Genomic DNA, 55,866 nt, shown 5'->3' on the forward strand with positions numbered 1-55,866 from the left:
AACCGGGCAGAAGAAGCGAGCGCCGCGTTTTTCAGGATCTTGCCAGCGCCATCGGAACTTCATGCGGCCGGGTATCTGGCGAACACCTCTGTGGTTCCATCCTTGCGGATCAGGAAGACGTCAAAAGCTTCGCGTTCGCTTTCCGGCCCCATGCCTGGCGAGCCGAAAGGCATTCCCGGAACCGACAGTCCGACGGCATCCGGGTGTTCGCCCAGCAGGCGCCGAATGTCAGCGGGCGGGACGTGTCCTTCGATCATGTAGCCCTCCACGCGGCCCGTGTGGCATGACATCATGCCCTCCGGAATCCCATTGGCAGTTTTGTAAGCGTTCAAGGCCTCCCAAGCACTGTTTTCCACGCCTACTTCAAAACCTTCCGCCCGCATGATTTTGATCCACGATCCGCAGCACCCGCAATTCGGATCCTTCAGGACATGGATTGAGGGACCGATTTTCGCTAAGGCGGGAAGCGCCGCGCTGCACGCAATTGCCGCGGCTCCTTGCATCAAGCGGCGGCGGCTCAGGTTATTCATTGTCATGTTCCCTCTTGGGTAAACTTGTTTTAAACCGATATAAAATCGCACCGGTAGGATTAAAGCTGGACCGCATTACAGGGCCGACTTGTCCGTCACCCTCCGATACTCATCAGATATGGCTTTCTGGGCGACGCAGGGATTTCTCACAATGATCTGACGCAAACTCTGCTCGGAAACGGAACCCTCGCTCTCCTTTTTTCGCTGCACCTGCCGCTCTGGGTCCTGCTTGGCAATAACCCGGTTCGCAAGCAACTCCGCTACCCTCCGTTCAAGGCCGGAATTGCGCCTATTTCTCACTGCTGCGTTCTATGGCACCCACGATCGAACAGTTCTGAATTCCACCACGCCCCGGACACGCCGCGATCAGCTCGTCCAGATTGTTCCTCAACCGTGCAAGCCCGTCGATCCGTTCCTGAATTTCGTCCCGCTTTTTGCGCGCTCTGGCCTGCATCGCGACGCACTCGGTATTTGGTGCCGTGCGCAACTCCAGAATTTCCGCGATTTCTGCCAGCGAAAATCCGAGCTTCTTAGCGCCGGATATGAATTTCAGCCGCCAAAGCGTGTCACCACCATAGTCCCGCGCGCCGCCGTCAATTGGGCGCGGCGGCTGAGTGACAAGGCCCTTCCTTTCATAAAATCGGATCGTCTCGACGCCTATCCCGGTCTCGCGCGCGGCCTGGCCGATCTTGAGTGGTTGCATCGCGGTCTCCCTCCGTCACCGTCATCTTGACACCGTATCATGATACGGAGGTTAAAACATTGGGGTCTTGGTGGTTGCGAGGATGTCAAATGCGGACCTTCCTGAAACGGTGGCTGCTGCCGATATTCGGCTCCGCCCTGGCGCTCTATCTGGTGTTTGCGCTCTACGGCAGCCTCGATTTTGCGCTGTTTCTGCAGGGCCTGCGCGGAGCCAACATGTTCTGGATCGCGATTCTTGCCGCCACCATCCTGCTGGAGCAGCTGATGAGCGGCTGGAAGTGGAGGCAGATCCTGTTCGACGTGAAACCGGTCGGCACCCTGCGGCTGACGGGGGCGCTACTGGCAGGTTATGGCGCAAATGTCCTTGTCCCGCTCGGCATCAGCCCGCTGGTCCGGGCCTGGCTGGTTGCCCGGCTCGACCGCCTGAAGATGGCGACCGTGCTTGCAACCGCGATCATCGCCCGGTTCCTCGACGGCGTCGTTTTCGCCCTTTTTGCCGGAGCGGTGGCCGCCGCCGGCCAGATTCCACAGATCGAGGGTGACCTGCGGCTGGGATTGAGCGTTGCGGGCCTGTTGAACCTGATGCTTTTCGGCAGCCTGCTTTGGGTTCTGTTCCGGTTCCGCGCGTCACTTCTCAGCGAGGACCCTCTGGTCTGCCGACTCTTCGACTGGGCTGCCGCCCGCATCGGGGCCGATGGCGCGTATCTGCGCACCGCGCTCGGTGAAGGGATCGTCTGGCCACAGGCACGGGCCCGCCGCATCGCCGCCATTGCCGCAGCCATTGCGGGTAAGCTGGTGGCGACAACCCATTTCCTGTGGGCCGGGCTGGCGGTTGGCGTGGTGCTGAGCGCGTGGGATTACCTGTTCTTGATGGTGTTTGCCGGGTTCGCCATGGTTCTGGGTCGTTTCGTGCGCATCCCGGCGAGCTTTGTCTTTGGGGCGGGGTTCGCGCTCAAGGTGCTTGGCGTTCCGGACGAAACCGCCCTTCTGATGATCCTGTTCAACTATGTGCTGACGATCCTTCTGGTGGTCGGGATCGGCCTGACGGTGTTGTGGCAGAGCGGCATCGACATCCGCCGCGCCCGGGCGGAGGCAGAGGCGGCGAATGGCAAGGCGTAATCCCGAAGACACGAGATTTTGGCGCATCGCCGGTGCTGGTGCGGTGTTTCAGGGCGGGTCGGCGGCGGTGGACAGCGCGACGGTGGTGGCCAGTCTGGTGCATATGCTGACCGGTAGCGCGCTGGCCGTGGGCTATGCCAGCACGGTCCTGCGTCTTGGCTGGCTGCTGCCCCAGTTCGCGGTGGGCTACCTCGCCGAGCGCACCGATCGGCGCATGCCGTTCTACGCCCTTGGTGCCTATGGGCGGGCGATCACGGTCGCGATGATCGGTATGCTTCTGTGGTGGGGGGCCGACTGGCCGCAGGTCGATTGGCCTCCGGTTCCGCTGGCGCTCGGGATGCTGGGGCTGTGGACAATCTACGCCTTTGTCAGCGGCGTGGTCGCGGTGCCCTACAACGACATCGTCGGCCGGGCGATCCCGTCCGAGCGCCGCAGCCGTATGTTGGCCTGGCGCTTTTTCGGCGGCGGTGTTCTGGCGGTTCTGGTGGCGGGCGTTCTGCGACTTGCGCTCGACGTGATGCTGCCGCTCAGGGCCTATGCGCTGATCTTCTGGCTCGGCGCGGTGCTGATGATCGTCTCTGCGACGCTTTTTGTCGCCGCGGGTGAGCCCGCTACCGCTGCAAGGGCGCCACGGGACCGCCCGGCCAATCTGTCTGGATTTCTGCGCGAAGGGGTCTCGACACTACAACAGGATCGCCGGTTCCGGCTGTTCCTGATCTTCCAATGGCTTGGCGCAGCGACGCTGATGGCGTTGCCGTTCTATGTCGTTGCCGCCAGCCGCAGCGGCCTCGGGGCGGCGGATGTCGGAACGCTGTTGGCGGCGCAGACCGTCGGCGCGCTGGCCTCGAATCCGGTCTGGGGCCGTATCGGCGACCGGATGGGCAAATTGCGCCTGCTGGGGATAGTGGCACTGGTGCGTCTCGGACCTCCGGTGCTGGTGTTGCTGCTTGTGGTCTCGAGTTCGGGGCTGACCGGTTTCGCGGCGCTGTTCTTCCTGATCGGCGTGATGATGAACGGGGTGACCATCGGCTATCTCGGCTACCTGCTGGAGATCTCGCCCGACGACCGCCGTCCGGCCTATTCCGCGTGGTTTAACAGCTTTGCGGCCCCGGCGGCGCTGGCGCCACTTGTGGGCGGCGTGGTGGTCAGCATAATCGCCATCGAAGCCGTGTTCATCGCTGCGATCCTGGCCGCGCTGGGTCAGGTCGTGATCGCGGCGCGGCTGTCCCAAGTTTGATATAGCACTTTGTTTCACCACGGTCGCACAATTCGCTGTTCCTCTGTGGGGAACTTAAGATGGGTCAAGGCGAACTTTCTGTTTCTGGCCTAATATTTTGGCATCGTGAATGGAGGCAATAATGGCCAATGCAGAATCAACAGCGCGCGTGAAAACCAAGATTTCTGGTAGGGCCATGGCTGTGTTCGGTGTGACCTTTTCCTTTTTGGCCATGCTGGTCAGCGGAGGCATTTTGTTTTTCGCTCCAATAGGTAAAATCTCCAATGCCACCGACTGGCAGGTGTTGGGCCTTGACCGGCAAGGGTGGGATGACGTCCACATCGCCTTGGCGTTGCTGTTTGTCGGATTCTCCCTGTGGCACGCGGCGCTGCATTTTCGAACCTTCAAAACGCTGATCCTCGACAACAGGATGTGTCCACAGGGGCATCGGATCGAAGCGATGATCGGAGCCGCTTTCGTGATCGCTTTGGTCACATTGACGGTGTTTGGGCTTCCGCCCGCGAATTGGCTGCTCGATCTCAATGAGTTCTTCAAGCACGAGTTCTGGGCAGGCTGACCCAGAATGAACGCCCCCACAGCGAGGCTTCGCCGTGGGGGTCAAATCATCACAAGAAGTTTCGATTAGTCGTCGCCTTTCTCGCTGTAGTCGTCATTCGTATCGGACATGTGGGGAACCGGTTCGCCAGTCGCTGCGTCCAGGTAGGCTTCGACTTCGTATCCATATACGTCGCGCATTTCGACTTCGTAGTAGCGGTCGTCATCGCGCTCAATTTCCAGAATTTGGTAGCCCTGCGCTTCAAGCTTGGCGGCAACCTCGCCAACGGGCATCCAAGTGACGGTCTCAGGTGACGCCGACGTGACCGTATCGGTGGCGGCGTTGACAGCAAAGGCCGCAGCGGCGGCGGTAAGCAGGGTGGCGGCAAAGAGGATTACTTTCATGTAGGTCTCCAAGATGAATTGGGCGGGATTGCCCTGTCGGTATTCCTTTTTCTCAAATGTCGCCTGATGCCGGTCTGACAGCCCGTGTCAGTGAACTGTCAGTGGAAAGACGGTAGTTTGCCTACATGAAACACGCTTTGATCGTTCTGATATGCACACTTGCCAGCACTGTCCTCGCATCCGAGGACCACGATGCGGCACGTGATGCAGTGCGCCAACATAAGGTCATTCCGCTCTCGAAGATTGTTCCGGACGTTTTAGAGAGATTCGATGCGTCGCTGCTCGAAGCAGAGTTCGAACGCGAGCATGGCGCGTATGTCTATGAACTGGAGTTGATCACGGGCTCGGGCCGAATGATCGAAGTCATGGTGGATGCCACCACGGGTGCGATACTCGAAGTTGAGCAGGAAGGCTGGCAGGAAAGGGACGAATAATGCGGCTTCTCGCGGTCGAAGACGACCCGATCATTCGCAAGGACGTGCAATCTGCTTTGGAAGCCTCTGGATTCCGCGTGGAAATCGCCGAGGACGGCGAGGACGCATGGTTTCTGGGGGATACCGAAGATTATGACCTCGTCGTTCTTGATCTCGGATTGCCGCACATGGACGGATTGAGCGTGTTGAAACGCTGGCGCGCCAACGGCCGGCAGATGCCCGTTCTGGTCCTGACAGCGCGCGGGGCTTGGCACGAACGGGTCGAAGGGATCGAAGCTGGGGCCGACGACTATCTGCCCAAACCGTTCCGGATGGAAGAACTTGTGGCCAGGGCTCGGGCGCTGGTGCGCCGGTCTGCCGGGCATAGTGCTCCTGTGCAGACGTTGGGCGATTTGACCATCGACACGAACAGGATGTCCGTAGCTGTTCGAGGAGTGCCGATAACGGTGACCTCCCTGGAATACCGGCTTTTGTCCTACCTCATGCTGCACCGAGACCGCGTGGTGCCGCCAACCGAGCTCTTGGAGCATCTATATGGTGATGACGACGCCCGTGAGGCCAATGCGGTGGAGGCCATTCTCACCCGACTTCGCAAGAAGCTTGGGGCCGGCATTATCGGCACCAGACGCGGGTTTGGATACTTTCTGGAGGCAGTGGAGGGCGATGGGTGAAAACGGGCTCTCTCCGCTTTCGGTTGTTCGTAGCCACTGCGCTGTCGGTTTCCATCGCGCTGATGCTGGCGTTCTGGGGGCTGGGGCTGCTCTTTGCCTCGCATGTGGAACGGCGTGCAATTGATGACCTCTCCGTCCAGCTCGACCAGATACTCGCAGGAGTGGAGCGGGATGAAAAAGGGAAAATTCGGATTGGATCGGCTCCGGCAGATGCCCGTTTCTCAAAGCCTTTTGGGGGCCTCTACTGGCAGATCGAAGTTGAGGGGCTTCAGTTACGCTCAAGATCGCTATGGGATTTCGCTCTCGATCTTCCTCCGGATCATCTGAAGAGCGGGACCGTCCATGTGCACTATCTCTCCGGGCCCGGGGAAAACCAGCTGCTTGTCATGGAGCGGAGCATTGTGCTTTCCACACGCCTTGGAGGCGTTCCGATGCGCGCTGCCGTGGCCATGGATGCCTCTCAGCTTGAGAAAAGCACCGAAGAATTCCGGGAAGATCTTGTGCCTTTTACGCTTCTTCTGGCGCTTTTTATTGTCTTCGCTGGGGCGGTTCAAGTCATTGTCGGTCTTCGACCGCTAAATTCCGTCGAGCGGCGGATATCAAGGATCCGAACGGGAGACGTGAACCGGGTGGGCGAGGATTTCCCTACGGAAATTCGTCCCCTTGCAGCCGAAGTGGATGCCCTGCTCCTACAAAGGGAAAAGGACATCGAGCAGGCAAGGCACAGAGCGGGCGATCTCGCTCATGGCCTGAAAACCCCACTTCAAGCATTACTTGGAGATGCGCGCCGTGTTCGCGAGGCCGGATTGACTGATACCGCAGCGTCAATCGAAAGCACCGTCAAAAGCATGCATCGCCATGTCGAGCGTGAATTGAACAGGGTTCGTATTGCGACGCGAGCCGCCACGTCGAAGGCCGATCTCACCGAGGCTGCAAGTCGCGTTATTGCAGTAGTTCAGAAAGCCAGTTTGAACGACGCATTGAAATGGGATTTGGACGCGCCAGCGAATCTCGTGGTTGCGGCAGATATGGAAGATTTATCCGCAATTCTGGGTGCGATTACGGAAAACGCATCTCGCCATGCGAGGCGGCAAGTCAGGATATCAGCACGCAAACAGGCGACGCATGCAGTTCTGAGCGTTCTTGACGACGGTCCGGGCATTCCACCAGACAAGATCGATACTCTCATGCGCCGGGGCGTGCGCGAGGACGAAACAGGAACCGGGCTTGGCCTGGCGATCGCGCGGGAATTGACCGAGGCACTGGGCGGATCGCTGGAATTGATCTCCCGCGATCCGGGACTGATGGTTCGGATCACTTTGCCTCTGGCTGCTACCTGACAATCACCTGACAGTCCCCATCAGGCTGACATCAGTGCGCTTCTGACAAACTTCTGGTGAGATTGATGAGAGGCAGAAGCGATGAGAGAAGTTCCCGCGCCATTTGATGGGCTGGCCTATGACGGACATCTCGTCTGGGATCGATTCACTCGTGTATTTCATTGGGGGCTGGTAGCGTGCGTTTCCACCGCGTTGGTGTCTGGGTTCCTGCTGGACGCATCTTGGATTCGCCTACACCTGGTTTCCGGTTCCCTTGCCATTGCATTGGTTACTGCCAGAACTGTCTGGGGATTTACCGGCCCTACCTACGCGCGGTTTTCGCAGTTCTTACCAAGCTACCGGCAGGTTATCAGCCATCTGAGGGCCGGAGCGGCTCATGCGCGCCACATCGGGCACAATCCACTTGCTGCCTTGATGGTCTTTGTATTGCTTACCCTGATCGTCGGGCTTGGTTTGACAGGTGTCGCCAGCTTGGGCAGCGGTCTAAAATCAGGGCCGATGGCTGCCTCTTTGCCAGCATCACAGGGCCACATCTGGAGCAAAATTCACGAGTTGGCCGCTTTCGCGCTGTTGAGCTTCATTGCCCTGCATATCGGCGGTGTCGTTCTGGAAAGCCGCCGCAGCCGAGAGAACCTGGCCAGGTCGATGATAACCGGGCGCAAGGAGATGCGCGCCGGGGATTTGACTGCGCCGCCACGGCCTGCGCAGCGGGCGCTTGCCGCCCTTTTCATCTCGGGTCTTGTCATCATCGCCACCGGCGCGATCAACAGGATGTCACAAAGCCCACTGCCGCTCCCGCCGGTTGGGAGTATGGCACTGGTCTACAGCGATGAATGCGCCGCCTGCCACATGGCTTATCACCCGTCCCTGCGTCCTGCCGCATCCTGGCAATTGATGATGGACAAGCTGGACAGTCATTTCGGTGAGGACGCCACTCTGCCAAAGGAGACCGGTGACGAGATTACCGTTTGGCTGGTCAAGCACTCCGCGGAAACTGTGGACAGCAAGCCCGCGACCCTCTGGACGGGTTTGCAAGAAACCCTGCCGGTTGCCCTACCGAACACAGACATCTGGCAACGTCTTCACGGGTCGCTCGCCGATGGCACATTCACCCGCCGCACCATCCATAGCCGCTCGAACTGTTTCGCTTGTCACAGGGATGCCGAGAGCGGCTGGTTCAGCCCTTTTCAGATTTCCGTTCCGAAGGAGCCTAAGCAATGAAACCAGTTCTTGTTCTTTCCGCCATCCTGTTGTCCCAGCCTGTCTTGGCGCAAGACACTTCCCCGCAGGCCTTGGTCGATCAATACAGTGCCGAGGCGGGTGCTGCCCCATCACCGAAAAACGGACGGGCGCTGTTCACGGCCAACCATGCAAGCGGAAAACCCCATACGCCCTCCTGCGTCACCTGTCATTCGGCAGACCCTACAAAAGGCGGTCAGGCCCGCACCGGAAAGCCGATCGACCCCCTGGTTCCGCGCGTGAATTCAGAACGGTTCACCGACATGAAATTTGTCGAAAAATGGTTTGGGCGAAACTGCAACTCTGTTCTCGGCCGCGACTGCAGCGCGCAGGAAAAAGCCGACATCATTTCTTGGTTCATGAGCCTCTGAGGAAAGGACACCACCATGAAACGAATTCTTGCTGTAGCTGCAATAGCTCTGATTTCGGCGCCGGTTCTTGCCAGCGAAGGTGAGTTTATGCGGCCCGTAACTCACGCCGCAACCAAGGCCGAATGCAGCGAATGCCACATGGCCTATCCGGCAGGATTCCTGCCCAGCCGGTCGTGGACAAAGATCATGACCACGCTTGATGACCATTTTGGCGAAAACGCCATGCTGGACGACGCAACTCGCACAGAGATCGAGGCTTACCTGACCCAGAATGCCGCCGACGTCGGAGGGCGTTCGTCCAGCCTCCTCTACCGGATTGCGCCAGAGGATACGCCTCTGCGGATTTCCGAAATGCCCTGGTTCCGCTCGGAACATGACGGCGAGGTCTCGTCCCGAAAACTCCAGAAAGCAGGTTCCATGTCGAACTGCGCCGCATGTCATCGCGGCGCTGATCGAGGGATATTCGAGGACTGACAAACGAGCTTGGCGGGCATTTGCCTTTGGACAGAGTTAACCGCGCCGTCACCCAATTTTGACCCGCGTGTCGGTGACGAACTCGTAGGGGGGCAGATCGAGGTTGCGGGGCGCCGGGCCTTTCCGAATTCTGCCCGACGTGTCGTAATGTGAACCGTGACACGGACAGAACCAACCGTCCCAGTCTCCGGTGGGTTCGCTGCCGCCCTGCCCGAGTGGTATGCATCCCAGATGGGTGCAAACGCCAATAACTACCAGCCATTCCGGTCGCTGTACGCGCTCGGCGTCAGGTTGCGGGTCGATCATTGGTGCATCGTCTTCTGCTATCGCCAGCGCGATCCGCTCTTTAGTCCGGTGGTCTATAAAGATCGGCTTGCCTTTCCATTTGACAGTGATCCTCGTTCCTGGTCCGACACCTTCAAGATCTATGTCGACAACGGCTTGGGCGGAGATGTCTGCACTGGGGTTCATGCTGTTAACAAGTGGCCAGACCGCAGCACCCGTGGCCACTATGGCTGCACTGCCGGTGACATAATACAAGAAATCGCGCCGAGATTCGGGCTCTGAAGGTACCTTTCTTTCAGAAAAATCAGACATTTTGTTCCTCCCGTGCGTCAGTACCGGGCTCATCGAATGATAGGACTCGGACGAGGTGGATCAGTCGCCCTGGTCCTCTTCTTCTTCATCGCGATGCCCCATTCCCTATTCATCAGAGTGATCTTCGTCGGTGTCACCGTGCGAAGCCATTACAGGCAGTGCACCGGCCGTCAGGGGCAGTGCAATTGCGGCTATCCGTATTGGAGCTGCTAACATGGCAATTTCCCTTCCTTCTTGGATTACGTATTTGCTCTGCTCAGTTGGCCGTTCCTACTCCTTGTTGCGCAGTGTTCTTGCCGCAAAGCCGCCAGCTATACAGGGCGCCGTTCTCAGTGTTTGCCGTGGCTGCGATGCATTAAGAAATGCATGCCCACGCAGACCAGCAAGAACAGCAACGGAGAACTGAGCAAAGGATAGAGTGTCTCGCGGTATTCCCAGCCCAGAACAGCGGCGCCCAACGCGATCGCAATGACAACCGGGAGCCAATTACGCTTGGCACCGTTGGCCGTCTGATCTTCGGTTTTGGGCGCTTCGGGCGTTTCGTCAGAGCTGACCCTTTCGGTCGTCTCCTGTGTGGCGCGAGTTTCGTCGAAATTTGATTGGGTCATAGCTGATTTGCCTCCTTTTCGATGATCCATTGTTTGAGAAAGATGCGCTCGTAGGCGAAGACCAAGCCGATGCCAGCAACGGCATATACCACGATCATCGGGTCGGAGCGCAGCTTGAGTATTGTGAACGCGGTCAGGACTACGCAGTCCAGCGCCAGGGCAGTTAACAAGACCCAACCCCGAGCGTTGATCTGACTGCGCAGCCGGTGCCAAACGCCCCAATGCACGGCCATATCCATCACCAGATAAAAGAAAGCACCAAGCGAGGCGATGCGCGACAGGTCGAACAACACCGCGAGCAGACCCGCAATCACGACCGTGTAGATCAGCGTGTGAGACTGGATGCTGCCCGTCATGCCGAAATGGCTGTGCGGGATCATTTTCATGTCGGTCAGCATTGCCAGCATCCGTGATACGGCGAACACACTGGCAATCAGTCCTGAGGCGGTGGCAACCATCGCCAGCGCAACGGTCAGGTAGAAACCACCCTGCCCCAAGACTGGTCGGGCGGCTTCTGCCAAGGCATAGTCCTGTGCGGCACGGATCTGGTCGGGTGGCAGGCTGGCACCCACGGCGAAGGCGACCAACAGATAGATCACTGCGCAGATCGCGATCGAGATCATGATGGTGCGCCCGACATTGCGGTGTGGGTCGACGATCTCGGCACCGCTATTAGTGATTGTGGTAAATCCCTTGAACGCAAGGATCGAAAGAGCCACGGACGCGATGAAACCCAGCGGCCCGGCGGGGGCGGTGCCTTGCGCCTGCCAGTCGCCGCCCGCAGCCCACAGCGCGGCAACGCCAAACACTGCGATCCCACCGATCTTGAGCACAGACATGACAATGGACCACAACCCCACCGAGCGGTTCCCCGACCGGTTGACCGCGTAGGCGAAGACGATCAGCGAAACCGCGACCATCGGCACCAACGGCCCATCTTCGATGTTGAATGGGCGGAGCGCGTAGGTTGCGAATGTGCGTGCCACGAGGCTTTCGTTGATCACCATCGACAGCGCCATCAACAATGAAGCCGCGGCCGCTACAGCACCCGGTCCATATGCTTTTGTCAGGATCATCGCGATCCCGCCCGAAGACGGCCAGGCGTTGGACATGGCAATATAGGTGTAGGCGCTGAAAACCGTCACGACGGCTCCGACTACGAAAGACAGCGGAAACCATGGCCCAGCGAGCCCAGCGATCTGGCCTGTCAGAGCAAATATCCCCGCACCGATCATGACACCGGTGCCCATAGCGACCGCACCCGTCAGCGATATCGAACCTGATTTCAAGTTGCCTACGCCCTCGTGCGTCATATGCTTGTGCGCGCTCAAACCTTCGCCCCCCTCAGGCGTAGCGCATTCAACACCACTGAAATCGACGAAGCGCTCATGGCGAAGGCGGCGAACATAGGGCTGATCAAGATGCCGAAGAGCGGAAACAGAAGGCCTGCCGCCACCGGAACGCCCGAGGCGTTGTAGATCAGGGCAAAGAATAGGTTTTGCCGGATATTGCGCATGGTAGCGCGGGCCAGCCTACGGGCGCGCACGATGCCATCGAGGCTTCCGTTGACCAGCGTGAAGCCTGCACTTTCGATCGCCACGTCGGCACCGGTCCCCATGGCGATGCCCACATCGGACTGCGCTAACGCGGGTGCGTCGTTCACTCCGTCACCCGCCATGGCGACCTTGGCGCCTTTCTCCTGCAGTTCGCGAATTATGCGGGCTTTGTCCTCGGGTAGAACGTCGGCTCGAATCTCATCGATACCCAGACGTTCGGCCACCGCCTTTGCAGTGCGTTCGTTGTCGCCAGTCGCCATGATGATTCGGAAACCCAGCTCGTGCAGCGCCTTGAGTGCGGCTGGTGTTGTTTCCTTGACCGGGTCGGCGACGCTGACCAACCCCGCCACTGAACCATCAAGCATCACGAACATCACCGTTTCGCCGTCATCCCGACGCGCATTGGCCTTGGCCGTCAGTTCGGCCGCCTCGAGTCCGAGATCGGTGACCAGTTTCAGGTTGCCGAGCGCGACGGGGCGGCCATCCACCGTGCCTTTCACGCCTTTACCAGTCACCGCCTCGAAGTCACTGGCGTCGGACAGGGCCACGCCACGTTCCTCGGCTCCTGTGACGATTGCCTCAGCTAACGGGTGCTCCGAGCCCTTCTCCAGCGTTGCGGCCAGCCGCAGCACCTCGACTTCGTCATGGCCAGGTTCGGGTAATACAGCCACAAGCTTTGGCTTGCCCATGGTCAGGGTGCCGGTTTTGTCGACGATCAAAGTATCGATCTTCTCGAACCGCTCCAGCGCTTCGGCATTTTTGATCAGCACTCCGGCCTGCGCCCCGCGCCCTGTGGCCGTCATGATTGACATCGGAGTGGCCAGGCCAAGCGCGCACGGGCAAGCTATGATCAGTACCGACACCGCTGCGATCAAGGCGTAGGAGAGCGCCGGAGCCGGTCCCCAAATTGCCCATGCAAAAAAGGCCAGCGCAGCTATACCTATGACCGCCGGTACAAACCAGCCCGCCACTTTGTCAGCGTATTTCTGAATTGGTGCGCGCGAGCGTTGCGCGTTGGCCACCATTTCGACAATCTGGGACAGCATTGTGTCAGAGCCCACTCGGGTTGCTTCGATCACAAGGCTACCGGTGCCGTTGATTGTCGCCCCTGTGACCGGCTCTCCCTGTACCTTCTCAACCGGAACCGGCTCGCCAGAGATCATGCTTTCATCAACAGATGAGCGCCCTTCGAGCACTACTCCGTCTACTGGCACCTTGTCGCCGGGGCGTACACGAAGGCGGTCGCCTACCTGTACTTCTTCAAGCGGGATTTCCTCCTCACTACTGTCAGGGCGGATAATACGGGCGGTCTTTGCGGCCATGTCCAGCAAAGCGCGGATCGCCTTCCCTGTGCCTTCGCGGGCCCGCAGTTCCATAACCTGTCCGAGCAGAACAAGTGTAACGATAACTGCGGCCGCTTCGAAATAGACCCCAACATGGCCTTCTGAATCTCGAAAACCGTCCGGGAATATGTGGGGCATCAATACGGCGACAACGCTGAAAAGCCACGCGGCCGAAACCCCCATGGCAATCAACGAGAACATATTCAGATGCATAGTGCGAAACGAATTCCAACCCCGTTCCAGAAATGGCCAACCGCACCAAAGAACGACCGGAGTGCCAAGTATCAGTTCAATCCATAGGGTTGTACGCTCACCAAAAATCTCTCGCACGCCAGACAGCCCAACGTAGGGGCCCATCGTGAAAACCAAAAGCGGCAGCGTCAGAACCGCACCTACCCATAGGCGCCGGGTGAAATCCACCAGTTCCGGGTTCGGCCCCTCGTCCGCCATCGCTGCGCTTTCCAGCTCCAACCCCATGCCGCAGAGTGGGCAGGACCCGGGATGGGTTTGCCGCACCTGAGGATGCATCGGGCAGGTATAAACGGGTCCGTCATAGCCTGTCGGAACGATGTCATATTCATCGCCGATGGCTCCCGCGGATACGTCGCTGTGACGCGCGTGTTTGTCGTCGGCGCTCTCAGGTACAAGATGCATTCCGCATTTGGGACAGTCGCCCGGCCCAGATTGACGCACGTCAGAATGCATGGGGCAGACGTAAGCGACCTCGGTCGGGCCGTTCGCGTGGATTCCGATGTCGTGGTCTTCTGTCATGTTCTGCTCCCTGGTTTGAGCTTTGGTCGAAGAGCCGTTGAGTTACGTAATGCCGGGCACAGTCCTTCAGGGCAGAACAACCATCTGGTGGCCCTCACCCAGTATCGGCACTTCGGTAATAGCCGTCAGGCTGACCTGATCGACGATCCAGACCTTCGGTTCGGTTCGGCTTGATACCATCACCTTGCTTGAGTTCGGTATGGTCGTCAGGTGATAAGGTGCCGGTGACAGGTTGGTCGAGCGCTGCTTGCCCGTCGCAAGATCAATCGACAACAACCGGTCGGTGCCTTTGGCGGCCACGAACAGTACGCCCTCGCGGTCGGACAGGCCGATCCCGTGCAACTCGCCTCCAATGTCATAGGTTTCGGAGACAGAACCGCTGGCAAGATCTACGCGGAAGGCCTTGCCACCATCACTGTCGGCTACGAAGGCGGCGCTGCCGGTGGCGTTAAGTACAAGATGCTCAGGGCCTTCGCCGACGGGGATGTTGCGTACGACGAAGCCTTTGACGACATCCACTTCGCTAAGTGTACCATTGCCGGTATTGGTGACATAGACCCTGTCGCCGTCAGGCGCGAATACCGCATAGTTGGGCATTGGCCCAGTTGCTACGAAACCAAGGAAGCTGAGCTTATCGAGATCGACGATCGAAATACCGTCACCGCCCGGATGGGTCGCCACCGCGAACTGCCCGTCGGGCGACACCGCAGTGTGATGCACCGCACCTGGAACCTCGATCTGGCGGACGACCTCGTGTGTTTCCGCATCAAGGATCGTCAGCAGGCTCCGCCCCTTGTCTTTGGGCAACGCGGTGACATCGCGCTTGGCGTGGTGCGCGGCGTGTTCATCCTCGGACATACCTTCGGGTTTTGGTGGCGTTGTGGCCTCGGTTTCTGCGTAGCTGCCCGCGACCAGGTACTTAAAGCCGGGCGCGCCGGCCAGCCCATGGACCGCCACGAGCCTCGGCAGCCGCTCGACGGTCTTGCCGGTTTCGGAGTCGATCACCAGAACCGAGTCCGCGCTGCCTTCGGGAATGAACACGGTTGCCGCCAGCGTGAGCGAAGGCGCAGTCAAAGCTGCGACGGACAGGCCTGCGGCCAGATTGAACAGGGTCATTTAGGTTTCCTTTCGTCAACTGAAACGCGCACATTGGCGGGCACGTGCAGAAAAATCCGGTAGATGACGGCCATCAGGAAGGGCGTCAAAAGCAGGGTCAGAGCGATGGCCTTCATGGCTTTGTCCTTTCAATCAGTTGAGTTTTGTGCGAGCCGCAAAGACATTGAACAGTCCGCCGAACAGCAACGCGGCGTACCAGCCGTAGAGAAACGCCCATAACAGTCCCAACAGGAATGAGGGCAGGCTGAGCCAAGTCATTCCGGGCATCAGGCCGATCCAAGCCCGGTACATGGCAAAACTTGGAAAGATCAGGTCAAAGGCCACGCACAGCAGGTAGGTTGCGGCCAGAAACAGGCTGAGCGCCCAGCCAAGGGTTGTCACCGGAACACCGGGATGATGTTCTTGTGTCCCCATCACACAGGGGCCACAGGTCAGGCGCAACAGTGCGAATAGCACCACGCCCGTGACGAAAAAGTACAGAATGGTAAGCATGGTAAGTGTCCTGAACTGAGTTGGGCCGCAATCAACGGCTTGGGGCAGACCCCGGAGCGATTCCGGAGCCATTGCCGGTCACGTTCAGGACAGGTTTGGCGGATGTGGTAGTGGTGCGACCGGCAGGCTTGCGCGTGGCCGGAACCGTTCTGGCGCCACGGGCGTAGCAATACGCATCGAGAGCAATTCAGGTGCTGCCATAACTGCCATCGCATAACAGCCCGGGTGCACTGAGCAGTCTAATTCTTCTGATGGATGAGACGCGGGATACCCACCGCTGTCATCGATAACGAGCTCGGCCTGGGTAGCGGCCTTCGCGATGTCATGCCCGGCATGGGACGGCACAACAGAGATCAGCATCGAAACCACCAACGCACAGATCAACAGGACCTGCAGCCGGCCCATGGCTCGGGCCGTCCGTGTCGCAGTTGATATCCATTGTGCGCGGATCACTTAGGGTTTCCTCCATTCTCCAACAGTTTAGGACCGCTTGGATCGGTCGCATTGATCTGGCTCAATTCGTGGTCTGAAGAGCCAACGGGCATCTTGCGTTTCCAAGCCAACCAAATAAGTGGCGCCCCCGTCAACAGCCCAATCCCGATAACCGCAAGGCTGGTGCCGCCTGTCGCGGTTTCGGTAATCTGGCTGCCCAGATGGGCCAAAACGAAACTGGCCGGCAAGAGTCCAGCCAAGGTGGCCAGTGCGAACCGCCAAAATTGAAGTCGGGTCAGACCGGCGGCGTAGCTGAGCATGTCGAAAGAAACGAAAGGCATCAGGCGGCTGGTGAACACGGTCAACATCAGGGCATTCTGCGATCCAAGCAACCCTATGTCCAGCTTGTCGCCGAACCACCGGCGCAGCGCGTCGCGCCCCAACCAACGGGCTATCAGGAACGCCAGCAGCGCCCCCAACTCCGCCCCGATAGCAACCAATGCGGTTCCCAGCCCATGCCCATATGCCACCCCGGCAGCGACAGCGATCGGAGCGCTGGGGATTGGGCTGGCAACCACTGCGGCTGTCATGAAGCCGATGATGACAATGGGTCCGAACGGGCCGGCCCAATCCACCCACGCAGTAATGACTTCGCGCGATAGTCCTGCGCCCAACGCGCCCGACAGCCACAACCAGATGGTGGCGATCAGCAACGCGATCAAAACCGCGATGAAAACCAAACGGCTATTGCTGTGCAGGCCCTCCAGCTTTCGTTCCTCCTATGACATAGCCCTCCACCCCTAAACGGGAGTGATGGATTCCGAGGTCACTTAGCGATGTATTTGACCAGTGCCACGATCGCCAGAACGATCAACACTGCGATCAGCAACATCCAGATCATGCCAAACCCCATTCCAGCGCCATAGCCCATCATCGCTTTGTTCCTCAGTGGTTTGTGCCGAGTGCGATGACCCGGCTACACGGTTGCGTTTCAGTTGTTGGTTTCAGAAGCCTTTGTCACAGGTTTCGAGGACTTCATGCCGTGTTTCGGCGACATCGTCTTCGCGCCTTTCTCGATTTCCCCTGTGGTCACCGCGCCATCGCCATTGGCATCCAGATGCTGAAAACGGTCCACCATGGTTTCGCGGATCATCCCGGAATGCAGCGCTTCGAACTCATCAATCGACAGGTTGCCATCTCCATTGACGTCATGCGCCTGCATCCGGGCCTTCAGACCTTCGGCGATCTCAGATTCGCTCGGGCGACCGTCCTCGTCCATGTCCATAACCGCCAGCCAGTTGCCGCCCATCATACCCTTGCCATGCATACCACCCATCATCTGGCCATGCATTTTCATCATCATTTGCATCATGCCTGCGTGATCGCCCATCATGCCGCCGGGCGCACCCTGCATCATGCCGCCCTGATGGCCCTGCATCTGCGCGCTGCTGCCATGCTGACCGGCGGCAAGCGCGGGCAGCGCCATCAAAGTCGCGGCAATGGCTCCAGCGGCCAGCGTGAAGGTACGTTTCATGACTTTCACCTCTCGGGTTTTTGTTTCTACACAAAGCATATGGCCGCCCTCGGTCGCGCCACCACCCCCCTGCTCAACCCGGTTTGTATCGTTGTGTCGCAGCCCGCCCAACTGATACAAAGGGATACAAAAAAGCCGGGATTTGTACCGCGCCGGGGCATATGATTGCGCCATGACCGAAGCACCACATATCTTGATTGTCGACGACCACCGCGAAATCCGTGATGCTGTCAGCCGCTATCTGGAAAAGAATGGGTTGCGCGCCAGTACCGCGCGCGACGCAACCGAGATGGACGCGCGACTGGCGGCCGGTCGGATTGATCTTATCGTACTCGACATCATGATGCCGGGCGAAAACGGATTGTCGGTCTGTCGCCGCCTGTCCGCGGCCGGTGGCCCGCCGATCCTGATGCTGACAGCCCTCAGCGATGACACCGACCGTATCGTGGGTTTAGAGATCGGCGCCGATGACTACCTGCCCAAACCATTCAACCCACGTGAATTGCTGGCCCGGATCAAGGCGATCCTGCGGCGTTCCGAAACCACCGCCCCCCCGGCTGGCGATCTGAGCGGCAAACGGATCGCCTTTGGAAGCTGGGTTCTGGATGTCGACAGTCGCACCTTGATATCCGCCGAAGGGGCCGAAGAAAGTCTGACCACCGCCGATGTCCGGCTGCTGGCCGTATTCCTGCAGCGGCCCCGCAAACTCCTGTCACGCGACGAACTTCTGGACTTGACCGCCGGCCGCAGCCCGCACTTGTTCGACCGTACGATCGACAACCAGGTCAGCCGCCTGCGTCGCAAGATCGAAGCCGACCCAACGCGGCCGAAGCTCATCACCACGGTAAGGGGTGGCGGTTATTGTCTGTCGACCGACGTGAGCGAGCTTACGGGATGAAAGCCTTTGCCCAAAGTCTGCGCGGTCAGCTTATCCTTTTGATCATCGCCGCGCTGGCTGCCGCGCAACTGGTCAGCCTGTGGCTGTTCGTCGACGAGCGCTCAATGGCAGTGCACATGGCCCTTGGCCTGGAAACCGCCGGACGCGCCGCAAACATCGCGCGGCTGATTGAAGAAGCTCCACCCGAGATGCACGACGCGATCCTGCGGGCGGCAAGTTCTCCACTGGTGCGTTTCAGCCTTACAGATACGCCCGCAGTCGATCACACCGGACATAGCGCTGGTGGGACGGTCGAAAACACAATCCGCAGAATTCTGCCAGGCTATGAAAACCGTCCCATCCGGGTAGAGTTGCATGAGTTCTCTCCCGATATGCTGCCGGTCCAAGGTGTTCCGTCCACAATGGCTGAAATGCACATGGCAATGATGCGTGATCACGTTTCCGCAATTGAAATGCAGCTGTCGATCGCTCTGACGACCGATCAATGGCTCAACGTGGATACCCGGTTCCATAACCCTCCTCTGCAATGGCCTTTGCAGTCCTTCGTCAGCTTCGGTTTCACTGCAACTTTAATTCTTGGAGCAGCCATTTGGTTTCTACTGACACGGCTGACCGGCCCGTTGCGCCGCCTGTCACTGGCTGCAGACCAGTTTGGTCGCGGTGAAGACGTCCAGGAACTGACGGTTTCTGGTCCGACCGAGGTGCGAGATTTGACGCAGGCGTTCAACCATATGCGTGACAGGTTGACTCGCTATGTTGCCGATCGGACCAGACTATTGGGGGCGCTGGGTCACGATTTGCGGTCGCCTCTGACGGGATTGCGGGTTCGCGCCGAACTGGTGGAGGAAGAGGAGACCCGTGACCATCTGATCGAGACCATCGAGGAAATGCAGGAAATGGTGGACTCCACCCTGTCATTTGCCAAGGGCGTAGCCACACGCGAACCTTCCAGTACCGTCCCAATTGGTGAATTCGTAACCAAAACGACCGAAGACATTGTGCAAGCCGGCAACGTGGTTGAGGTATCGGTAGCAGACAATCCGGCCGTCACGCTTCGGCCGATGCTGATGAAGCGAGCTCTGCGCAATATCATTGAAAACGCCTGCCGGTATGGTGCCCGGGCTGACATCTCGGTCATGCAAGAGGGGAATGAGGCAAAAATATTGATCCAGGATCAGGGGCCCGGCATCCCCGAGCATATGCTCGATGCGGTATTCGACCCATTCGTGCGGCTTGAAACATCCCGCTCGCGAGAGACTGGCGGAACCGGCTTGGGGCTGTCGATCGCACGTACGATCATCCAGTCGCACGGTGGCACGATAGAATTGCTAAACGGGGAAACTGGCGGCTTGTGCGCTAAGGTGGTTCTGCCAGTTTTTGAGGGCCAAACGTAACTTGTGAACACAATCGGCATGCCCCGAAAGCTTATTGGAAGCGTACCGCTTTGGGCCAGTTTCAGGTGTGGGCTCAAACGCAGCGGCGGAGAACACTGAACTGGAAAGACTGACTTTCCCCCCAAGGGGTTTGGTGCAGGTGATGGCGATGCGCGACGAGTTCAAAGTGTTCCTCAAAAAGCACGGCGATATCGCTCGGACTATAGCGGGCGACAGGGAGACCACTGCAAGTCTCCGGCCCATCAAGTGCAAACGTAGCAATGATCACATGGCCGCCAATTTTTACCCCTTTCTTCACGCTTTCCAGATAGGCCGCGCGTTGCGATGTATCCACGAGAAAGTGAAAAACCGCCCTATCATGCCAGACGTCATATCTGCGATAGGGGACCCAAGAAGTTATATCTGCAGAAATCCAAGTGACTGTTTCAGCGGCGCGCCCCAACCTTTCCCGGGCCGTGTCCAACGCGACCTGCGATAGATCGAGAACTGTCACGTCATGGAGCCCCTTCGCAAGCAACGCTCCAGCAAGACGAGATGTACCTCCACCAATGTCGATGACGGATGAAGGCTTAGACACTCTGATCAACTCGATGAGTTCAAGCGATATCTCTGGATCATCCTCGTGCCAACTCAATTGGGTGTCAAACTTCTCGCCATAGACATCGTCCCAGTGCTCTCTTGTGTTAGCTGTCATGTCGTATCGTTTTCCCAAGTCGTCGCCCTGGAGATATCCTCATTTTGACCGCTCCGCGCTGCGTTTTCGACTGAAGCAAAAACCAACAAGGCAACGCCCCAGACAATTCGACGCTGGTCCGTTGAATGGCCGCGTGAAGTCATCTCTGCGACAATGTAGTACACACATTCCAATTGTGAAATGTTTTATGTGGGATTTGCTTGTCGGTCAGACTTCCACTGGGCTGCGCAAGCAACTCCAGAATTTAGCGCAATTTTAACTGCAGTGGCGCGGGGCGGAGATACCGAAGCGTTGGCAGTTTGTGTACTGCTTGCCTGGATTGCTCTGTTCCTTCAGAACAGCCGGAAGATTTTCTGAGCTTTGGAGCTTCAATCAGTCAACGAATTGCTTATAGCGCCTTTAACCGACAATGGACTGATAACTTATGAGCAGAGCCACAGATCGTTAAAATACGATTTGGTTCTTGAGTGGCTCCTACTCCATTTCTCTTAGTTCATAGAATTTCCTACGGTCCTTGAAACGGCGAACAATCACATCATTGGTGAATAGCTGCCGCATCAACAGACTCAGTTTTTCATGATTGCGCCGATCGCATACATACCACCATCGCTTTTGACCAACATCAGTGTGACTTCGTCACCGGCGCTAATCTCACCCATCATCTGGGCATTCTCAAGAAGCTGCAAATCCATCGTCATCGCGGGCCACCCGATCTCGGGGATCGGATCATGGCTGACGTTGGCGGTTTCGTCGCCAATTGAGTTCACCAAAGCTTTTGCGTGAACCGCCCCTTCCATCTGTTCGGACGACATGGACATGTTGGAATGGTCCATGTCGTGGTTCGTTTGCGCGAAGCTGGTTGTCGTAGACACGGCCAATAGGGCCACAATAGCAGTCAAAGTTCTCATCAGATGCTCCTGTTTCAAGGTTGTGAGTATTATTCTGCCGGAAGCGCAGGGGGCACTTCCTGGATCGTGTGGGAGATCTCTCGGTTCACGCGATTGAGCGCGAGCCGTTTCCAAATCACGAATATTGCGGGAATGACGAAAAGCGTAAGAAGGGTCGCCGTCACCATGCCCCCAATCATCGGCGCAGCGATCCGCTGCATGATTTCAGAGCCTGTACCGGTGCCGTACATGATGGGTATCAATGCTGCAAAGATCGTGGCTACAGTCATTACCTTCGGCCGAACCCGAAGAACGGCTCCTTCGAACACCGCGTCTTCGATATCGTCACGTGTAAGCTTTCGCTGTTCCGACTGCGCCAGCCCTCGACGTTTCTCCCAAGCAAGATTGAGGTACAGCAACATAACAATCGCTGTTTCCACGGCAACTCCCGCCAGAGCGATGAAGCCCACGAGCACAGCAATTGAGATATCGAAGTTAAGATACCACAGGAACCAAACCCCACCTGCCAATGCGACCGGGAGCGCCGCAAGAATTATCCCGACCTCAATCACCCGATTGAACGCCAAGAAAAGCATGAGCGTGATGATTAGCAGGGTTGCAGGGGCAACGATCGTCAGCCTGTCCTGCATTCTCTCAATGTACTCATACTGCCCCGACCAGGTCAGCGAATAACCCAGAGGCAGGTTGACCTTTTCTGCAACCACCTCTTGTGCTTCGGCCACATAGCCGCCCAGGTCGCGCCCTGCGATGTCGATAAACACGAACCCAGTTCGTCGAGCGTTCTCTGATCGTATCATTCCCGGCCCGTCAACTATTCGAATATCGGCGAGAGCGGACAGTGGCACATGAGCACCCGACGGTGTGACGACAGGAAGATTTTCGAGCCGTTCCGGGCTGTCTCGCCATGCTTGAGGGTACCGTAGGTTTATCGGAAACCTCTCCAGCCCCTCCACAGATTCCGACACTTGCATACCGCCAATTGCGGTCTGAACTACGTCCTGAACTTCTCGAACACTCATCATGTATCGGGAGGCGGCATCTCGTTTGACGTCGATTTCGATGAAACGCCCGCCAACAGGTCGCTCTGCGTAGGCGGAAGCCGTTCCATCAATATCAGCGACCGCACGCTCTACTTCGATCCCGATTTCTGTAATGACCTCCAAGTCGGTGCCGGATATTTTGACACCGACAGGAGTACGGATACCTGTCGCAAGCATATCGATGCGGTTCTTGATAGGTTGGATCCAAACATTTGTAACGCCCGGAACCTGAACGACACGATCGAGCTCATTTCGGATTTTCTCCATTGTCATGCCCGGTCGCCATTCTTTTTCCGGCTTGAGTTGGATAGTTGTCTCCACCATTGTCAGTGGTGCCGGATCGGTTGCAGTCTCCGCACGCCCAACTTTACCGTGAACAGTTTCGACTTCAGGCACGGTCGCGATCAGGCGGTTGGTCTGCTGCAGTACCTCACGGGCTTTCCCCGTCGAGATCCCGGGGTAGAAGCTCGGCATGTAGAGAAAATCGCCTTCGTTCAACTCGGGCATGAATTCAGAACCAATTCTCTGGTAGGGGTACCACATGGACGCCACCAGAACGCCGGCCAACAGTGTTGTTGCCCATGGCCAGGCAATTGCCGCGTCCAGAAATGGGCGATACACGAACACGACCAAGCGATTTAGCGGATTTTTTCGCTCCGGTAGAATACGCCCCCTTACAAAGTAACCCATCAAGACCGGAACCAGCGTTATCGAAAGGATGGCCGCAGCTGCCATGGCGTAGGTCTTGGTATAAGCGAGAGGCGAGAAGAGCCTACCTTCCTGATTTTCCAGAACGAAAACAGGCAAAAAACTAACCGTGATAATCGCCAGAGAATAAAAAAGGGCTGGTCCCACCTCAGAAGCGCACTCTTGCACAATCCGCCATCTGTTCTCTGCTGTAAGCTTTTCTTTTTCCAACCGCCTGTGCATCGCCTCGATCATTACAATCGATGCGTCGACCATCGCACCAATAGCGATGGCTATGCCGCCGAGCGACATGATGTTTGCGTTTACTCCTTGAGCCTTCATCAGAATAAATGCGGCAAAGATTCCCAGCGGGAGCGACAGAAGAATCACGAGGGATGACCGCAGATGAAGTAGAAAAGCCGCGCACACAAGAACAACGACGATGAATTCCTGCGTCAGTTTCTTCTCGAGGGTATCGATAGCGCGCTCAATCACTCCAGATCGGTCGTAGGTCGTTATGATTTCGACCCCTTCCGGCAGGTTTGAACGCAACTCTTCTATGCGCGCTTCCACCGCTTTGATCGTCGCTAATGCGTTCCCACCCCATCGCAGGATGACCACTCCGCCAACCGCGTCTCCTTGCCCGTCGAGCTCCCCGACACCACGGCGCATTTCAGGCCCCAGGCGGATTTCAGCGACGTCTCCAAGCGTCAGAGCGGCGCCGCGCTCGTTGACCATCAATGGCGCGCTTGCAAGGTCTGACAATTCATCGATGTAGCCCGATGACCTGACCATGAATTCGGCTTCACCCATCTCAATGACGCTGCCGCCCGTCTCGCGGTTGGCCGCCTGAATAGCCGTCCTCAATTGTGCAAGTGTTATGTCATAGGCACGTAGTTTGTTTGGGTCGACGACGACCTGGTACTGTTTGACCATTCCGCCGATGGTGGCGACTTCTGAGACGCCTTCCACGGCTTGTAATTCGTATTTCAGAAACCAATCCTGCAGAGTCCTGAGCTGAGCCAGATCATGATTTCCGGTTCTGTCAACCAGCGCATACTGATAAATCCACCCGACCCCAGTCGCATCTGGGCCAAGTTGTGGTGACACGCCTTCAGGCAAGCTGCCGGTAATCTGGCCCAAATATTCGAGCACACGCGACCGAGCCCAGTAGAGGTCCGTCCCGTCCTCAAAGACGACATATACAAAGCTGTCTCCAAAGAACGAGAACCCGCGAACGTCTTTTGCACCGGGTACGGCCAATAGGGCTGTCGCAAGTGGATATGTGATTTGGTTTTCGACAACTTGAGGCGCTTGCCCGGGATATGGCGTGCGAACAATTACCTGGACATCCGAAAGATCTGGGATTGCATCAACCGGCGTCTCACGAATGGCCCAAATACCCGCAACTCCTATCATGAATGCGAGGGCCAAGATGACGAACCTGTTGGCGAGCGAAGAACGAATGATGGCCGTGATCACTGCGTAACACTCCCATCAAGCGCGACCTCTAACAGCGTCATCGAAAAGTCGGGATTGCGGCGAAGGATCAAAGAAACATCAATCCCTACAGGCAAGTTAGAAACCTCAATCCCCTCCGCAACCGGGAAATCCATGGTCATGCCCGGCATGCCGATCTCAGTCATCGGACCGTGTGTTACGTTCGCAGTACGCGCGTTCGGGTCGATACTGTTAATCCGGCCAGAAACCTGAAGCGGCGGCGCAATAGGCGTTGCCGCGGCCAAGATCATTGTCATGCCATCTGCACGCGCGAAAGTCAGAGTCATTTCAGAACCGACTTCGAGCATGTTTGGGTCCAATGTTGGCTCTATTGGGAAATCCATTGTCATGCCCGGCATCCCAATCTCAGTCATCAGCCCGTGAGTGATGGTTGCAGTTCCTGCCTCAGCATTAACGAGGTTGATCGTGCCGGTGACTACAATCGGTGGAGCAGAAGGCGTGATGGTTTCTTCGGGTTCAACTGAATCCGTCGGCGGCGAGCCCTGTTCGCGAACTGCCACAATCGAGAACATCCCCCCTTCTCCCTCTGCCAGATCAAACTCAATTGGCATGTCGATTGGCACGGTAGTGAGATCTACTCCCACAACAGGCAAATCCATTGTCATGGCGGGCCAACCGAGCTCGGGGATCGGTCCGTGCTCAAGCGTCAATTTGCCGTCTGAAGTGACGGCGCGCGCGATTCCGGCTCCAGTTCCGGCAATACCATCGTCTGGTGCAAGCTCCATCAGGCTCAGAAGCCCATCCGCACCCCGCGCGATCACGAAAGCAACCGCGTCGCCAGCATTCAAACGGTCGAGCGAAACACCAGACCTCACCGGAAACTGCGAAGTCATTGCGGGCCAATCAAGGCTTTCGAGAACGTCGTGACGAACAGTAGCCATACGATTTTGGGCATCGAGTGAAACCAGGGTACCTGCCCCGCGTGCTGGTTCGGTGTCCGTTGGTGTCATACGCGTGAAGCCGGCGCTCAAAGCACTTTCACTGTCGATTAGAAACTGTGCGGATGCGACAACTTCCTCGCCGGGTTCAAGCCCTTGTAGAACTTCTGTTCGTCCCCCCTCGCCGAAACTGTCTCGAAGACCTGTAGTCACCAGTCTCGGGCGAAAGGTACCATCGCCTGTTTTCAAGATGACGCGTTCCGCCGAACCAGTACGAATTAGCGCCTCTGATGGAACAGTGAGAACATTCCGGCTTTCATCCGGTATAAGGCTAACACTGCCAAACATGCCCGGCCGCAGCACGCCGTCGGTGTTATCGAAACTCAGTCTGACGGGAAGAGTTCGGGTTTGCGGATCAAGCTCAGGGTAAACATAGTCGATTTCGCCTTCGAAGGTGCGACCGGGTAGGTGCTCGAACCTTGCTATTGCGCGCATGTCTTCCGACAAACGTGCAATATCTCGTTCGAAAACATCGACGATCAGCCATACTTCGGAAAGATCGGTGACCGAAAACGCAAGCGTGCCTGGCTGCAGGTACATTCCATCGGCGGCGTTCAGCGCTATGACAACACCGTTTTGAGGCGCCTCAATTTCCACATTTCGAACCAACTCACCGCCCGCCTCGATCTCTGCAACCTGACGTGCGGACATACCGTGGCTGATCAACTTGTTGCGCGCCGCGTCCAAAATACGCGGGTCACCAGCTTCGACTGCGCGTACAAGATCGCCGGTTGCAGCTGCGATCAGCGGTGAAAAGAGTTCGAATAGAACTTGCCCCTTCTCAACGCGATCACCGACCGCGCGAACTTTCAGTTGCTCAATCCAACCTTCAACGCGTGTATGAACGTGATTGGTCAGGTGCTCGTCAAAGCCGACGAAACCCACCGTCTCGATACGAGGCTCGATATCCGTCATGCGTGCAACCGCGGTTCGCACGCCAATTGCGTTGATTTCTGCAGCGCTCAGGGTGACTTCTTCAGGGTCGCCGGTAGGTTCCTGCCCAGAATAAACCGGGATCAAGTCCATACCCATCGGCGATTTTCCAGGTCCAGGCTGCCGAAAATTCGGATCCATCGGAGCTACCCAATAAAGGACCTCTGGTTCGTTCGACTGGCCCTGATCAATTGGATTCAGGTACAGTCTTTCAAGAATGACACCTCCACCCAGGCCAAACGCCAAGGCAAGTACTGATAGTGCCGCATATCTTCCACGCATAATAATCTCCTGACGGTCGCAGTGCACGCTCGAACCGAAACAACATGAAAACCCGCGCTTGCGGGCCTGTGGATGTTAGGAGATTTGTGGAGGGCGATCGGGCGTCAGGGGCTCCTGAGACAGGCGGGTGTCCGAATCCATGTTTCGGTTTTGCTGCCCAAAAGCTGTAGCCAACACAGCAACACTCACTTGGGTTGGATACTCACCAACGCAGCAGATGCCGGAATGACATTCTCCGCTGTGATTTACGTGGCTATCCGTGTGGATTTGGCCAGTCGTCGGATGCAAACCGCTATGGTCGTGTTTGAAGTCTGATGACTTTGCAGCCATTGAAACGCCGTGAGGCTCAGAGGTGCTACTGTTTTTGACGTCAGTGCTCGCGACCACAACAGTGCCGACGAATGTCATCGCCAAGCAGACGCATGTCAGAAACGTCATTCGCAACACTGAGAAAAACTTCCACTCCATCCCGTGCAGTTAGGACGAACGTAACGTGTGTTCAAGCCAGTCGGAGAAAAAAACAGGTGAGTTGGTGCGCTGCATCGAAATGAAGCTGATTCCCGCGAATACACGTAACAAACTGCCAAAATTGGAGGCAGTTCATACGATGAGCGCATCTAAGTTTGGCCGAGGTTCTTCAGGATCGGGCAGTCAGGGCGGTGGTCGCCAGCACATTCGTCGATCAGATGAGACAGTGTAGCATGCATGGCCTTCAGGTCCGCGATCTTGGCATCTATCTCTTTTAGGTTCTGTTTGGCGATATCCTTCACGTCCGCGCTTGCGCGTTCTTTGTCCTCGTACAACGCCAGTAGTGAACGGCAATCCTCAATGGTAAAGCCCAAGGAACGGGCCCGCCCGATGAAGGCCAGTTTGTGCAATTCCTTTTCATCGAAATGACGATACCCATTCAGGCTGCGCCTGGGTTTGATGAATCCGATATCCTCGTAATAGCGGATGGTTTTGGCAGGCAAACCCGAACGTTCTGCTACATCTCCGATATTCACAGCGGTTCTCCTATTCTATTCAGCAGGCGCTGAACGCAGCGTCTGCTCGGTGTTCTGCGAGATCTGTTCTCGCCCAACTTTGATCGGCTTAACCCAGCGCAACCGCAGCGCGTTGGTCAGTACAAATACACTGGACAGAGCCATGGCACCTGCAGCCAGAACCGGCGACAGCAACGGGCCGCCAAACGGATAGAGCACCCCCGCTGCAACCGGTATGAGCAGCGTGTTATAGCTGAATGCCCAGAACAGGTTTTGGCGGATGTTGCGCATGGTGCGCTGACTAATATCGAAGGCGTTGACCACGCCTGTCAGGTCGCCTGACATCAGAACGACGTCAGCCGCCTCGATGGCGATGTCAGTGCCTGTCCCGATCGCTATTCCTACGTCAGCCGCCGCCAGAGCGGGGGCATCATTGATGCCATCACCCACAAAGGCCAGTTTTCCGCCATTTGAGCGCAGATCTTGCAACGCGGATACTTTACCCTCGGGCAGAACCTCGGCCACGACATGATCGATGCCAAGCTGCGCCGCGATGGATTTGGCTGTAGCGGTATTGTCGCCGGTAATCATCGCTACTTTCAGCCCCAGTCCGTGCAAAGCTTCAATTGCGTCTGGCGTGGTGGTCTTGATTGGGTCCGCCACAGCGATTACGGCCGCGATAACCCCGTCTACGGCAGCATAAAGTGGAGTCTTTCCGTTGATTGCCAGTTCAGCGCCCCGATCAGACAGCGCGCCCATTTCAACCCCTTCGCGACTCATCAGGCGGTCGGCCCCGATCAAGATTGTATGGCCTTCGACTGAAGCGCTTACCCCGTAACCGGTGAGCGACGTGAAGTCTTCTGGCTTCGAAAGCTCCAGACCACGGGTTTCAGCCGCGCGCACGATGGCCGTGGCGATCGGATGTTCGGATGTGACCTCAACGGCAGCCACAAGGCGCAGAACCTCATCCTCGGCCAATCCTTCGGCCACAATAAGGTCGGTCAGCTCCGGGCGCCCTTCGGTCAAGGTCCCTGTCTTGTCTACCGCAACAACAGTGGTTTCCTGCAGCATTTGCAAGGCGTCGCCCTTTCGGAAAAGGACACCCATCTCGGCCGCGCGGCCGGTGCCGACCATGATTGAGGTGGGTGTGGCCAACCCCATGGCGCAGGGGCAAGCAATGATCAGTACCGCAACCCCGGCTACCAACGCCAGGCTGAGCGCGGGATCGGGTCCGAACAACATCCAAACCAGCACAGTCACAACGGCCACAGCGATCACTACCGGCACGAACCACAGCGTGATGCGATCGACCAGGCCTTGAATCGGAAGCTTGGCCCCTTGGGCTTGTTCGACCATTTGAATGATCTGGGCCAACATAGTGTCTGCGCCGATCTTTTCAGCCCGGTACGTCAATGCGCCCGCGCCATTGACTGTTCCGCCGACCACAGTTGCGCCCTCGGTCTTTTCGGCAGGAACCGGCTCGCCGGTGATCATGCTTTCATCGACATATGACGCGCCGGTCACTACGGCACCATCCACCGCGATTTTTTCGCCCGGTCGAACGTGCACAATATCCCCTACATCGATCTGCTCGATCGGTAGCTCGACAACCGATCCGTCGCGCTCAACTCGCGCTGTTTTTGCCTGCAGACCGACCAATTTTCGGATCGCTTCACCAGTTCGCCCCTTGGCGCGCGCCTCGAGGAACCGCCCCAGCAATATGAGAACCACGATCACCGCTGCGGCCTCGTAGTAGACGTTTGCGGTGCCGGCGGGAAGAACACCCGGCGCAAAGGTGGAAACAAGCGAGAACCCATAGGCCGCCGAAGTGCCCAGGGCCACCAGAGAGTTCATGTCCGGCGCGCCTTTGAACAAGGAAGGGAATCCCTTGGTGTAGAACTGCAAACCAGGGCCAAAAAGAACGATCGTGGTCAGAAGGAATTGCAGGTAATAGCTGTTCTGGATGCCGATCGTGCTCGCTATCAGGTGGTGCATGCCCGGAATTACATGCGAGCCCATTTCAAGGATAAAGACCGGCAAAGCGAGCAAGGCGGCAAAGCTTGTTCGCCGGGCCAATTGGCGAATCTCTTTGGCTTTGCGGTCTTGTGGTTCGGTCTGCGTCGCGGATCGCAGACTCGCCGGATAGCCAGCAGTTGCCGCAAGCGCCGCGATGGCTTCGGGTGTTGTGACTCCCTCAGCATAACGTACAGTTGCACTTTCGGTTGCCAGATTGACCGACGCGGACAAGACGCCATCATCTGCTTGCAATGCCCGTTCAACGCGCCCCACGCACGATGCGCAGGACATGTTCTGAATATCCAGCGTTACCTCTTCCGTCCGTGCCGGATATCCGGCGCTGTTTAACGCATCAGCAATGGCCGCTTTATCGGCTGGATCATGGAAATCGACCTGAACGCTTTCGCTGGCGAGATTAACCGAAGCGGCATCTACCCCTGGCACATCTTTCAACGCGCGCTCGACGCGCCCTACGCAAGAAGCACAGCTCATACCCTGAACTTGAAACCGTGCATGTGAAATTTCAGTCATATTGTCACCACAAATGTTCTGCTGACGGGCAACATAAGGGTTCCAGCAAGTGGAAGGTCAAGGGATGGGGTTGACTTTCTTTTCCACTAATTTTGGCGATCCAATTTTCACGACTTGACCTTCCTGTGCTGGAATACTTTAGCCGGGACAACGGAAAACAGGAGCAAACATCTATGACGACCCTAAATATCCCGGACATGAGCTGCGGGCACTGCAAGTCAGCTATCGAAAAAGCCGTTGCCACGGTGGATTCCTCCGCACAGTTGGACTTTGACATGGAAAACCGCAGGGTACGTGTCTTAAGCGCCAATCCACTTGATCATATCCTTGCTGCTCTGAAGTCCGAGGGATACGAAGCCACGGTCGCATGAGAAACTTAGGGGCGCACATTCTGTCGCCGCCTTGGTTTTATCTTGCGTCTCTGACTGCCTCGATTAGCCGGGTCATTTCATCTTCGGCGATCAGCCCCGGGGCAAGCGCATCTCCAATCACAAACGAGGGGGTGCCACTAAAGCCAAGCTGTCGGGCCAATTCCATGGACACCTGAATATGCGCGTCGACTTCCGGCGCCTCCATGTCTGCGCGCAATTGATCCTCGTCCAGGCCAAGTTCCCGAACAACTTTCAGGACACTGGCCTCAGTGGCACGACCGTTCAGAGCCATAAGTGCCCAATGAAATTCTTCATATTTTCCCTGATTACGTGAGGCAAGCGCGGCGCGTGCCGCGAAGTCGGAACCTTCTCCGAGTATGGGCCATTCTCGATAAACAACTCGTACATCGGAATCGCCTGCGATTACGTTTTTCACGACCGGGGCAGCGCGTTTGCAATATGGGCAGTTATAGTCAAAAAACTCGACCACGGTTACATCGCCTTCCGGGTTTCCGATGACAGGCGCATTCGGATCCTGTTCCAGCAATTCACGCTGATTTTCCAGGACGTTTCCAATGGCTTCGGCTTTTGCCTGATTCTCGCGCTGTTGAAGCAGTTGAATCGCCTGCATGATAATCTCAGGGTTTTCCAAAATGGCTTCCAGAGCCAGCCGTTTCACATCGGAGTCAGACAGCTCTTCGGCGCGTGCCATAGGAACGCCAATCGACATGGCGATGGCGATTAAGCCGGCAAGTATTCGTTTCACATCAGTTTCCTTCCGTTTGTTCTGCCTCGGTGCGCTGCATTTGCAGCTTGCGTTCCCGATCCGGCCAACTTCCCTTGATGAAGGCGAGGATGTCCCAGATTTCCTGATCCGACAGAGTGTCACCGAAACCCGGCATGCCGCTTTTGACGTCAGCGACACCCATCTGTTTTAGCGTTTGGTCCCCGCCAAGCTTTGTATAATCGAACAACAACTTGTCGCTGTGATGCCAAGTGTGCCCTGTTCGGTCATGCGGGGGTGCCAGTAGTACGCCATCTGCACCGGGTGTTTGCCAATCCGGCTGACCCTCCAAATCTGCCCCGTGGCATGACGCGCAGTTTTCGGCGTACAAAACTGCACCACGTGCCGAATCCGCCGATGAACTGTTCTGCGCACGCCCACCCAGGCCCCAGCCAGCGACCGCGACAATGATCACCACAGCAGCCAGTGACACCCATTTCGCCGCGCTCTTATTCATCACGCCACGCTCAGCCAGGTCTTCATACCAGCGGCCTGATGCGACAGCATGTGGCAATGAAACAGCCAGTCCCCCGGATTATCCGCAACGAACGCAATCTCCCGCGTTTCTATCCGGTCAACCAGGATTGTGTCCCGCAGCGGCCCCAGGCTGCCGTTCGGCAGAACTTCCTGGAAGTGCGTCCCGTGCAAGTGCATAGCGTGCGGAAAGACGGTGTCGTTCTGCATCTGAATCCGGACTATGTCGCCACGCGTAACGGCAGCAAGCGGGTTTTCAGGTAACCCGGCGACACCGTTGAATGTCCAGATCTGCCCTTCCTGAACCAATTCATTGGCGCTCATGACTTGGCCGTTAAAAGTGCCTTGACGCAGTCCGCCCATCGCCCCGCCTTCCATCACCAATGGAACTGTCAAAGCGTCAGAAACATCTTCGAGAAAAGAAGCAGGGTTGGGTGGCAGGGCTGCGATCACACCGCGGTTAGCAGATGTGCCGCTTCCCGAAACCGGGATCTCAGCGATGACAAACGATTCATCGCGTTCGTGAAGAGTTATTTGAACGGCTTCGTTCGATTCCGCTGTTACATCAACAATTAAGTCTGCTCGCTGTGCAGGCCCGAAAACAAGGGTTTCAAAATCCTCTGGCTGCGCTACCGGCATGCCATCATAAGCGACCAGTTTCCCGTTTGCGCCACCTACTGAGACATACATGATCCGATCAGTTGCCACGTTGACCATTCGAAGTCGCAAACGCTGGTTTGTCAGAACTTCTGTCATGGGCGATATGTTTGCGTGAACGTAGTTTCCCATTCGGCCTGCATGCGTCCAGTCATGCATCGCGCCGAAATCATCGACGATTTGGGCGTCCTGACCCAACCTCCAGTCATCCAGCAGGATCGTAAGGTCATGATCCGTGTCCGGCGGGTCCGTTTCGTCGACGATGAACGCGCCGTAAAGGCCCCTGGCCACTTGTTCCGTTGACTGGTTATGAGAGTGGTACCAGAAGGTTCCTGCATCCTTCAGAGGCAAGTCATACTGAAATTCGCCGCTTGTTGGTACAGCCTCCTGTGTAAGACCCGGCACCCCGTCCATATTGTTTGGAACCCGCAGTCCATGCCAATGGATTGCCGTAGGCTGAGGCAGTGAGTTCAGGAGCGTCCGGCGAACCGTTTCGCCCTGCCGGGCACGAATTTCGGGGCCCGGAACACCGCCATCATATCCCCATATCTCAGTTTCAGGATAGCTGTCGGGGGCAACACGTGCCAATCCTGAACGCGCCTCGATTATTCGGGGGGCGGTCGCCGCCCTCCCGATAGTCGGCATTGCGATTAGTGCCGACGTGCCTGCAACGAATTGCCTGCGATTAAGCTTCATGAAGACTTCCTTCCAAAGAATACTTGATCTCTCACTGGATTATCCCCCCTCGTGCACATCCAGCAGATAGGTCGCCATTGCCTTCCGGTCATCGTCTGTCAGAAAACTGGTGCCATAGTTTACAACCTCTCCCATGGCCCCGCCGAAGACATCGCCATCAGGCATGACGCCGGTGCGCAAGGCGTAAGCCAGATCATCAACCGTCCAACCACGCATTTGCAGGGTCTCAAAGTCGATAGCCGGTGCCTTGTCACCGCCCGGCAGAGAGTCACTTCCTTTGAAGTGTTCCGTGTCCGAATTTCTTGCGCCAGCCAGGTTCCTCCCGGTGTGGCAGGCCGCACAATGCGTGGCACCTTCGACCAGTAGCCGACCCCGGTTCCACACTTCGTCATTGCCCGGCACGGGATCAGTGCGGGGTGGTTCCAGAAAAGCCGCGCGCCACAGCTTCAGGCCCCATCTCTGATTGAAGGGGAACGCCATTTCCTGCTCTTTTGACGGTTCCGCTACCGGTGCAACCGTTTGCCAGGCGGCCCAGAGATCGGCGATATCCTGATCCGTGAAATTGGCATAGAACGGATAAGGAAAGGCCGGGTAGTAGGGTTGTCCGCCGGGTGACACGCCTTGACGCACAGCGCGAGCAAACTCCTCGATTGTCCAGTCACCGATCCCGTGGTCAGGATCTGTGGTCAGGTTCGGCGAAAAGAGCGTGCCGAACGGGGTATCCAACTCCACCCCACCGGCCAAGGGCGCGCCCCCTTTGGCAAAATCTGTGTGGCAAGCGATACAGCCACTTGCCCTTGCCAGATAAGCCCCGCGGTTAACGTCACCCTGAATGTCGAGAGCTTGTAAGGGCTGGCCAATTGGCCAAGCCATCACGGCAACAAGTCCCGCTGACGCCGTTACGGCGGCAGCAAGGCCCAATCGGAATATCGGTCTCATGACGCATTCCTATTCCGACCGAAATTGCGTGTGACATGCCGAGCATGTCTGGCTCAGCATCATGAACACACCATCTGCCGGCATTTCAGAAAGTTGTGCCTGGTTTGAACTGCCGCCCATCATTCCGGCACCCATCATGGATGCGCCGCCCATCATGCCCGAACCATGGCCCGACCCGGACATCATCAACCCGTTGTCCGCCGCAAGCGCAAGGCCTTCAGAGTAGGTTTCCAACTGTCTGGCTAACTCTGCAAATGAACCCCAATCCTGCCAGATCTCCGATTTGGCCTCCGAGGGTTTGCCATCAGATCCCTCTGGAAACAGCTTTGTCATGCTCTCGCCAGCGTGACGCCCGATTTTCTTGGCCTCGCTTCGTACCGTTTGCGCATTGTAGGGCGTTTTCCCCTGCATCATCGGCGTAAGGATCTTCATGCTGTCCTTCATCGCGGACATACCATCCATGCGTTCTTTGACGATGCCGGTTGCGCCACCATGCGCCAGGGCGGCGGCTGCGAACAGAGAAACCAGGGCAACGCCTGTGGTCATTTTTAGAATGTTCATTGTTTTGTCCTTGTCGTCTGCTTCGACGCGCCCAGGTTGAGCGCAATTCGACTGGTCAGATCAGGACACGCGGCGGCGGTGGGTCAAACGCCGCGATACCGAGAACCCGGTATTGGGCTCGAGGGATCGAGTATCTTTGTTCAGTATCTTGGGGGCCAGGCGGTGGTGGACCCATCGAAAATAGACCAACAGCGTTGCAAATCGTTCCGCCATGACAATGTCCGGGATGACCCTGCTTGACATGCTCAACGTCCGCAGAGTCCGATTGGTCAATCACGTGCTGTGAACCACTGCCATGTGCATGAGCAGAATCGGCCGTCACAAGCAGCCCGCCAATGGCCAGCACCATTGACAGTATGATGTAACGAATTGCACTGCCCATTCGGCTCGTCACCTTCAGAAAATCCCGTTTTCCTGCTGCAACTCTCTTATGTACGCCACGATGCCTTTCACATCCGCACGGGTCAAGCCATCGACCGGCGGCATATTGCCGAACTTCCAATGGTGTGCCCGAACTCCATTCTGGACTGCCACATAAAATGACTCGTCCGAATGGTGGCTTGGTTCATAGATTTTATGCACCAAAGGTGGTGCAAGGCCTTCCAGACCCGTTGCATTCGCGCCATGGCACGCCGAGCATTTGGCGTCGAATGCCACTTTGCCGACGGCCGCAAATTCGCTTAGCTGGTCCGGCAGATTGACGTTTTCAATTGGGTCTCCTGGCTCCAGTGCTGACGTATCGGGCGGCGTCATCGAGTGACCTGTTGGTTGCTGATTTAAGTTGTAGACGAACGCGGCGGCGCCTGCGACCACTACTCCGCCTATCAAGAGTGTAAGTTTATCCATCTCTGTTCTTCACATGATTGTCAGTTCTTAGGTTCAACGCGCGCAAAAAAAGTCGGCCTGACCAAGGTCAGATCAGTTTTACCTGAGTGCCCACAGTGGCCAGTTCGAACAATTCCGCAATCTGCTCGTTGTATAAACCAATGCAGCCGTTGGAGGATCTTCTCCCGATCTTGCGCGTGTCGTTGGTGCCGTGGATGCGGTAGTATTGCCAGCTCAAATAGAGCGCATGTGTCCCCAGAGGGTTCTCAGGACCCGGGCCTACATAGTCAGGCCATGCTGGATTGCGCTGTTTCATTGCCGGCGTTGGTCGCCAAGATGGCCCTTCGACCTTGCGAATAACTGTGGTGTAGCCCAGCCTTGTAAGGTCTTCCGTGAGCGGTACGCTGGTTGGATACATCCGATAGACGCTTTCGTCTTCTGACCAATATTGCAGGACCTTGGACTGTGTATCGGACAGGATTACCCCGTTTTTCAAGGTATCAAAGTGGTCCTGCCATTTAGCAACGCGGAATGAGGAAACATTGCGGCGCGTCCCCTCAGTTGCCGTTGATTGGGCCCAAACGGCCGGTGCTGGAAAAAGCGTCGTCGCAGCAAACGCGGCAATCACTCCACGTCGCGTAACAACCTTTCCTTCTTTGCTCCGTTTCATGCCTGCCATCCCAAAGTTTATTCTTTTTTTCCGACTCAAATAACTCGTATGCCCGGTTCCTGCGCTGGAAGGTCAACACGCAAATGACATTTCATATGGGATGCCTCGTCTGAATTGTTGTTGCCGTCGGCGCAGGAATATTTCCTTAGAAGGCGGACCCAAATCATCAAGTCATTGTGGAAAAGCAATTTTTCTTGGACGTAATTCCAGGCTGCTTTAAGCAAAACCTGACTTTCTTGAATCAACCGAGCACAAAAAAGCAACGCTAACAATTGCTTAGTTCTTGGTGAATTGATGTGATCACCCGTCGATGCGAGGGTATCAGGTACTACAAATGACAAACACAGTGGACTAAACACCATGTGCTTCAAGAAAGCTTTCCAAGCACTGGCCGCACTTATGCTCGTCGGCGCCTGCACCGAAACAACGTCGATATCTGCAGAAAGCGAGCCCGGAACGCTTTCCCGAGTTCCTGACGCCGTTGCCCAGATCGCTGCTCCGGGCCAGGACCTGAACGCCGTTAAAATCATGCCTGAGGACGGTTGCTATTGGTATCGCTACGTGGGGCCGGTTGAAACAACCTACCTGCCACTCAGGACTATTGAAGGGCGCCCAATCTGTACGCGCGCCTGACAAGCGCCTATCAGCTGGTCGCGGTCAGAAGGCGCTCGGGAGGGTAGAGATGAGCCGTGGACCCTGGCCTGACACGATCATAAAGCCCGATGATATGTGGCATCGCCATCCTTACGCAGCCAGAACTTGCGCGACCTCCGATAGATCTTGGATAAGGCGTTCCGTGAATTCGCAGGTATGTGTCGCGACCACCTTCGAACAGATAAAACGCCCTTGATCCCAATGGGTTTGTCGGCCCACCGGGCACACCATCTGCGAATTGCGCATATTCATCAGGGTCGCGTTCAATCATTTCGGCTGTAGGAGTCCAACGCGGCCATTTGGCCTTTCGCTTGATTGTGTAGACACCGGGCTCGTAAAGATTGCCTCGGGCAATGGCTACGCCGTAACGCATTGCTGTGCCACCGTCTTCGATGAAATACAGATATCGTGCCACCGCGTCGACATGAATGTCACCCGGAATAAGTGGTCGATTGGTTTGCACACGCTGAGGCAGGAAACGTGGGTGTAACCCCCAGGGATTGGATGTTGCGGGATCAAAATTGGCTGGCGTTACTTGCGCATCCCACTCCGACCATTGCGAGGCCGCCGCCGACGTCACTCCAAAAACCGGCTGAGAGAAAATGGCGAGCGAACTTGCAACAAAATGTCGTCTGGTCAGCATTTATAGCGCTCCTGTTGCCTGGTTGGTGTCTGGAGTTAGTACCCAGGGGATTAGACAATCCGCGACGGGGGAAGATTTGTCCATTCAATTATTCGTTCGATACCGCTTCGACCCACCCGCGAGTTTTCAAGGCATAAAGTAACCTAGGCAGCTTCGTGTTTAACCTGAAACTTCACCAAGCGTCGGGACGACAATGCCTGCTGTTCATACCCCTAAAATCTTCCCTGTTCCGGCCGTGTCTATGCACCAAGTAAGGCCCAAGCAAATGCTGGACTGGTTTGACAGCGTCAAATTCGCTTCGCGCCAAAACAGCTTGACCTTCCATCGTGGGAAGGCGTTAGCAGAGGTCTCCAATCCGAATTTTGGAGTTGAATGTGAAAGAAAATCAGATTGCAGACGCGCCGCAGGCGTCAACACCGGTTAGCGGCGGCAAGATCCTGAAATGGGGCATGATGGTATGTTGCATTGCCATGATAACGCCGATCGTTCTCTACTTCATCGCCGGCGGGACGGTTGGCGGGCTTTCTGAATCCTTGGGTCTTTTCGCACCGTTGATCCTGTGCCTCGGAGCCCATTTCTTTATGCACAAGGCGATGGGAAAATCCTGTCATTCGAACAAATCTGAATCGGAAAGACCAAAGGCAACAGACGCCGCGGTCGGACCGAACCCAGTACACCGGCAATAATCTTCAATCATGAAGCTTTGGTGCTCAAGGTTGGCCGCCATGTCGCTGGCCGCTCTTTCGCTGGCGGCTTGCGCACCACGCCCTAAACTATGCCCGCTGCAACCGCCGCAGCCTGAATACGCCCTGCCCCAAGGTTGCCGGGTTCAATGGGAGGGCGCGGATGGCGGGGCCTATTTCATCTGCGAAGACGGGCGCGAAGGTTTCGTGAGCTGATCGTGGGGATGTGACATTCCGGCTCGTTGACCCTCCAGCGCTGGAATCTGGCAGAGACGGGTGCAAAACAACCGATGGCAACGCGCAATGGCAAGAACACTCCTAAATTTATGTATTATGATCTTGGGGTTAATCTTTGGCCAGACTTCCGCCGGGACAAGCCTTGCAGCTACATCCCAAGCGTATGAATCAGAGCCCCTGATCGCACACATAATTACCGCGCAGGACGGGATCGCGCCTGACGTCAAGACGATCACTGCAGGACTGCATCTGAAACTGGGCGAAGATTGGAAAACCTACTGGAAATCGCCTGGTGAGGTGGGAATTCCGCCCAAGATCACTTGGAACGGCTCGCAAAACGTCAGCGACGTACAGTTTCACTGGCCCGCGCCGATCCGTTTTCGCGCCTTCGGGATCGAGAATTTCGGGTACAAGGACGAAGTGGTCTTTCCGCTGACCGTCACACTCGAGAACCCCGGAGCGCCAGTTGACTTGAAGGCCGCTGTGACAACGCTGATCTGTTCCGATATCTGTGTGCCGGTCGAGTTTTCGCTGGACTTGTCGCTGACTCAGGGAACGGGTCGGGATCAGGACTCGGCCCGGCTTATAAATGCCTTTCTGTCGCGGGTGCCAACCACGGGAAACACAAGCGGAATGAAGTCCGACGCTGCGACTCTGGATACCGAGTCCGAGATGCTGACGCTGAATTTCACCAGCGACCTGCCCTTTGATGCGCCTGATGTCTTTCCCGACATGGGACGTGATACCGCGTTTGGTGCACCCGACATCCGGCTCGCTGGCGACAGGCGTCAGCTATGGGTGCAATTCCCGGTCCTCGCTCTGGCACAGGCCCCCCCCTCCTTGTCCGTCACGGTTACCGACACCAACCGCGTGGCCGAGTTTTCGCCCCGTACCGACGCTCCCCCTACCCCGCCACCATATGAGATCGCGGCCGCCGAAACTTCAGCCAGCGCGCTGGTCTGGATCATTTTGCTGGCGGTGGGCGGCGGGTTGATTCTGAATGTCATGCCCTGCGTACTGCCAGTGCTTTCGATCAAGCTTTCCTCGGCGGTAAAGGCTCGCGACCGCTCTGCGGCTCAGATTCGCGCCGGGTTCCTGGCTTCGGCAGCCGGAATCCTGACATTCATGTGGCTGTTGGCGGCTATCACCATTGCGGCGCGGTCGCTGGGCTATTCCGTCGGCTGGGGCATCCAGTTCCAGAATCCGCTTTTCCTTGCGGTGATGATCGTGGTGCTGGCGGTTTTTGCAGCCAGCCTCGCGGGCCTGTTCGAGATCACGCTGCCGCAGTCGCTGAACACCCGGCTGGCCCATGTCGAAAAGGGCCGCGTGTCGCTGGTCGGGGATTTCCTGACCGGAACTTTTTCAGCAGTTCTGGCGACGCCCTGCTCGGCCCCCTTCCTCGGCACGGCGGTGGCCTTTGCCTTGACCGGCCGACCGGTGGATATCGTGGCGATCTTCACCGCAATGGGGGTTGGGCTGGCCATTCCTTACTTGCTGGTTGCAGTACACCCGAAACTCACCGCCGCTCTGCCTAAACCGGGGCGTTGGATGGTGGGATTAAAATGGGCCCTGTCGGCGGCACTGCTGACCACGATCGGCTGGTTGGTCTGGGTGATGGTCGGGGTGGCCGGAGACACTGCTGCAACTGCTACCGTGCTGGCTGCAACTGTGCTGGTCCTGTTGATCTGGAAAAGTACGATGATGCCACCCGTTCTGCGCTGGACAGCCCTGTTGCTGACGCTGACCGCAGCGTTTGCTGCACCGGTTGTGATTGCCGGCAAAGACCGGTCCAAGCTGCTTGAGCCAGCCGGAGAGATCCCATGGATTACCTTCAGCCGCTCCGAAATCGCCCGCCTTGTTTCGCGCGGCGAGGTGGTTTTCGTCGATGTCACAGCCGATTGGTGTTTGACCTGCAAGGCCAACAAAGCGCTGGTTCTGGAACGCGGCGAGGTTCTGGCAACACTGCAATCGGACAAAGCAATTCCGATGCAGGCCGACTGGACCCGCCCCGACGATGTGATCGCCCGGTTCCTTGAGGACAATGGCCGGTTCGGGATCCCCTTCAACATCGTCTACGGCCCGTCGGCCCCCGAAGGCATCGCCCTGCCAGAGATCTTGACCACGAACGCCATTCTCGGCGCGATGGAACAGGCCGCGCCGATTGCGGGCGGAGCTGTGGAAAGCGGATCCTGACCCCGGAGTTCACATATCCCGGATGCGATTGCTCTGCTGCGCCAAACGCATGGTCTCGTGCTCTTCCATATCCAGTAGTGCTTGAAGGAGTTCGCGTGCCTCGGGTATCTCGGCACGCCCTTGCAAATACCGATATAAATCGATCACCTGATTGTGAAGATCGAAGACCGCTTCGCAGATCTCATCGACGCTCATCTGTGCGAACGGTCTGTCGCAGGTGCGATGTGGGTCGATCGGCTCATGGCCCAAATAGTCATATACCCACGTGTTGAGCGCTTTGGGATCGGCTCGTTTCACGAAGCCATCGATGATTTTCTCCAAAGCAGCCTCATGGTCGGCGAGGTAGGTAAGCAACATCCTGACCAGTTCCTGCTCGGACTGTGTCGAACAGTGGGCCAAACATTCAGCGAGCCAATGATGCATTTCCCGCGTCCAGACAATTAGATCAGAAAACGTTTCAACTTTCATGGTCTCAACCTCCTAAAGATCGGCATGCGAAAGCCTAAACCGGCATTTTCCAGATGCTCACTGGGCATCGAAGCGCAAAGTCGGCGCCGGCCCGACCCACGCCAGGCTGCGGGATTCAACCCCCCAGTTCCAGCAATGCCCGGTCGATTGCCACCTTGCGCGGATCCTCCTGCGGCAGGTCATCCGCCAGATCCCTTGCCCTGCCATAGGCGTTCCGGGCGCCGTCGGTCTCGCCCAGCACCGAATAGGCGTTGCCCAGCCGCATCCAGCCGTCCAGATCGCCTGGGTTTTCCTGCATCCGGCTCGCCAGCCGTTCGACCATCGAGCGGATGAAGGCCTGCCGATCTTCGTCGGACATCTCCTCGGCCGTCGCCACTTGATCGGCAGTTGGGCCGGGCATGGAAGGGGCAAAAGCCGCCAGATCCACCGGCGCCCGTCCGATCGACGGGGCGATGCGGTTAAGCTGGGCCACAAAACTCTCCATCCATGGCCGGAACTCCTCTTCGGCGTCGATCCGTGTCTTCAGTAGATCATAGGCCTCATCAGGCGATCCAGCCTGCTCCAGACCAACGGCTTTGTAGAATGTCGCTGCTGGGTTCGATGGGTCCAGTTCCAAGGCTCGTTCAAACGCCCGATCGGCCTTGGGCGTAACGACACCGTCATCGGCATAGACCAACGCCTCGCCATATTGCGACACCAGCGCTGAATTCGCATTGGGTCGGTCCAGCAACCCCTCGAACGCGTCTGCGGCATCTCCAAAGCGTCCCATACGCATATAGGTCTGAGCCAACAACACCCATCCCTCGGTTGGTCCGCCGGTTTCATCCGCCTCGAGCCGCGACTTCAGGCGCACGGCAAGGTCGGCGATTTCACGGGCTTCCGCCTGCTCCCCCTCGCGTTGGGCAAATGGCTGGCTGGGGATGTCGGGATTACCCAGTTGCCAATAAAGACCGGCTCCGAGTGCTGGAACTGCCAGCGCGGCAAGTAGAATCAGTGCACGCCCGGAATGGCCCATCATCGCTTTGTCGTCCGATTGCCGGTCAATCGCCTTCAGGCGACGTTCTATCTCGGCTCTGGCGGCCTTGGCTTCTTCGGCCGAGATAATTCCTCGTTCAAGGTCCTTCTCAACTTCGCCGATCTGGTCGGAAAAGATGGCAGAGGCGCTTTCGCGTCTCGACAAGTCCGAGGTCTTGCGCCCCATACCGGAGAGGGCGAGCGTCAGAAACACCGCCGCGGCCATGAATGAAAAGATAATCCAGATCATGCGCGCGGCTCCGTGAGTGAATGGTTTTCGGGATTCCGTTCTTCGCTCGCGCCGCGTTCCGTCTCTTGTTTTCGCGACTTCCGATATCGGCGCGCATTTTGGGTCAATACCGCTGCAGTCGCGATACCACCCAGCCCCAGGATGACGATAGGCGCAACCCACAGAATGTAAGTTGATGGCTTCCATGGCGGGTTGAACAGAACATAGTCGCCATAACGCGCAACCAGAAAATCCATAACCTGCTGGTCCGAGTCACCTGCCACCAGCCGTTCGCGCACAAGCAGACGAAAGTCGCGCGCCACCCCGGCGTTGGAACTGTCGATGTCTTGGTTCTGGCACACCACGCAGCGCACCTGTTTTGAAATCGCCCGGGCCCGCTCTTCCAAAACCGGATCTACAAGTATCTCGTCGGGCTCAACCGCGAATGCCGGCTGCGACACCAGCGTCGCCAGAGTGACTGCGGTAATTACAATTCGACGTATCATGACGCCTCTCCTCCGACCGCCCGCGCCTGATCCAGCGCGGTGCGCATCTTTGAAATTGCCTCGTCGCCCAGCACCGGGCCGACAAAACGGAATACGACCTTGCCCGCGCCATCAATCACAAAGGTCTCCGGTACGCCGGAAATCCCCCATTCGATCCCGGCTCGGCCGTCCAGGTCGGAACCGATGCGCTCATAAGGGTTGCCCAGATCGTCGAGCCATTTCCGCGCGCCCTGCGGCTTGTCTTTGTAGTTAATGCCCATCAGGCGAATGCCCTCATCGCGCACCATACGCGTCAGCACCGCATGTTCGGCCCGGCAGGGCACGCACCAGGACGCAAACACGTTGACCACGATCGGAACTGACCCGTCATTTTCCACCAGATCGGTACTGGACAGCCCGTGGGTATCCAGCCCATCGACCGGCGGCAAGTCGAACTCAGGCACCGGCTGCGAGATCAAAACAGACGGGATTTCGTTTGGATCGCGATCGGGATTCAGTCCCCATAGCAGGAAGGCACCCAGGATGCCGGCAATCGTAATTGGGAACAGTGCAAATAGACGTTTCATTGCCCTACTCCGCCGCCACCGGAATGGAGCCCTGCCCAGTCCGTTTTCGTGGTGCACCGACGCGTAGACGCCGATCGGTGAGTGACAAGACCCCACCCAATGCCAACAATCCTGAACCTATCCAGATCCAGACCACCAATGGCTCATACAAGATACGCAGGGTCCATTTGCTCTGTTCTGATTCCGCCGCCGGTTCCGATATCGAGGCGTAAAGGTCCCCTGCCAACGTCGTTCGAATTGCCGACTCGGTCGTACTGGTACCCGCCACGAGATAGGCCCTGCGCTCGGGTTGAAGCGTGGTGACATAAGCGCCATCGCGAAATACCGTCAGTGTGGCCGTGCGAGACAGATAGTTCGGACCGCGAAGCTGTTCCACACCGTCAAAACGCACGTCGAACCCTGCTATCTCAATCTGTGTTCCGGGCTCGGCAAAAGTCACGACCTCGGATTTCCAAGCGCTGGACCCGATAAAGCCGATCATACAGACAGCCAACCCCGCATGGGCCACGACCATGCCGTAATGAGAACGCGGTAGGTTGCGGGCCCGACGCAGGGACTCGGCCAACGGCGCCTCACCCAATTTAATTCGGCTGGCCCACTCTGTCAGCACAGCGCCCAGCAACCAAACCGCAAGGCCGATCGACACTACCGCCAAGGCTGGGCCGCCGGTATCCAGATACCACACAAGCAACGCTACGAGCAGGCTAACCCCGGCCACCCATTTGAGCCGGCCCAGAACACCGCGCAAATCCGCCCGCTTCCATGACAACAGCGGCCCAATCCCCATTACAACGACCAGAACCAGCATGATCGGCACGAAACTGGCGTTGTAATAAGGTGGTCCAACCGAAATCTTTTCACCTGTCACAGCCTCAAGCAAAAGCGGATAAAGCGTACCGAATAGAACCGTCGCCGTTGCGGTGGCCAGCAGCAGGTTGTTAATAAGCAAACCGGCCTCGCGGCTGATCGGGGCAAAAAGACCGCCGCCCTCCATCTCCGGTGCGCGTATGGCAAACAGCGTCAATGAACCACCGATCGCGACAGCCAACAGCGCCAAGATGTAAATGCCGCGTTCGGGATCGACCGAAAACGCATGGACCGATGTAAGCAAGCCTGAGCGGACAATGAATGTCCCCAACAAGGACAACGAGAAGGTCAAAACGGCCAGTAGGATCGTCCAACTTTTGAAGCTGCCGCGCTTTTCGGTCACAATGGCCGAATGGAACAGCGCTGTGCCAGCAAGCCAGGGCATAAACGAGACATTCTCGACCGGATCCCAGAACCACCAGCCGCCCCAACCCAGTTCGTAATAGGCCCACCAGCTGCCCAGAACGATACCAAGTGTAAGAAACACCCAGGCCGCCAATGTCCAGGGTCGGACCCACCGCGCCCATGCCGGATCGACCCGCCCCTCAATCAGGGCAGCCACGGCGAAAGAAAATACGATCGAGAAGCCGACATAACCCAGGTATAGGAACGGCGGGTGCATAGCCAGGCCGACATCCTGCAACAGCGGATTTAAATCCTGACCATCCAGCGGTGCCGGAAACACCCGGTCGAACGGGTTCGAGGTGAACAGCATGAATGACAGGAACCCCGCACTGATCCAGGCCTGCACTGCCAGAGTGCGCGCCTTGAGTTTCAGCGGGATGTTCCGAGCCAACAGAGACACACCCAGCCCGAAAATCACCAATATCAGAATCCACAACAGCAGCGACCCTTCGTGGCTACCCCAGGTCGCAGCCACCTTGAAAAGCATCGGTTTCAGCGAATGAGAATTGCTGGCCACATTTAGCACAGTGAAATCGCTGACCACGAAGGACCACATTAGAGCGGCGAAGGCGATAGCAACCAGCGCTGTCAGCAGGACCGAGGTCGCAGATGCCGATCGCATCCACATGACATTGTTCCGGGCTGCTCCAATCAAGGGTAATACGCTTTGCACCAAGGACACGGCCAGGGCAAGCGCCAGGGCGAACTGCCCGATTTCCGGTATCATTCCAATCCCTCCGGATTTCCGGTTTTGCGGCCTTGTCCGACAATCCAGCGCTGGAGGGTCAAGCGCATTATTGCCGCACCCCCCTCCGGCTGATGCATTCTTGACGAGCGCAAGTCTGGCCGGTGGCCTTGACCTTCCAGCGCTGGAGACCCCCACCATTCCGGCTTCACCAATGGGCGTACCGAACATTTTGTTTTCAGGACACGGATTCAGGAAACAAACGAACACGAGGGCAAAATGACACGGAACAACAGCAAGATTTTGTGCGTCTGGCAACGCCTCCAGGCCGTAATGCTGGCTGGGGGGCTGAGCCTCGGGTCACCTGCCATGGCCCAACCTGAAAACCGTCCGGCTGACAACGTGGCGATGAACTCGCAAGCCTCCAGCAACATGTCAGGTATGGGAAGCATGTCCACGATGATGCGCCCCGACGCGGTACCGCCAACGGGTGTCGTTGGCGGTATGCATCCGCCTGAGGGTGTTTTGATGCCGGTGTTCTCTTACATGAACATGGAGATGAACGGAAATCGTACCGGAACGCAGTCGCTGTCTACCTCGGACGTGCTGTCGCAGTATCCGATCGCGCCGCTCAGCATGAGCATGAACATGGCGATGGTCGGCCTGATGTACGGTGTGACCGACGAAATCTCAGTGATGGCGATGCTGCCCTATACACGTAAGACGATGAAGCACCAGACCCGCATGGGCCAGACCTTTAAGACCAAGGCACAGGGGTTTGGCGATCTGAAGATCATCGGCGGATATGATATCTACAAATCCAACGGGCAGGTGCTGGAACTATCTCTTGGCCTCAGTCTGCCGACCGGCTCGATAGACGAGACCGACACCACACCGGCCGGGCCGGACCAGCTGTTGCCCTACCCCATGCAACTGGGTTCAGGCACTTACGACCTGCTGCCGGGCGTCACCTATACGGGCCAGAACGCGGATTGGTCGTGGGGCGCCCAGCTGGCCGCCATGATCCGGATGGGTGAGAATGATGCCGGTTACACCTTGGGCAACGTCTATTCAGCAACAGTTTGGGGTGCACGGCGCTGGAATGATCAGTTCAGCTCTTCGTTGCGGGTGGTCGGCGACATCGTCAAAAACATTGACGGGTCGGATGCACGCCTGAACCCAGGCATGGTGCCCACCGCCGATCCGACCCTGCGCGGCGGACAGTTTCTGAGCATCGGAATCGGAGTGAATTACCTTGTGTCGGGATCGGGCGTTTTGGCGGGCACGCGTCTGGGTATCGAGGGCGTGATCCCGGCGTATCAAGATCTGGATGGGCCCCAGCTTGAACGCGATTACACAGTCTCCTTCGCGATACGCAGGGCGTTCTGACCCTTCAGCCCCAAACCGACTGTAAACGGACAATCAGCGCCGCCGCGGTGGTCAGAACGACCACTGACACCGCCATCAGTAGAAGGGCCAATATCACAGGTCCGCCGCGCCCGGGTACGCGACGTGCCAGTTGGGCCGCAAATCCAGTACCGTGGGCGATCTGGCTCTGAACAACGGATAGGTACAGTGGCAGCGCTCCGACCAGCGTGGCGTACAGGTAAACGCCTGAGATGTTCTCGAAGTAGGCGGAGCGCACCAGCGTCGGACCGACTACCCGCAACGCCACTACGGGATCACCGCCGAAAGACCCGAACCAGTCCGCCGAAAGCGCGTAGATCAGCGCATGCAGCCCGATGAACAGGACGGCCCGAAGCAGCAGGTCAATCAGCAGATACCGGGCCGGGATGGCCCATTTGCCCCGCGCCCTTACCCCAACTGCGAAAAGAAAAAAGCTGAGATAATTTACGAGGAACACGACCGGCAACCCGTTCGTCACCACCTGGCGCAAAAACCGAACAAACGCGGGACCACTGTTCAGGAGGTGCGTCGCAAAGCCCGGCGTGCGCAAAACGAAGATGGCCAACAGCGGAAACAACGCGAGGCAACTGACGATCAGCGTGTTTCTGGCAAACTTCCAGAAAGGCAATTCAGTGGCAAAATATCTGTTCATTTCATTTAGTTTGCCAACGGTTCCAGCGCAATGTCGATGCCAAATGGGTCACAGACCTGCCACAGAACCTTCGATTATATTATTCCGCAAGCCCTCGACCCGCCTTACGCGCAAAAATAGACCGTTTTGATCGTTACTTTTGGCGCACTCATAAATCACAATCACATCTGATAAGTACCCCTTATCAGGTTTATTTGATTTTGCCGCGAAATGCGCGCAGAGTGGCTGCCATTGTCGGTTTTCCTTAACCACTGGACTCGCGACGGCTTTGGTCCAAAACCCGTAGACTCCTGCCCTGCCCGACACTCTGCTTCCGTAAAATCTGATCTGCCCGGCGCCTCAACGCTTTAGCTGTGACCGGTTGGCCTTGAGCCGTCAAATCTGTGCGGGCTTGCGCAAGGGCCTCCCCTATGCGGTCCTTCAGCCCGTCGAGAACAGAGACCGGCTGCGGAGGTTTTGGTGTCCCCATGGCTGTGCGCGCCTGTACGACAGGTGCCCTGCCCTGGGTTGGAGACGCCTCGCGCGCCGCCAAGACCGGCATATTCGCCAGCACAACGTTTCGTTCCAAGGCCGCGATTGCACAGGCTTCCAAAGCCGCCCGCCAGTCTCGAACAGATGTGCCTGCCGCAAGGTGCTGTCCGTATTGCCCGGCCAGTTGTCCCAGCGCGGCCCAATCCAGAGCCCCGGTCATCGCCCGGACCCGTGTCCGATCAGGGTCCGACACGATCTTCACGATACGCCGATGGACCGAGGCCAGGCACGCCATTGCCCTGGGATCGACCGGATCAACCGGGGTGACGCGGTAGGGCGTGGCACAGCGGGCACAACAGGTAAGTGGCAGGCCGGTCACAGACAAAGGCTCCTGGCAGTGGCTGCACGCCCGCTCAAGCCACACGTGATGCGTCAGGCACACCGGGCCGCCCATGCGCCAATGCAGCGGCCACAGCGGCGTGGCCGTGGCCAGGCACAAGGGACAAAAGCGCCGGGTGCCATCTAACAGCCGGAACGGCCCGATCCGCCATGGAGCAGCTGTGACCCGAAGCCGATCCGCAAGCCTGGGCGCCTCCTCGACCCACGGCAACACCATCGCAGAAAACCGCGCAACATCGATGCCAGTGCACCGAGCCAGCGCCTCCAGGTGGTCGCGATCGGGACGATCGCTATCAGTGGGACCGTTTTGCAGCCCCATCCACCGCCACATGCGCCGTTCCGTCCCGAAATACAGTGCCACCAGTTGACCCAGCCAGCCCGACAGGCTCTCCCCCGACCGCGGGGCCGGGACAAATGGCAAACTGTCAAGCAAAGGCCTGCCATTCCCCGGCAGCTGCGGCTTCGAGGCCCTGTAACGTGATACGCTCTTCGCCCCCGACGGCTGTTGCCGCGGCCGTCGTCAGCAGATGGAACACATCCCCCGTGATACCCCCCGACAGGGCCACAAGCGCCCGCATCACAGCCCTATCCTGTACCGGGCTAGGGGCGCGTAGGGGCATTGCAGCCACGATGCTGCACACCAAGTCCGCGAAAGCTACATTATCCCGCCAGACCTGCAGGCCATGCTTGTCAAACCGGCTGTCGACCTGGGTATCCAGCTTCAGAACATGCAGGGAGGCATCGGTCCCGAAGGCGATCACGGGCATTTCAAGCTCGTTGGCCAGAAACTTGATCAGGTTCAGGAGTGCCTGAACATCCCGAACCCCTGATGCCCCCACATGCTGGAACTCATCCAGCAAAAGCGCCGCCGGCTGCAGGTGCCGCAACAGCCGAAGGGCGGCAATCTCGATCTGGTCCAGCGTGTCCCGCGGGCGCGCAGGGGCGCCCAGCCGGTCCAGAAGATGTGCATAAAACCGCCGCTCATCGGGACGGGCTGGCAGTTGCATCGACACCAGCGGATGCGACCTGTCGCTGCCCGGCACGGCAAAGCCGTCCGCATGATCCCGTTCCAGTTTGCGCCGGATCAGGGTTTTTCCCATGCCGGACGGCCCATGGATCAACAGCGAGCGCATTCGTGACACCCTGGGCCGCTGCAGCAACTCCTCGACCCGCCGCACCGTCTGCATCGCCAGCGGGTAGCTCACCCAACGATCAGACCGGATAATCCGCCTGCGCTCTGTGTCGCCCAAAACCGCCAGCGGGCGAATTGCGGGCGGTAAATGCGTGAAAGATGCGTTCATGTCTTCACCAGAGTTCGGAATCATAGATTTTCGGCACATAATTCGGGTCTGGCACTTCCGCTTCAGCACCGGATTCTGGCGCATCCAGTGCCTTGTGCGCATCGGTTCGACGCTGCTCAGCCCGCCGCGCCGCCCGGCTTTTCCCGGCGGCGGCCGACACCAGATGGCGGCCTGCCTCAATGGCGTCGAACACAGCGGCCTCATTTGCCGTTCCCTGCCCCGCCTCGCGCAACACAGCAAGGGCCGCCCGGTGCTCCCAAAGGGTGATTGGTGGGCGATCCGCATATTTGGTGGTTAACCGCTCAAACCGCCCTTCCGGCGTCTCAAGCCAGACACAGGACAAATCCCGGGGATCATAGCGCACCGGCAGTTTACCGGGCTTTGACGCCGCCCAGACCGCCATTTCCGGATGCCAGTAAGCGATATTGAACAGCTGCAGGCCATCTCGGCGTGGCGTGCGGTATGCGAAGGGCAGGAAATCGAGCAACACCCGGTCCGGATCTTTTGGAGTTCTGGGCACCCACCCTGTTGCCTCGGCCGCTCTCCAGGCGCTCAACGGCGTGCGTCCAAGCGCCGTATGTACCCGGTTGTGGTAGACACCGGTGATCCGGCCCGCGAGCCAGGTTTCCAGCTCAGCGCGCGTCATGACGGCTCGGGCCTCGCTGTCATACGCCCCTTTTTCGACCGGATTGGAGAACGTCGTGCCTGGCAACAGATGGCATTCGGTCATCAATGTGCCCATCAAGCGCTCGATATGGCCACCCCACCAGGGCGCACCCGGCGGGCGGAAATCCAGCGCCATACCGTATTGTTCGCACCCCCGTTTCAGTGCAACGGCCCGAAACTCTGCCGCATTGTCGAGCTTGATCGTGTCAAAAAGCCCTGTACAGGGCCAAATATGCGCGAGATTGCGCGCTGACAGCCACTCCGCTTTGTCCCCGACAGCCTGCGCTATTGCCAATGCGACCGACAGGCGGGATGGCGGGTCCAGCGAGACGACAAACCCCAGCACCATGCGGGTGGCGACATCCAGAACCAGCGTCAGCCAGGGCCGGCCGATCGGTTTGCGCCGAACGTCATCGACCAGTTGGACATCAACAAGCGTGTGATCAATCTGCACGACACTGAGGGGCATAGTGGCCTCGAGAGACCCTCTGGACGGCCCGACCTTTGACTGAGCAGCCCTGTACCCCTCCCGTGACCGTGTCAGTTTGACCTGATTCAGGCGTAAGGCACGGGTTCTGACCGACTTTAAACTCGGTGGCTTCAAACCCTGCGCCTTGCAAAGCCTCGAAATCTCCCGGTGTACGGCAGACAGAACCGGCTTTTGTCGTGACGCATAAAACCGGTCCAGCTGATCGGCGATGATGACCTCAACCGCATCCGAGAGCAAACGATGCCCCTTTGGACGACCACCTTTTGCAGGGACCAGTGACACCGTCCTGGGATCTTCCGAATATCTGTTCAGCAGCCGGTAAACCCAGGCCACGGAGAGGTTCAGCCGTCGAGCCGCCCGTGCAACCTCGGCCCGGTTGCCCCGTCGCTGACTCAGGGGGCGGATTTCCCGCTCACGCCGCACGGCCTCCGCCCAACGAGCTTCGTCAATCGCCTCAACACCACCCATTCGTCTCCGCCGCGCTGAAATCTGCAATTTTGTAAACAAGTATTGGCACAAATTCAGTGCGAGTCTACACTTAAAGGAACAGCACAGCACAAGGCCAACCATGAAAAATGGTCGAAACAAGCAAGAGCAGTCTACAGGTTTGGGAAAATCGACACCATGAAGCCCCCTGCCCCATACCTCCCAGCCACCGCCCCTGCCCTGTCGCAGGCAGATCAGGAGGCGCTGACCGACCTTTATGTGCGCGGCACCCCCGCCAACACGCTGCGGGCTTATGAGCGCGACCTGCTCTATGTCACGGCATGGAAATCTGCCCGGTTCAGCGCCGCGCTGGACTGGCCCGAAAGTGAGGCCACGGCGCTGGCCTTCATCCTCGATCATGCGCGCGATCTGGGTGATGCGCCCGATAAGGATATTGCGCGTCAAACCGCGGAGGTGCTGATTGCGCAGGGGCTACGCAAATCGCTGGCCTGCCCGGCCCCGTCGACCCTGGACCGGCGCATTGCGTCCTGGCTGGCCTTCCACCGGATGAAGAACCTCGCCAGCCCCTTTGTTGCGCCGCAGGTGAAACAGGCCCGCGCCAAGGCAAGACGTGCTGCCGCACGGCCCCCGGCCCCGAAATCCGCCCATCCCATCACCCGCGATGTGCTGGAGCAGCTGCTGGCCACCTGCCGGGGCTCGCGCCGGGATTGCCGCGACCGGGCGATCCTGATGCTGGGCTGGGCCAGCGGCGGGCGCCGCCGGTCCGAGATCACCGGGTTGATGCGCGAAGACGTGTCGCTGAAGGAGTTCGACACATCCGGCGTCGCCTGGCTGTCGCTGCTGGAAACCAAGACCACGGCCAAGGGAGAGACGCCGCGCCTGATCCTGAAAGGCCGCGCCGCGCAGGCGCTGATGCATTGGATCGAGGGTGGCGGGATCGAGGGTGGCCCATTGTTCCGCCCCATCTCCAAGGCTGACCGGGTGTTGAACCGCCGCCTGACCCCGGATGCGATCTATCAGATTGTCAAACATCGTCTCAGGCTGGCCGGATTGCCCGAGGATTTCGCCTCGCCGCATGGATTGCGCTCGGGCTTTCTGACGCAAGCCGCGCTGGACGGTGCGCCGATCCAGGCCGCCATGCGCCTATCCTTGCATCGCTCCATGGCGCAGGCGCAGAAATATTACGACGATGTGGACATCGCGGATAACCCGGCGACTGATCTACTGGGGTGAGTACTTACTGACTATTTAAAAATCCCCGCTTGAGGGAAACTCCGGCTGCTGTGCCTATGTCTTGTTTCCTGTAGCATCTGTTAACGTGGCCAGCGTGGAAACATGTCGCGGCAGATCACAACGGGAATGCAGGATATCAACAATGATCACCGCGTCCGGCTGATCCAGATAAACCAGGAAATGCTCTCCTGCGCGCACATATCTGAGATCCGCCGCCTCTTCGACCAATATAGAACAACTGCGGCTGGCCACCCTGCCCTCTGTGATGGCCTGACAGCGCGCTATTAGTTCTTGTTCATAAAGATCGGCTTGATGCGATCCAAACTTGTCGATGGTCCATCGGGCAATTTCCACCAGGCTGGATTCAGCACGGCGTGTCAGTCGAAAGGGTCTGGTCACGCCTTGGATCGTGCCCTTGCAAAGGCACGACGGATCGCATCCGAACCGCTGCCTTCTGCCAAATCTCCGGCCTGAGCCTGCGCTACACCCTCCTGCAAGCCTTGTTTGAGAGACTCCAGCCCCGCTTCTTCCCGCTCCAAAAGCCGAAGGCCGGCGCGCAACGCTTCACTGGCGTTCTGATATCGACCGGACGCAACCAGATTCTGCACCAGTTGATCCTGCGATTCTGTAAGTACAACATTGCGGGTTACCATGGCGTAAGCCTCCATTTTGGCAATATATGCCAACGAGACCGTCGGTTCAACGATTGAGGAGCCCAAAATCACTAATTCGAGCAAGCTGGTTTTATAGACGCTAATGGGACGTGAACACACGGATCATGTCTGTGATCCCATATGAATCCAATGACGGTAGAGACTTGCGCCAAAAGCCGCGCCGCGCAAGCACAGCTGCACTGGATCGAGTACAGTTCCCTGTTCCGTCGCAACTTATAGGCGCACAATTCCCGAAACCCCGCCCTCACGGTATGCCATTTCTTGGGCAATTGGCGAGCGGCTGACTCTAGCCGGAATGTTCGCGTGTTTTGCCTCTGCGCACGGGCTGAGCTCGGTGTATCTGACCCAGATCGCCATGCCATTCTCACCGCATCGTACTCCCGTACTGGCGCAGAAGTATTGTTACGAAGTTGGTATCGCAGAAAACTTGATAACGAAATTGTTGGCGAGAGAATTTGACCAATCAGCTCAACTAGCTCCCTGCCCTTCCCAATTGCGCGATTTGCGCCAAAAGCCGTTCGGCCTTCACTCCAACTCCATGCTAGAGGCGTTCTACTCAAAGCGGAGCATAGGGAGGAGTTTTACAGGAATGCCTTCGCACGCCTACGTTAGAACTTCATCGACTGAAAGAATCCATGATCCCGCTCAACCGAGTTTACAACTGTAAACCACCCTGCTCTGATGCAAAGCGTATGTAGTCCTCCGCGTTGGAAAACCTACAATATAGGCGAAAATCCTTGACTTAGTGCAATGAATCACGGCTGTTTATCTCAAGTGGCGCAAAAATGACCACATTCTTTAATTTGAGGCAACTACATGATTCCCGTGACACCACTTGCGGCAGAAAGACCATCGGCACTCGCCACGGAAATATCTGAGAGATTAAACTCGGCTATCCGGGAACATCTACTTGCTGCATTTGCCCCCGACAACACCAAATCACTGCGAAATTTTGCAGCGCCAGAAGCTGCTGAACTCTTAGGAGTCTCAGGTCAATTCATGCGCAAAGTCCATGCAGAGGGAACGATTCCTGAACCGAATGACGTACGCAGCGGTAGGCGTTACTATACTGCCCAAGAACTTTGGGAGGCTCGCGAAACGCTTGAGAAAACCTCACGCAAAAAAGGGCGCTATGTCCCTCGCCGGACTGAAGGAGAAAAGCTCCAAGTCTGGCAGTTGATGAACTTCAAAGGCGGCAGCAGTAAGAGCACCACAACAATTCACTTGGCTCACTATTTTGCGCTTCGCGGTTACCGTGTACTGTCTGTTGATCTGGATCCTCAAGGCTCTCTTACATCCATGTGCGGCATAAGCCCGGAAATAGAGTTTGACGGGCTGACGATTTACGACGCTATTCGATATGAAGATCCGGTAGATATGGCGGACGTCGTGCTTCCGACATACTTCCCCGGTCTCTCTGTGGCTCCGTCACGGCTTGTTCTTTCCGAATTTGAGACAGAATCTGCCGTTCACTCCAATCCAGACCATCCGTTCTTTACAAGAATACGGAATGCCCTGGCCCAGGTGGAAGGCGATTTTGACCTTGTTCTGATTGATAGCCCACCTCAACTAGGATTCTTGACAATTGCTGGGATGGCGGCCGCCAGTTCATTGCTTGTGCCACTTACACCTTCGATGCTGGACGTGTCTTCGACGGCTCAATTTCTCGAACTCGCTGGTGCTTACATGGCAGTCATTGAAGATGCCGGCGCTACGCTCGAATACGACAACTTCAAATTCCTGATAACGCGTGACGAGCCAACAGACGTACCGTCCCAACAACTGGCTTCGTTCATGCGGGCACTGTTTCAGGATCGCGTTATGTCAGCTACAGCCCTCAAAAGCACCGCGGTCAGTGACGCCACAATGCTCAAACAATCAATTTACGAAGTCGTGCGGTCAGAAATGACACGCGCAACTTATGATCGGGCAAAGAACTCAATGGATGCGATCGGCTCTGAGGTAGAGCAAATGATCCATCAAGCATGGGGACGCAGCTAATGGCTAGAAAGTCGCTTCAGGAGATGTCGGGGATCGCAAACACCATCGCGCGCTCGAGCCCCAAGGCCATCGATAAAACTCCAAAACCCAATGCCCCTGCTCTTGGTGCGCTTCAGGGCTCTCTTGCCGCAATCAGGGAAATTGACCCTGCTTTGATCGACGATTGGGGCCCAGCCGATAGGCTTGGTGAGTTTACAGCTGTAAACACCGACGAAGATGACGATAGTTTTGAAAGCTTGATGTCGAGCATCCAAGACGGTGGCCAACAAGTTCCCATTCTTGTTAGAAAATCGAAATCCGACGGTCGATACGAGGCAATTTATGGGAGGAGGAGGCTCAAAGCCTGCCGTGAACTCGGTATTAAAGTTCGCGCCAATGTTCAGGATATCGACGATGCTTCAGCGCTTCTCGCCAAGGGGCTTGAGAATGCTGCGAGGCGCAATCTTTCCTTCTACGAGAAAGCACGTTTTGCCGAGGCGATCCTGACTTCCGGGCATGACACTGCAACGGTGCGGCAAGTATTGAACGTTTCGAAATCAGGGCTGTCTCACCTGACAAAAGTTACGCAACATGTTCCTGCAAAGATTGGTGACATGATCGGCGCAGCCCCAAAATCTGGCCGCCCAAAATGGACCGGGCTTGCAGAACACTTCGTTGCAGGCAAGCTG

General features: G+C 57.5%; 59 protein-coding genes and 1 pseudogene (1 of these 60 only partly in view). 21 read left to right on the top strand and 39 right to left on the bottom strand.

The features are described from left to right. Positions 1-59 precede the first annotated feature (59 nt). Positions 60-257, bottom strand: coding sequence for a DUF411 domain-containing protein (locus tag FIU92_RS23245; protein ID WP_371419769.1), 198 nt, complete (start codon positions 255-257; stop codon positions 60-62). A gap of 562 nt (positions 258-819) precedes the next feature. Then, entirely contained in the window at positions 820-1,233 is a 414-nt protein-coding gene (locus FIU92_RS21425; RefSeq protein WP_152460751.1) for a heavy metal-responsive transcriptional regulator, read from the bottom strand. Positions 1,234-1,322: 89 nt separating this feature from the next. Between FIU92_RS21425 and FIU92_RS21430 the strand changes: the two genes are divergently transcribed. The 3 genes from FIU92_RS21430 to FIU92_RS21440 all read left to right on the top strand — a co-directional run bounded on the left by FIU92_RS21430 (position 1,323) and on the right by FIU92_RS21440 (position 4,144). Continuing rightward, complete coding sequence (locus FIU92_RS21430; protein WP_152460752.1) at positions 1,323-2,351, top strand: lysylphosphatidylglycerol synthase domain-containing protein; 1,029 nt, start codon at positions 1,323-1,325, stop codon at positions 2,349-2,351. Further along, positions 2,338-3,588 (top strand): MFS transporter, encoded by a 1,251-nt coding sequence (locus FIU92_RS21435; RefSeq protein WP_152460753.1) that lies wholly within the window; start codon positions 2,338-2,340, stop codon positions 3,586-3,588. The genes FIU92_RS21430 and FIU92_RS21435 overlap by 14 nt, the downstream gene beginning before the upstream one ends. A gap of 121 nt (positions 3,589-3,709) precedes the next feature. Beyond that, the gene (locus tag FIU92_RS21440) at positions 3,710-4,144 is read left to right on the top strand and encodes a DUF4405 domain-containing protein (protein WP_170602101.1); all 435 of its coding nucleotides are present in this window, start codon (positions 3,710-3,712) and stop codon (positions 4,142-4,144) included. A 65-nt stretch (positions 4,145-4,209) separates the two neighbouring features. On the opposite strand, the gene FIU92_RS21445 is transcribed toward FIU92_RS21440, so the two are convergent. After that, a complete protein-coding gene (locus FIU92_RS21445) occupies positions 4,210-4,527 on the bottom strand; it encodes a PepSY domain-containing protein (RefSeq protein WP_152460755.1) in 318 nt (105 codons plus the stop codon). Positions 4,528-4,652: 125 nt separating this feature from the next. Between FIU92_RS21445 and FIU92_RS21450 the strand changes: the two genes are divergently transcribed. From FIU92_RS21450 to FIU92_RS21475, 6 genes are all read left to right on the top strand, one after another. Further along, on the top strand, positions 4,653-4,961 hold the full coding sequence (locus FIU92_RS21450; protein WP_152460756.1) for a PepSY domain-containing protein: 309 nt from the start codon (positions 4,653-4,655) through the stop codon (positions 4,959-4,961). Further along, complete coding sequence (locus tag FIU92_RS21455; RefSeq protein ID WP_152460757.1) at positions 4,961-5,632, top strand: response regulator transcription factor; 672 nt, start codon at positions 4,961-4,963, stop codon at positions 5,630-5,632. The genes FIU92_RS21450 and FIU92_RS21455 overlap by 1 nt, the downstream gene beginning before the upstream one ends. After that, the gene (locus tag FIU92_RS21460) at positions 5,629-6,972 is read left to right on the top strand and encodes a HAMP domain-containing sensor histidine kinase (RefSeq protein ID WP_152460758.1); all 1,344 of its coding nucleotides are present in this window, start codon (positions 5,629-5,631) and stop codon (positions 6,970-6,972) included. The genes FIU92_RS21455 and FIU92_RS21460 overlap by 4 nt, the downstream gene beginning before the upstream one ends. A gap of 81 nt (positions 6,973-7,053) precedes the next feature. After that, positions 7,054-8,193, top strand: a complete 1,140-nt coding sequence (locus tag FIU92_RS21465) for a cytochrome b/b6 domain-containing protein (protein WP_152460759.1) — start codon at positions 7,054-7,056, stop codon at positions 8,191-8,193. Further along, entirely contained in the window at positions 8,190-8,582 is a 393-nt protein-coding gene (locus tag FIU92_RS21470; protein WP_152460760.1) for a DUF1924 domain-containing protein, read from the top strand. Before FIU92_RS21465 ends, FIU92_RS21470 begins: the two co-directional genes overlap by 4 nt. A 15-nt stretch (positions 8,583-8,597) precedes the next feature. Next, complete coding sequence (locus FIU92_RS21475; protein ID WP_152460761.1) at positions 8,598-9,056, top strand: diheme cytochrome c; 459 nt, start codon at positions 8,598-8,600, stop codon at positions 9,054-9,056. A gap of 48 nt (positions 9,057-9,104) precedes the next feature. Here FIU92_RS21475 and petA read toward each other — a convergent pair whose 3' ends face one another. The 9 genes from petA to FIU92_RS21520 all read right to left on the bottom strand — a co-directional run bounded on the left by petA (position 9,105) and on the right by FIU92_RS21520 (position 17,505). Next, positions 9,105-9,653 carry a ubiquinol-cytochrome c reductase iron-sulfur subunit gene (gene petA, locus FIU92_RS21480; RefSeq protein ID WP_152460762.1) on the bottom strand — a complete coding sequence of 183 codons (549 nt, stop codon included), beginning with the start codon at positions 9,651-9,653 and terminating at the stop codon, positions 9,105-9,107. 329 nt (positions 9,654-9,982) lie between these two features. Beyond that, positions 9,983-10,261, bottom strand: coding sequence for a DUF2933 domain-containing protein (locus tag FIU92_RS21485; RefSeq protein ID WP_172978562.1), 279 nt, complete (start codon positions 10,259-10,261; stop codon positions 9,983-9,985). After that, a complete protein-coding gene (locus FIU92_RS21490; protein ID WP_152460847.1) occupies positions 10,258-11,574 on the bottom strand; it encodes an APC family permease in 1,317 nt (438 codons plus the stop codon). Before FIU92_RS21490 ends, FIU92_RS21485 begins: the two co-directional genes overlap by 4 nt. Positions 11,575-11,588: 14 nt before the next feature. Then, positions 11,589-13,865, bottom strand: coding sequence for a copper-translocating P-type ATPase (locus FIU92_RS21495; RefSeq protein ID WP_172978571.1), 2,277 nt, complete (start codon positions 13,863-13,865; stop codon positions 11,589-11,591). A 132-nt stretch (positions 13,866-13,997) separates the two neighbouring features. After that, a complete protein-coding gene (locus FIU92_RS21500) occupies positions 13,998-15,047 on the bottom strand; it encodes a YncE family protein (RefSeq protein WP_152460764.1) in 1,050 nt (349 codons plus the stop codon). A 132-nt stretch (positions 15,048-15,179) separates the two neighbouring features. Next, positions 15,180-15,539: a hypothetical protein gene (locus FIU92_RS21505; RefSeq protein ID WP_152460765.1), complete on the bottom strand. Its 360-nt coding sequence runs from the start codon at positions 15,537-15,539 to the stop codon at positions 15,180-15,182. A gap of 84 nt (positions 15,540-15,623) precedes the next feature. Beyond that, positions 15,624-15,944 (bottom strand): hypothetical protein, encoded by a 321-nt coding sequence (locus FIU92_RS21510; protein ID WP_050605704.1) that lies wholly within the window; start codon positions 15,942-15,944, stop codon positions 15,624-15,626. A gap of 44 nt (positions 15,945-15,988) precedes the next feature. Next, a complete protein-coding gene (locus tag FIU92_RS21515) occupies positions 15,989-16,711 on the bottom strand; it encodes a TVP38/TMEM64 family protein (RefSeq protein WP_371419770.1) in 723 nt (240 codons plus the stop codon). 251 nt (positions 16,712-16,962) lie between these two features. After that, the gene (locus tag FIU92_RS21520; protein ID WP_172978563.1) at positions 16,963-17,505 is read right to left on the bottom strand and encodes a calcium-binding protein; all 543 of its coding nucleotides are present in this window, start codon (positions 17,503-17,505) and stop codon (positions 16,963-16,965) included. 172 nt (positions 17,506-17,677) lie between these two features. Here FIU92_RS21520 and FIU92_RS21525 point away from each other — a divergent pair, with 172 nt between their 5' ends. Continuing rightward, positions 17,678-18,403, top strand: coding sequence for a response regulator (locus FIU92_RS21525; RefSeq protein WP_152460767.1), 726 nt, complete (start codon positions 17,678-17,680; stop codon positions 18,401-18,403). Next, a complete protein-coding gene (locus FIU92_RS21530; protein ID WP_152460768.1) occupies positions 18,400-19,797 on the top strand; it encodes an ATP-binding protein in 1,398 nt (465 codons plus the stop codon). Before FIU92_RS21525 ends, FIU92_RS21530 begins: the two co-directional genes overlap by 4 nt. A 73-nt stretch (positions 19,798-19,870) precedes the next feature. Here FIU92_RS21530 and FIU92_RS21535 read toward each other — a convergent pair whose 3' ends face one another. The 6 genes from FIU92_RS21535 to FIU92_RS21560 all read right to left on the bottom strand — a co-directional run bounded on the left by FIU92_RS21535 (position 19,871) and on the right by FIU92_RS21560 (position 30,330). Continuing rightward, on the bottom strand, positions 19,871-20,491 hold the full coding sequence (locus FIU92_RS21535) for a trans-aconitate 2-methyltransferase (RefSeq protein ID WP_152460769.1): 621 nt from the start codon (positions 20,489-20,491) through the stop codon (positions 19,871-19,873). 566 nt (positions 20,492-21,057) lie between these two features. Continuing rightward, complete coding sequence (locus FIU92_RS21540) at positions 21,058-21,399, bottom strand: copper-binding protein (protein WP_050605745.1); 342 nt, start codon at positions 21,397-21,399, stop codon at positions 21,058-21,060. 29 nt (positions 21,400-21,428) lie between these two features. Then, complete coding sequence (locus tag FIU92_RS21545; protein ID WP_152460770.1) at positions 21,429-24,608, bottom strand: efflux RND transporter permease subunit; 3,180 nt, start codon at positions 24,606-24,608, stop codon at positions 21,429-21,431. Further along, positions 24,605-26,800, bottom strand: coding sequence for an efflux RND transporter periplasmic adaptor subunit (locus FIU92_RS21550; protein ID WP_152460771.1), 2,196 nt, complete (start codon positions 26,798-26,800; stop codon positions 24,605-24,607). Before FIU92_RS21550 ends, FIU92_RS21545 begins: the two co-directional genes overlap by 4 nt. A gap of 617 nt (positions 26,801-27,417) precedes the next feature. After that, positions 27,418-27,804, bottom strand: coding sequence for a Cu(I)-responsive transcriptional regulator (gene cueR / locus FIU92_RS21555; RefSeq protein WP_152460772.1), 387 nt, complete (start codon positions 27,802-27,804; stop codon positions 27,418-27,420). A gap of 15 nt (positions 27,805-27,819) precedes the next feature. Further along, a complete protein-coding gene (locus FIU92_RS21560; RefSeq protein ID WP_152460773.1) occupies positions 27,820-30,330 on the bottom strand; it encodes a heavy metal translocating P-type ATPase in 2,511 nt (836 codons plus the stop codon). Between the two features lie 173 nt (positions 30,331-30,503). On the opposite strand from FIU92_RS21560, the gene FIU92_RS21565 reads away from it, so the two are divergent. Continuing rightward, positions 30,504-30,701 carry a heavy-metal-associated domain-containing protein gene (locus FIU92_RS21565; protein ID WP_152460774.1) on the top strand — a complete coding sequence of 66 codons (198 nt, stop codon included), beginning with the start codon at positions 30,504-30,506 and terminating at the stop codon, positions 30,699-30,701. A gap of 37 nt (positions 30,702-30,738) precedes the next feature. On the opposite strand, the gene FIU92_RS21570 is transcribed toward FIU92_RS21565, so the two are convergent. The 3 genes from FIU92_RS21570 to FIU92_RS23095 are packed head-to-tail and all read right to left on the bottom strand — an operon-like array spanning position 30,739 to position 32,715. After that, positions 30,739-31,431 carry a DsbA family protein gene (locus tag FIU92_RS21570; RefSeq protein ID WP_152460850.1) on the bottom strand — a complete coding sequence of 231 codons (693 nt, stop codon included), beginning with the start codon at positions 31,429-31,431 and terminating at the stop codon, positions 30,739-30,741. A gap of 37 nt (positions 31,432-31,468) precedes the next feature. After that, the gene (locus FIU92_RS21575; RefSeq protein ID WP_152460775.1) at positions 31,469-31,942 is read right to left on the bottom strand and encodes a c-type cytochrome; all 474 of its coding nucleotides are present in this window, start codon (positions 31,940-31,942) and stop codon (positions 31,469-31,471) included. Continuing rightward, positions 31,942-32,715: a multicopper oxidase domain-containing protein gene (locus tag FIU92_RS23095; protein WP_254705423.1), complete on the bottom strand. Its 774-nt coding sequence runs from the start codon at positions 32,713-32,715 to the stop codon at positions 31,942-31,944. The genes FIU92_RS21575 and FIU92_RS23095 overlap by 1 nt, the downstream gene beginning before the upstream one ends. 42 nt (positions 32,716-32,757) lie before the next feature. Between FIU92_RS23095 and FIU92_RS23100 the strand changes: the two genes are divergently transcribed. After that, positions 32,758-32,919: a hypothetical protein gene (locus FIU92_RS23100; protein WP_254705424.1), complete on the top strand. Its 162-nt coding sequence runs from the start codon at positions 32,758-32,760 to the stop codon at positions 32,917-32,919. A 6-nt stretch (positions 32,920-32,925) separates the two neighbouring features. Here FIU92_RS23100 and FIU92_RS23105 read toward each other — a convergent pair. The 6 genes and pseudogenes from FIU92_RS23105 to FIU92_RS21605 form a co-directional block, all read right to left on the bottom strand. After that, a pseudogene (locus FIU92_RS23105) lies at positions 32,926-33,312 on the bottom strand (multicopper oxidase domain-containing protein); the annotation flags it as partial. 39 nt (positions 33,313-33,351) lie between these two features. Next, positions 33,352-34,251 carry a cytochrome c gene (locus FIU92_RS21585; RefSeq protein WP_152460777.1) on the bottom strand — a complete coding sequence of 300 codons (900 nt, stop codon included), beginning with the start codon at positions 34,249-34,251 and terminating at the stop codon, positions 33,352-33,354. A 9-nt stretch (positions 34,252-34,260) separates the two neighbouring features. After that, positions 34,261-34,812, bottom strand: a complete 552-nt coding sequence (locus tag FIU92_RS21590; RefSeq protein WP_152460778.1) for a cytochrome c — start codon at positions 34,810-34,812, stop codon at positions 34,261-34,263. 60 nt (positions 34,813-34,872) lie between these two features. Then, positions 34,873-35,055, bottom strand: coding sequence for a hypothetical protein (locus FIU92_RS21595; protein WP_152460779.1), 183 nt, complete (start codon positions 35,053-35,055; stop codon positions 34,873-34,875). Positions 35,056-35,208: 153 nt separating this feature from the next. After that, positions 35,209-35,658, bottom strand: a complete 450-nt coding sequence (locus FIU92_RS21600) for a cytochrome c (protein WP_152460780.1) — start codon at positions 35,656-35,658, stop codon at positions 35,209-35,211. A 67-nt stretch (positions 35,659-35,725) separates the two neighbouring features. Next, positions 35,726-36,316 (bottom strand): L,D-transpeptidase, encoded by a 591-nt coding sequence (locus FIU92_RS21605; RefSeq protein ID WP_152460781.1) that lies wholly within the window; start codon positions 36,314-36,316, stop codon positions 35,726-35,728. Between the two features lie 351 nt (positions 36,317-36,667). On the opposite strand from FIU92_RS21605, the gene FIU92_RS22965 reads away from it, so the two are divergent. Then, positions 36,668-36,940, top strand: a complete 273-nt coding sequence (locus tag FIU92_RS22965; protein ID WP_152460782.1) for a hypothetical protein — start codon at positions 36,668-36,670, stop codon at positions 36,938-36,940. 10 nt (positions 36,941-36,950) lie between these two features. Here FIU92_RS22965 and FIU92_RS21615 read toward each other — a convergent pair whose 3' ends face one another. Next, positions 36,951-37,604, bottom strand: a complete 654-nt coding sequence (locus FIU92_RS21615) for a L,D-transpeptidase (protein WP_152460783.1) — start codon at positions 37,602-37,604, stop codon at positions 36,951-36,953. Between the two features lie 362 nt (positions 37,605-37,966). Here FIU92_RS21615 and FIU92_RS21620 point away from each other — a divergent pair, with 362 nt between their 5' ends. The 3 genes from FIU92_RS21620 to FIU92_RS21625 all read left to right on the top strand — a co-directional run bounded on the left by FIU92_RS21620 (position 37,967) and on the right by FIU92_RS21625 (position 40,717). After that, positions 37,967-38,290, top strand: coding sequence for a DUF2933 domain-containing protein (locus tag FIU92_RS21620; RefSeq protein ID WP_172978565.1), 324 nt, complete (start codon positions 37,967-37,969; stop codon positions 38,288-38,290). 9 nt (positions 38,291-38,299) lie between these two features. After that, positions 38,300-38,503, top strand: a complete 204-nt coding sequence (locus FIU92_RS22920) for a hypothetical protein (protein WP_170602093.1) — start codon at positions 38,300-38,302, stop codon at positions 38,501-38,503. A gap of 117 nt (positions 38,504-38,620) precedes the next feature. Further along, positions 38,621-40,717, top strand: coding sequence for a protein-disulfide reductase DsbD (locus FIU92_RS21625; protein ID WP_152460785.1), 2,097 nt, complete (start codon positions 38,621-38,623; stop codon positions 40,715-40,717). A 9-nt stretch (positions 40,718-40,726) separates the two neighbouring features. Here the strand turns inward: FIU92_RS21625 and FIU92_RS21630 are convergent, their stop codons facing one another. The 5 genes from FIU92_RS21630 to FIU92_RS21650 form a co-directional block, all read right to left on the bottom strand. Continuing rightward, positions 40,727-41,185, bottom strand: a complete 459-nt coding sequence (locus FIU92_RS21630; protein WP_152460786.1) for an ATPase — start codon at positions 41,183-41,185, stop codon at positions 40,727-40,729. A gap of 115 nt (positions 41,186-41,300) precedes the next feature. Next, entirely contained in the window at positions 41,301-42,449 is a 1,149-nt protein-coding gene (ccmI, locus tag FIU92_RS21635; RefSeq protein ID WP_152460787.1) for a c-type cytochrome biogenesis protein CcmI, read from the bottom strand. Beyond that, positions 42,446-42,934 carry a cytochrome c-type biogenesis protein gene (locus tag FIU92_RS21640; protein WP_152460788.1) on the bottom strand — a complete coding sequence of 163 codons (489 nt, stop codon included), beginning with the start codon at positions 42,932-42,934 and terminating at the stop codon, positions 42,446-42,448. The genes ccmI and FIU92_RS21640 overlap by 4 nt, the downstream gene beginning before the upstream one ends. Further along, a complete protein-coding gene (locus FIU92_RS21645; protein WP_152460789.1) occupies positions 42,931-43,500 on the bottom strand; it encodes a DsbE family thiol:disulfide interchange protein in 570 nt (189 codons plus the stop codon). The genes FIU92_RS21640 and FIU92_RS21645 overlap by 4 nt, the downstream gene beginning before the upstream one ends. Positions 43,501-43,504: 4 nt before the next feature. Next, positions 43,505-45,499 carry a heme lyase CcmF/NrfE family subunit gene (locus FIU92_RS21650; protein WP_152460790.1) on the bottom strand — a complete coding sequence of 665 codons (1,995 nt, stop codon included), beginning with the start codon at positions 45,497-45,499 and terminating at the stop codon, positions 43,505-43,507. 237 nt (positions 45,500-45,736) lie between these two features. Between FIU92_RS21650 and FIU92_RS21655 the strand changes: the two genes are divergently transcribed. Further along, complete coding sequence (locus tag FIU92_RS21655) at positions 45,737-46,846, top strand: transporter (protein ID WP_152460791.1); 1,110 nt, start codon at positions 45,737-45,739, stop codon at positions 46,844-46,846. A 4-nt stretch (positions 46,847-46,850) separates the two neighbouring features. On the opposite strand, the gene FIU92_RS21660 is transcribed toward FIU92_RS21655, so the two are convergent. The 4 genes from FIU92_RS21660 to FIU92_RS21675 form a co-directional block, all read right to left on the bottom strand. Beyond that, positions 46,851-47,516: a hypothetical protein gene (locus FIU92_RS21660; protein ID WP_152460792.1), complete on the bottom strand. Its 666-nt coding sequence runs from the start codon at positions 47,514-47,516 to the stop codon at positions 46,851-46,853. A 244-nt stretch (positions 47,517-47,760) separates the two neighbouring features. Continuing rightward, complete coding sequence (locus FIU92_RS21665; protein WP_216646614.1) at positions 47,761-48,807, bottom strand: TniQ family protein; 1,047 nt, start codon at positions 48,805-48,807, stop codon at positions 47,761-47,763. Between the two features lie 4 nt (positions 48,808-48,811). Continuing rightward, a complete protein-coding gene (locus tag FIU92_RS21670) occupies positions 48,812-49,687 on the bottom strand; it encodes a TniB family NTP-binding protein (protein WP_172978567.1) in 876 nt (291 codons plus the stop codon). A gap of 4 nt (positions 49,688-49,691) precedes the next feature. Further along, positions 49,692-51,311, bottom strand: coding sequence for a Mu transposase C-terminal domain-containing protein (locus tag FIU92_RS21675; RefSeq protein WP_172978568.1), 1,620 nt, complete (start codon positions 51,309-51,311; stop codon positions 49,692-49,694). A gap of 156 nt (positions 51,312-51,467) precedes the next feature. Between FIU92_RS21675 and FIU92_RS21680 the strand changes: the two genes are divergently transcribed. After that, positions 51,468-52,523 carry a tyrosine-type recombinase/integrase gene (locus FIU92_RS21680; protein WP_152460796.1) on the top strand — a complete coding sequence of 352 codons (1,056 nt, stop codon included), beginning with the start codon at positions 51,468-51,470 and terminating at the stop codon, positions 52,521-52,523. 54 nt (positions 52,524-52,577) lie between these two features. On the opposite strand, the gene FIU92_RS21685 is transcribed toward FIU92_RS21680, so the two are convergent. Both FIU92_RS21685 and FIU92_RS21690 read right to left on the bottom strand, forming a co-directional pair. After that, on the bottom strand, positions 52,578-52,877 hold the full coding sequence (locus FIU92_RS21685) for a type II toxin-antitoxin system RelE/ParE family toxin (RefSeq protein WP_371419771.1): 300 nt from the start codon (positions 52,875-52,877) through the stop codon (positions 52,578-52,580). A gap of 41 nt (positions 52,878-52,918) precedes the next feature. After that, on the bottom strand, positions 52,919-53,176 hold the full coding sequence (locus tag FIU92_RS21690) for a type II toxin-antitoxin system ParD family antitoxin (RefSeq protein WP_152460798.1): 258 nt from the start codon (positions 53,174-53,176) through the stop codon (positions 52,919-52,921). An 837-nt stretch (positions 53,177-54,013) separates the two neighbouring features. Between FIU92_RS21690 and repA the strand changes: the two genes are divergently transcribed. Together repA and repB are read left to right on the top strand one after the other, a co-directional pair. Then, a complete protein-coding gene (repA, locus tag FIU92_RS21695) occupies positions 54,014-55,198 on the top strand; it encodes a plasmid partitioning protein RepA (RefSeq protein WP_152460799.1) in 1,185 nt (394 codons plus the stop codon). After that, on the top strand, positions 55,198-55,866 hold the 5' portion of the coding sequence (gene repB / locus FIU92_RS21700; protein ID WP_152460800.1) for a plasmid partitioning protein RepB. Its footprint extends 300 nt past the window's final position; 669 of the gene's 969 nt are visible here — the first part of the coding sequence; the start codon lies at positions 55,198-55,200; its stop codon lies beyond the right edge, outside the window. Before repA ends, repB begins: the two co-directional genes overlap by 1 nt.

The sequence above is a fragment of the Ruegeria sp. THAF33 genome (assembly GCF_009363615.1).
Classification (GTDB): domain Bacteria; phylum Pseudomonadota; class Alphaproteobacteria; order Rhodobacterales; family Rhodobacteraceae; genus Ruegeria.

Bases quoted from the DNA above. Each gene is read 5' to 3' on its own strand.
- FIU92_RS23245 (WP_371419769.1), bottom strand. From the start codon at position 257: ATGATCGAAGGACACGTCCCGCCCGCTGACATTCGGCGCCTGCTGGGC.
- FIU92_RS21425 (WP_152460751.1), bottom strand. From the start codon at position 1,233: ATGCAACCACTCAAGATCGGCCAGGCCGCGCGCGAGACCGGGATAGGC.
- FIU92_RS21430 (WP_152460752.1), top strand. From the start codon at position 1,323: ATGCGGACCTTCCTGAAACGGTGGCTGCTGCCGATATTCGGCTCCGCC.
- FIU92_RS21435 (WP_152460753.1), top strand. From the start codon at position 2,338: ATGGCAAGGCGTAATCCCGAAGACACGAGATTTTGGCGCATCGCCGGT.
- FIU92_RS21440 (WP_170602101.1), top strand. From the start codon at position 3,710: ATGGCCAATGCAGAATCAACAGCGCGCGTGAAAACCAAGATTTCTGGT.
- FIU92_RS21445 (WP_152460755.1), bottom strand. From the start codon at position 4,527: ATGAAAGTAATCCTCTTTGCCGCCACCCTGCTTACCGCCGCCGCTGCG.
- FIU92_RS21450 (WP_152460756.1), top strand. From the start codon at position 4,653: ATGAAACACGCTTTGATCGTTCTGATATGCACACTTGCCAGCACTGTC.
- FIU92_RS21455 (WP_152460757.1), top strand. From the start codon at position 4,961: ATGCGGCTTCTCGCGGTCGAAGACGACCCGATCATTCGCAAGGACGTG.
- FIU92_RS21465 (WP_152460759.1), top strand. From the start codon at position 7,054: ATGAGAGAAGTTCCCGCGCCATTTGATGGGCTGGCCTATGACGGACAT.
- FIU92_RS21470 (WP_152460760.1), top strand. From the start codon at position 8,190: ATGAAACCAGTTCTTGTTCTTTCCGCCATCCTGTTGTCCCAGCCTGTC.
- FIU92_RS21475 (WP_152460761.1), top strand. From the start codon at position 8,598: ATGAAACGAATTCTTGCTGTAGCTGCAATAGCTCTGATTTCGGCGCCG.
- petA (WP_152460762.1), bottom strand. From the start codon at position 9,653: ATGTCTGATTTTTCTGAAAGAAAGGTACCTTCAGAGCCCGAATCTCGG.
- FIU92_RS21485 (WP_172978562.1), bottom strand. From the start codon at position 10,261: ATGACCCAATCAAATTTCGACGAAACTCGCGCCACACAGGAGACGACC.
- FIU92_RS21490 (WP_152460847.1), bottom strand. From the start codon at position 11,574: ATGACGCACGAGGGCGTAGGCAACTTGAAATCAGGTTCGATATCGCTG.
- FIU92_RS21495 (WP_172978571.1), bottom strand. From the start codon at position 13,865: ATGCATTCTGACGTGCGTCAATCTGGGCCGGGCGACTGTCCCAAATGC.
- FIU92_RS21500 (WP_152460764.1), bottom strand. From the start codon at position 15,047: ATGACCCTGTTCAATCTGGCCGCAGGCCTGTCCGTCGCAGCTTTGACT.
- FIU92_RS21505 (WP_152460765.1), bottom strand. From the start codon at position 15,539: ATGCTTACCATTCTGTACTTTTTCGTCACGGGCGTGGTGCTATTCGCA.
- FIU92_RS21510 (WP_050605704.1), bottom strand. From the start codon at position 15,944: ATGGGCCGGCTGCAGGTCCTGTTGATCTGTGCGTTGGTGGTTTCGATG.
- FIU92_RS21520 (WP_172978563.1), bottom strand. From the start codon at position 17,505: ATGAAACGTACCTTCACGCTGGCCGCTGGAGCCATTGCCGCGACTTTG.
- FIU92_RS21525 (WP_152460767.1), top strand. From the start codon at position 17,678: ATGACCGAAGCACCACATATCTTGATTGTCGACGACCACCGCGAAATC.
- FIU92_RS21530 (WP_152460768.1), top strand. From the start codon at position 18,400: ATGAAAGCCTTTGCCCAAAGTCTGCGCGGTCAGCTTATCCTTTTGATC.
- FIU92_RS21535 (WP_152460769.1), bottom strand. From the start codon at position 20,491: ATGACAGCTAACACAAGAGAGCACTGGGACGATGTCTATGGCGAGAAG.
- FIU92_RS21540 (WP_050605745.1), bottom strand. From the start codon at position 21,399: ATGAGAACTTTGACTGCTATTGTGGCCCTATTGGCCGTGTCTACGACA.
- FIU92_RS21550 (WP_152460771.1), bottom strand. From the start codon at position 26,800: ATGCGTGGAAGATATGCGGCACTATCAGTACTTGCCTTGGCGTTTGGC.
- FIU92_RS21560 (WP_152460773.1), bottom strand. From the start codon at position 30,330: ATGACTGAAATTTCACATGCACGGTTTCAAGTTCAGGGTATGAGCTGT.
- FIU92_RS21565 (WP_152460774.1), top strand. From the start codon at position 30,504: ATGACGACCCTAAATATCCCGGACATGAGCTGCGGGCACTGCAAGTCA.
- FIU92_RS21570 (WP_152460850.1), bottom strand. From the start codon at position 31,431: ATGTCGATTGGCGTTCCTATGGCACGCGCCGAAGAGCTGTCTGACTCC.
- FIU92_RS21575 (WP_152460775.1), bottom strand. From the start codon at position 31,942: ATGAATAAGAGCGCGGCGAAATGGGTGTCACTGGCTGCTGTGGTGATC.
- FIU92_RS23095 (WP_254705423.1), bottom strand. From the start codon at position 32,715: ATGACAGAAGTTCTGACAAACCAGCGTTTGCGACTTCGAATGGTCAAC.
- FIU92_RS23100 (WP_254705424.1), top strand. From the start codon at position 32,758: ATGCGTCCAGTCATGCATCGCGCCGAAATCATCGACGATTTGGGCGTC.
- FIU92_RS21585 (WP_152460777.1), bottom strand. From the start codon at position 34,251: ATGAGACCGATATTCCGATTGGGCCTTGCTGCCGCCGTAACGGCGTCA.
- FIU92_RS21590 (WP_152460778.1), bottom strand. From the start codon at position 34,812: ATGAACATTCTAAAAATGACCACAGGCGTTGCCCTGGTTTCTCTGTTC.
- FIU92_RS21595 (WP_152460779.1), bottom strand. From the start codon at position 35,055: ATGTCAAGCAGGGTCATCCCGGACATTGTCATGGCGGAACGATTTGCA.
- FIU92_RS21600 (WP_152460780.1), bottom strand. From the start codon at position 35,658: ATGGATAAACTTACACTCTTGATAGGCGGAGTAGTGGTCGCAGGCGCC.
- FIU92_RS21605 (WP_152460781.1), bottom strand. From the start codon at position 36,316: ATGGCAGGCATGAAACGGAGCAAAGAAGGAAAGGTTGTTACGCGACGT.
- FIU92_RS22965 (WP_152460782.1), top strand. From the start codon at position 36,668: ATGTGCTTCAAGAAAGCTTTCCAAGCACTGGCCGCACTTATGCTCGTC.
- FIU92_RS21615 (WP_152460783.1), bottom strand. From the start codon at position 37,604: ATGCTGACCAGACGACATTTTGTTGCAAGTTCGCTCGCCATTTTCTCT.
- FIU92_RS22920 (WP_170602093.1), top strand. From the start codon at position 38,300: ATGAAGCTTTGGTGCTCAAGGTTGGCCGCCATGTCGCTGGCCGCTCTT.
- FIU92_RS21625 (WP_152460785.1), top strand. From the start codon at position 38,621: ATGATCTTGGGGTTAATCTTTGGCCAGACTTCCGCCGGGACAAGCCTT.
- FIU92_RS21630 (WP_152460786.1), bottom strand. From the start codon at position 41,185: ATGAAAGTTGAAACGTTTTCTGATCTAATTGTCTGGACGCGGGAAATG.
- ccmI (WP_152460787.1), bottom strand. From the start codon at position 42,449: ATGATCTGGATTATCTTTTCATTCATGGCCGCGGCGGTGTTTCTGACG.
- FIU92_RS21640 (WP_152460788.1), bottom strand. From the start codon at position 42,934: ATGATACGTCGAATTGTAATTACCGCAGTCACTCTGGCGACGCTGGTG.
- FIU92_RS21645 (WP_152460789.1), bottom strand. From the start codon at position 43,500: ATGAAACGTCTATTTGCACTGTTCCCAATTACGATTGCCGGCATCCTG.
- FIU92_RS21650 (WP_152460790.1), bottom strand. From the start codon at position 45,499: ATGATACCGGAAATCGGGCAGTTCGCCCTGGCGCTTGCCCTGGCCGTG.
- FIU92_RS21655 (WP_152460791.1), top strand. From the start codon at position 45,737: ATGACACGGAACAACAGCAAGATTTTGTGCGTCTGGCAACGCCTCCAG.
- FIU92_RS21660 (WP_152460792.1), bottom strand. From the start codon at position 47,516: ATGAACAGATATTTTGCCACTGAATTGCCTTTCTGGAAGTTTGCCAGA.
- FIU92_RS21670 (WP_172978567.1), bottom strand. From the start codon at position 49,687: ATGAACGCATCTTTCACGCATTTACCGCCCGCAATTCGCCCGCTGGCG.
- FIU92_RS21675 (WP_172978568.1), bottom strand. From the start codon at position 51,311: ATGGGTGGTGTTGAGGCGATTGACGAAGCTCGTTGGGCGGAGGCCGTG.
- FIU92_RS21680 (WP_152460796.1), top strand. From the start codon at position 51,468: ATGAAGCCCCCTGCCCCATACCTCCCAGCCACCGCCCCTGCCCTGTCG.
- FIU92_RS21690 (WP_152460798.1), bottom strand. From the start codon at position 53,176: ATGGTAACCCGCAATGTTGTACTTACAGAATCGCAGGATCAACTGGTG.
- repA (WP_152460799.1), top strand. From the start codon at position 54,014: ATGATTCCCGTGACACCACTTGCGGCAGAAAGACCATCGGCACTCGCC.